General features: G+C 71.5%; 34 protein-coding genes and 1 tRNA gene. 26 read left to right on the top strand and 9 right to left on the bottom strand.

What is annotated here, in order from left to right; translation table 11 throughout:
* Positions 1-161: 161 nt before the first annotated feature.
* Entirely contained in the window at positions 162-662 is a 501-nt protein-coding gene (locus tag ACLQ25_RS25675; protein ID WP_425733354.1) for a roadblock/LC7 domain-containing protein, read from the bottom strand.
* 251 nt (positions 663-913) lie between these two features.
* Between ACLQ25_RS25675 and ACLQ25_RS25670 the strand changes: the two genes are divergently transcribed.
* Genes ACLQ25_RS25670 through ACLQ25_RS25660 form a run of 3 tightly spaced genes read left to right on the top strand, consistent with a single transcriptional unit; the run spans position 914 to position 3,405 of the window.
* On the top strand, positions 914-1,267 hold the full coding sequence (locus ACLQ25_RS25670; RefSeq protein ID WP_425733353.1) for a VOC family protein: 354 nt from the start codon (positions 914-916) through the stop codon (positions 1,265-1,267).
* Positions 1,268-1,309: 42 nt separating this feature from the next.
* Positions 1,310-2,560 carry a deoxyguanosinetriphosphate triphosphohydrolase gene (locus ACLQ25_RS25665; RefSeq protein WP_425733352.1) on the top strand — a complete coding sequence of 417 codons (1,251 nt, stop codon included), beginning with the start codon at positions 1,310-1,312 and terminating at the stop codon, positions 2,558-2,560.
* Positions 2,561-2,574: 14 nt separating this feature from the next.
* Positions 2,575-3,405, top strand: coding sequence for a siderophore-interacting protein (locus tag ACLQ25_RS25660; RefSeq protein WP_425733351.1), 831 nt, complete (start codon positions 2,575-2,577; stop codon positions 3,403-3,405).
* Positions 3,406-3,412: 7 nt separating this feature from the next.
* Here ACLQ25_RS25660 and ACLQ25_RS25655 read toward each other — a convergent pair whose 3' ends face one another.
* Entirely contained in the window at positions 3,413-4,618 is a 1,206-nt protein-coding gene (locus ACLQ25_RS25655; RefSeq protein WP_425733350.1) for a low temperature requirement protein A, read from the bottom strand.
* Between the two features lie 135 nt (positions 4,619-4,753).
* Between ACLQ25_RS25655 and dnaG the strand changes: the two genes are divergently transcribed.
* Complete coding sequence (gene dnaG / locus ACLQ25_RS25650) at positions 4,754-6,634, top strand: DNA primase (RefSeq protein ID WP_425733349.1); 1,881 nt, start codon at positions 4,754-4,756, stop codon at positions 6,632-6,634.
* Entirely contained in the window at positions 6,634-7,170 is a 537-nt protein-coding gene (locus tag ACLQ25_RS25645) for a hypothetical protein (RefSeq protein ID WP_425733348.1), read from the top strand. Before dnaG ends, ACLQ25_RS25645 begins: the two co-directional genes overlap by 1 nt.
* A 16-nt stretch (positions 7,171-7,186) precedes the next feature.
* Here ACLQ25_RS25645 and ACLQ25_RS25640 read toward each other — a convergent pair whose 3' ends face one another.
* From ACLQ25_RS25640 to ACLQ25_RS25615, 6 genes are all read right to left on the bottom strand, one after another.
* A complete protein-coding gene (locus tag ACLQ25_RS25640) occupies positions 7,187-8,158 on the bottom strand; it encodes a TAXI family TRAP transporter solute-binding subunit (protein WP_425733347.1) in 972 nt (323 codons plus the stop codon).
* Positions 8,155-8,547 (bottom strand): roadblock/LC7 domain-containing protein, encoded by a 393-nt coding sequence (locus ACLQ25_RS25635; protein WP_425733346.1) that lies wholly within the window; start codon positions 8,545-8,547, stop codon positions 8,155-8,157. Before ACLQ25_RS25635 ends, ACLQ25_RS25640 begins: the two co-directional genes overlap by 4 nt.
* Positions 8,544-10,895: a sensor histidine kinase gene (locus ACLQ25_RS25630; RefSeq protein WP_425733345.1), complete on the bottom strand. Its 2,352-nt coding sequence runs from the start codon at positions 10,893-10,895 to the stop codon at positions 8,544-8,546. Before ACLQ25_RS25630 ends, ACLQ25_RS25635 begins: the two co-directional genes overlap by 4 nt.
* A gap of 63 nt (positions 10,896-10,958) precedes the next feature.
* Entirely contained in the window at positions 10,959-11,981 is a 1,023-nt protein-coding gene (locus ACLQ25_RS25625; protein ID WP_425733344.1) for a TAXI family TRAP transporter solute-binding subunit, read from the bottom strand.
* A complete protein-coding gene (locus ACLQ25_RS25620) occupies positions 11,978-14,068 on the bottom strand; it encodes a TRAP transporter permease (protein ID WP_425733360.1) in 2,091 nt (696 codons plus the stop codon). The genes ACLQ25_RS25625 and ACLQ25_RS25620 overlap by 4 nt, the downstream gene beginning before the upstream one ends.
* A 613-nt stretch (positions 14,069-14,681) precedes the next feature.
* A complete protein-coding gene (locus tag ACLQ25_RS25615) occupies positions 14,682-14,918 on the bottom strand; it encodes a flavin reductase (protein ID WP_425733343.1) in 237 nt (78 codons plus the stop codon).
* Positions 14,919-15,184: 266 nt separating this feature from the next.
* On the opposite strand from ACLQ25_RS25615, the gene ACLQ25_RS25610 reads away from it, so the two are divergent.
* From ACLQ25_RS25610 to ACLQ25_RS25515, 20 genes are all read left to right on the top strand, one after another.
* Positions 15,185-15,973 (top strand): helix-turn-helix domain-containing protein, encoded by a 789-nt coding sequence (locus ACLQ25_RS25610; RefSeq protein WP_425733342.1) that lies wholly within the window; start codon positions 15,185-15,187, stop codon positions 15,971-15,973.
* Positions 15,964-16,155, top strand: a complete 192-nt coding sequence (locus ACLQ25_RS25605; protein ID WP_425733341.1) for a DUF397 domain-containing protein — start codon at positions 15,964-15,966, stop codon at positions 16,153-16,155. The genes ACLQ25_RS25610 and ACLQ25_RS25605 overlap by 10 nt, the downstream gene beginning before the upstream one ends.
* A 163-nt stretch (positions 16,156-16,318) precedes the next feature.
* Positions 16,319-17,341: a YihY/virulence factor BrkB family protein gene (locus tag ACLQ25_RS25600; protein WP_425733340.1), complete on the top strand. Its 1,023-nt coding sequence runs from the start codon at positions 16,319-16,321 to the stop codon at positions 17,339-17,341.
* A 261-nt stretch (positions 17,342-17,602) separates the two neighbouring features.
* Positions 17,603-18,781, top strand: a complete 1,179-nt coding sequence (locus ACLQ25_RS25595; protein ID WP_425733339.1) for an ROK family protein — start codon at positions 17,603-17,605, stop codon at positions 18,779-18,781.
* Between the two features lie 313 nt (positions 18,782-19,094).
* Entirely contained in the window at positions 19,095-20,603 is a 1,509-nt protein-coding gene (locus ACLQ25_RS25590) for a sugar ABC transporter ATP-binding protein (protein WP_425733359.1), read from the top strand.
* Positions 20,600-21,727: an ABC transporter permease gene (locus ACLQ25_RS25585; RefSeq protein ID WP_425733338.1), complete on the top strand. Its 1,128-nt coding sequence runs from the start codon at positions 20,600-20,602 to the stop codon at positions 21,725-21,727. Before ACLQ25_RS25590 ends, ACLQ25_RS25585 begins: the two co-directional genes overlap by 4 nt.
* Positions 21,728-21,825: 98 nt before the next feature.
* Positions 21,826-22,878: a substrate-binding domain-containing protein gene (locus ACLQ25_RS25580; protein WP_425733337.1), complete on the top strand. Its 1,053-nt coding sequence runs from the start codon at positions 21,826-21,828 to the stop codon at positions 22,876-22,878.
* A 54-nt stretch (positions 22,879-22,932) separates the two neighbouring features.
* Positions 22,933-24,123, top strand: coding sequence for a Gfo/Idh/MocA family protein (locus ACLQ25_RS25575; protein WP_425733358.1), 1,191 nt, complete (start codon positions 22,933-22,935; stop codon positions 24,121-24,123).
* A gap of 646 nt (positions 24,124-24,769) precedes the next feature.
* On the top strand, positions 24,770-25,936 hold the full coding sequence (locus tag ACLQ25_RS25570; protein ID WP_425733336.1) for an inositol-3-phosphate synthase: 1,167 nt from the start codon (positions 24,770-24,772) through the stop codon (positions 25,934-25,936).
* Positions 25,920-26,879: an SCO3242 family prenyltransferase gene (locus ACLQ25_RS25565; protein WP_425733335.1), complete on the top strand. Its 960-nt coding sequence runs from the start codon at positions 25,920-25,922 to the stop codon at positions 26,877-26,879. Before ACLQ25_RS25570 ends, ACLQ25_RS25565 begins: the two co-directional genes overlap by 17 nt.
* The gene (locus ACLQ25_RS25560; RefSeq protein WP_425733334.1) at positions 26,876-27,811 is read left to right on the top strand and encodes a sugar phosphate isomerase/epimerase family protein; all 936 of its coding nucleotides are present in this window, start codon (positions 26,876-26,878) and stop codon (positions 27,809-27,811) included. The genes ACLQ25_RS25565 and ACLQ25_RS25560 overlap by 4 nt, the downstream gene beginning before the upstream one ends.
* Before the next feature lie 20 nt (positions 27,812-27,831).
* Positions 27,832-28,440, top strand: coding sequence for an EboA domain-containing protein (locus tag ACLQ25_RS25555; RefSeq protein WP_425733333.1), 609 nt, complete (start codon positions 27,832-27,834; stop codon positions 28,438-28,440).
* Between the two features lies 1 nt (position 28,441).
* Entirely contained in the window at positions 28,442-29,299 is an 858-nt protein-coding gene (locus ACLQ25_RS25550; RefSeq protein WP_396804185.1) for a TatD family hydrolase, read from the top strand.
* Positions 29,299-30,498: a metabolite traffic protein EboE gene (gene eboE, locus ACLQ25_RS25545; protein ID WP_425733332.1), complete on the top strand. Its 1,200-nt coding sequence runs from the start codon at positions 29,299-29,301 to the stop codon at positions 30,496-30,498. The genes ACLQ25_RS25550 and eboE overlap by 1 nt, the downstream gene beginning before the upstream one ends.
* The gene (locus ACLQ25_RS25540; protein WP_425733331.1) at positions 30,495-31,910 is read left to right on the top strand and encodes an alkaline phosphatase family protein; all 1,416 of its coding nucleotides are present in this window, start codon (positions 30,495-30,497) and stop codon (positions 31,908-31,910) included. Before eboE ends, ACLQ25_RS25540 begins: the two co-directional genes overlap by 4 nt.
* Complete coding sequence (locus tag ACLQ25_RS25535; RefSeq protein ID WP_425733330.1) at positions 31,907-32,974, top strand: polyprenyl synthetase family protein; 1,068 nt, start codon at positions 31,907-31,909, stop codon at positions 32,972-32,974. Before ACLQ25_RS25540 ends, ACLQ25_RS25535 begins: the two co-directional genes overlap by 4 nt.
* Before the next feature lie 217 nt (positions 32,975-33,191).
* Positions 33,192-36,047: a PQQ-dependent sugar dehydrogenase gene (locus ACLQ25_RS25530; RefSeq protein WP_425733329.1), complete on the top strand. Its 2,856-nt coding sequence runs from the start codon at positions 33,192-33,194 to the stop codon at positions 36,045-36,047.
* 62 nt (positions 36,048-36,109) lie between these two features.
* Positions 36,110-38,224, top strand: coding sequence for a ThuA domain-containing protein (locus tag ACLQ25_RS25525; protein WP_425733328.1), 2,115 nt, complete (start codon positions 36,110-36,112; stop codon positions 38,222-38,224).
* A 165-nt stretch (positions 38,225-38,389) separates the two neighbouring features.
* Positions 38,390-38,884, top strand: coding sequence for a sensor histidine kinase (locus ACLQ25_RS25520; RefSeq protein WP_425733327.1), 495 nt, complete (start codon positions 38,390-38,392; stop codon positions 38,882-38,884).
* Between the two features lie 212 nt (positions 38,885-39,096).
* The gene (locus ACLQ25_RS25515; protein ID WP_425733326.1) at positions 39,097-40,104 is read left to right on the top strand and encodes a sugar phosphate isomerase/epimerase family protein; all 1,008 of its coding nucleotides are present in this window, start codon (positions 39,097-39,099) and stop codon (positions 40,102-40,104) included.
* A gap of 166 nt (positions 40,105-40,270) precedes the next feature.
* On the opposite strand, the gene ACLQ25_RS25510 is transcribed toward ACLQ25_RS25515, so the two are convergent.
* Positions 40,271-40,669, bottom strand: a complete 399-nt coding sequence (locus tag ACLQ25_RS25510; protein WP_355051320.1) for a hypothetical protein — start codon at positions 40,667-40,669, stop codon at positions 40,271-40,273.
* Between the two features lie 340 nt (positions 40,670-41,009).
* On the opposite strand from ACLQ25_RS25510, the gene ACLQ25_RS25505 reads away from it, so the two are divergent.
* Positions 41,010-41,082 (top strand) — tRNA-Asn (locus ACLQ25_RS25505).
* Positions 41,083-41,660 lie beyond the last annotated feature (578 nt).

Raw genomic sequence — 41,660 nt, 5'->3', positions numbered from 1 at the left:
TCGTGGGGGGGGGGGGGGGGGGGGGGGGGGGGGGGGGGGGGGGGGGGGGGGGGGGCGGGGGGGGGGGGGGGGGGGGGGGGGGGGGGCGGGGGGGGGGGGGCCGGGGGGGGGGGGGGGGGGGGGGGGGGGGGGGGCCCCCCCCCCCCCCCCGGCACCGACGATCAGATCGGCGGGCGACGCCAGGTCGGTCGGGACGGGCGACGCAACTGCGTCGGCAGGGTCGCCATCGGGGTACGCACAGCCAGCGGCGCGTGCCCGTCCGGAACCGCGCTCGCGCCGCCACCGCCGACGCGCGTGTCCAACACCGAACCGGTCCGGCGGGCCACCGCCCGAGCCTCCTCGTGCAGCGTCTCCAGATCCTCCACCGCCGACGCGGTGACCAGGGTCAGCAGGGCGGTGCGCCCCGCCGGGTAGGTCACCACGCAACCGGCCGTCGTGCAGACCACCGACTCCCGGAACTCACCCCGCCGGACGGTGTCGGCTACCCGGTGGCCGAGCCCGAAACTGGCGGCGGCCAGCGCGGCGAGGTGGGTGGCGTCGGTGCTGGGCAGGTCGCTGGAGATGAGCAGGCCGTCGGTGCCGGCCAGCACCGCCCCGGCGACCTCGGGTCGGCGCCGGCGCAGCCCGCGTAGCTCCGCACCCACCACGGTGTCTGCGTCCACGAGCTGCTCCCTTACCGGTCGGGATCTGCGTGTCGGTCGCTCGTCACGTTCCGCGCTGGGAACGCTACCGGTGGCCACCGCCGCTTGCGAGCCTGTGACCCAGGGCAATCGGTCCACAACTCAGGGCCGATCGGCGGTTGTGGACGATTCATCGACGCGTCGGGGGCACGTCGACCAGCCGGGACGGGCGTAACCTTGGCTCGCTCGCAAACGGCTGATTGTGTACGCCGTCGAACGGGAAGGGTGACTGAATGACAAGCGTCTGGGAGAGCCTCACCGTCGATGCCCGTGATCCGGCGCGACTGGCCCGGTGGTGGGCCGAGGCGCTCGGCTATCAGATCGTCACCGAGAAGCCGGACGGCGTGGAGATCCGCCAGTCCGTGGATCGGTCTCCCGCCCTGTTCTTCGGTCCGGTGACCGAGGGCAAGGACCGGAAGAACCGACTGCACCTGGACCTGCGCCCGGCCGACCGGGAGGCCGAGGTCGAGCGGCTCGTCGACATGGGTGCCCGGCACGTCGACATCGGCCAGGGCGATGTCGACTGGACGGTGCTCGCCGACCCGGAGGGCAACGAGTTCTGCGTCCTGCGTGAGCGCGAGGAGTGAGCCGGTTGTGCGAGCCCCGCAGTCGCGAACAGCGACGGCTGCGTGAGAAGTAAGCCTTCCGCGGCCGATGCGCGGTTGGTGCGGGAGGCGCCCAAGGACACCGGGCACCGCCGCTCACCGTACGAGCGTGACCGTGCCCGGGTGCTGCACTCGGCGGCGTTCCGGCGGCTCGCCACCAAGACCCAGGTGCACACGGCCGGGACTGACGACTTCCTGCGTACGCGGCTGACGCACTCGCTGGAGGTGGCGCAGATCGCGCGGGAGATGGGTGCCCGGTTGGGCTGTGACCCGGACGTGGTCGACGTCGCCGGGCTCGCCCACGACCTGGGGCACCCGCCGTTCGGGCACAACGGCGAGTCCGCTCTGGACCTGCTGGCCACGCCGTGCGGTGGTTTCGAGGGCAACGCGCAGACGTTGCGGGTGCTGACCCGGTTGGAGGCGAAGGTGCTCGCCCCGGACGGTTCGTCCGCCGGCCTGAACCTGACCCGCGCGTCGCTCGACGCGATCGGCAAGTACCCCTGGCCGCGCCGCCCGGGGCAACGCAAGTTCGGGGTGTATGCGGACGACGCCCCGGTCTTCGGCTGGATCCGGGCCGGTGCGCCCGGCGACCGGCGTTGCCTGGAGGCGCAGGTGATGGACTGGGCCGACGACGTCGCGTACTCGGTGCACGACGTGGAGGACGGCATCCACGGCGGGTACGTCACGCTGGGTCCGCTGCTCGCGGACGCCGACGAGCGGGCGGCGCTCTGTGCCGACGTGGCCGCCGCCTACTCCGGGGAGTCCGCCGCCGACCTGGCCGAGGTGCTGGTGGACCTGCTGGCCGACCCGTTGCTCGCCCCGCTCGCCGGGTACGACGGCAGCCACCGCGCCCAGGTCGCGTTGAAGGCCACCACGAGCGGGCTGACCGGCCGGTTCGTGTCGGCCGCGGTGGAGGCCACCGAGGAGCGTTCGGGCCCTGGCCCGCACCGCCGTTACGACGCCGACCTGGTGGTGCCGAGGCTGGCCCGTGCCCAGTGCGCGTTGCTCAAGGGCATCGCCCTGCGGTACGTCATGCGTCGCTCGGGTTTCCGGGGCCGCTACGAACGGCAGCGGACGATGCTCGCGGAGTTGGTGGCGGCGCTGCTCCGGCGCGCACCGGACGGGCTCGATCCGATCTTCGCGCCGCTGTGGGGGGCGGCCCCGGACGACGACGCCCGACTGCGGGTGGTGATCGACCAGGTCGCCTCGCTCACCGACCCGGCGGCGGTGAGTTGGCACACGCGCCTGGTGGGTGACGCCACAGTGCTAACTTAGGTTAACCTAACCACATGACGGAACGCCCCAGGAACGTCACCTCGGTCCGGGTGCTGCGCACCGAACGACCCACCCCGCACCTGATCCGGCTCGTCCTCGGTGGGGACGAGCTGGCCGGCCTGCCGGTGGGCGAGTTCACCGACCACTACATCAAGCTGGTGTTTCCGCAGCCCGGGGTCGCGTACCCGCTGCCGTTGGACCTCGCCGCGATCCGCCGGGACCTGCCCCGGGAGCAGTGGCCCCGGCTGCGGGCGTACACCGTGCGGCGGTGGGATCCGCTGGCCGAGGAGCTGACCGTGGACGTGGTGCACCACGGCGACGAGGGGTTGGCCGGCCCGTGGGCCGCCGCGCTGCGTCCGGGTGACCCGGTGCACTTCGTCGGCCCCGGCGGGGCGTACGCGCCGAGCCCGGACGCGGACTGGCACCTGCTGGTGGGCGACGAGAGTGCCCTGCCGGCGATCGCCGCCGCGCTGGAGCGGCTGCCGCTGGGTGCGCCGGCCCACGTCTTCGTGGAGATCGGCGACCCGGCCGACGAGCAGAAGCTGCTCAGCCCCGGCGCGATCGAGCTGACCTGGCTGCACCGGGGCGACCGCCCGGTGGGTGCGGCGCTGGTCGAGGCGGTGCGGGCGTTGGAGTTCCCGGCTGGCCGGGTGCACGCCTTCGTGCACGGTGAGGCGGCCTTCGTCCGGGACCTGCGCCGGCTGTTGCGCGGCGAACGGGGCGTGCCCCTCGACCAGCTCTCCATCTCCGGTTACTGGCGGCGTGGCATGGACGACGAGGGTTGGCGCTCCACCAAGGCCGACTGGAACAACCAGGTGGTGGCCGAGGAGGCCGCCGCCGCCTGAGGGCCGTTCACTCCTCGGACGGCTGATTCGCTTCGCTGGCCCGGGCGAGTCGACGGCTGACCAGGACGGCGTACCCGACGATCGCCAGGGAGAGCAGCGACAGCAGCAGCCTTGGTCGGTGCACCGTCACGGTGATCAGGGAGACCGAGACCACGCCGTAGACGGCGATCGCCAACCGGGCGGTGCTCGGTCGGTTCCAGAGCCAGTACAGGGCAAGACCGCAGAGCGTCCAGATCACCATCGATGCGCCGAGCAGCAGCCGCAACTCCAGGGGCAGTCCGTTGGCGTTGGCGTCGACCAGCCGGACCACCTGGCCGAGCGCCCAGCCGAGCAGCAGCAGCGCCCCGCCGAGCGGGATGTGCAGGTAGCTGTACGCCTGCCCGCCACGTAGCCGCCGTTGGAGCAGGCGGGTGGTGACGAAGGTGGTGTAGACCCACCAGACGGCCGCCGGGATCAGGAACGCCAGCGCGGCGGTGAGGATCATGTGGGGCGGCGGGTGGTCCGGCACGGCGAAGAGCAGGCTGGCCAGCGCGCTGCCCAGGATGATGATGGTGAACTGCCCGATCCGCTCCGGCAGGTGCCGGTTGTCCACCGGCCAGCGGTTGAGCCGGCGCACACCGACCCAGGGCGTGGACAGTTCGATCGTCATCCCGACGATCCACAGGACGGGGCGCAGTTTGGTGGGTGCCGCCAGCGACCCCAGCCAGATCAGCCAGCCGGACCCGAAGCCGATCAGGTAGACCGTCGTCACCGCGCGGGCCATCGAGCTGGTCGGCCGTGCCCGCAGGTACAGCAGGAGCAGCACGCCCCGCACGATCAGGTACCCGACCGGCAGGAGCACGCTCTCCGGCACCTCGTCGACCCCGAGCGTCATCGCGCCCGCGCCGACCAGTGCGACAAGCACCAGCAGGCGGTGCACCGAGTCGTCCGGGTCGAACCGGGTGTCGTAGTAGACCTGCCCCAGCCAGGCCCACTGGATCACCACGAAGAGGCCGATCACGGCCAGCACGGCCGTCGGCGACGGCGAGGGGTCGGTGCCCAGCCGGGCCGTCACCGCCGCCAGCGCGTACACGAAGACGACGTCGAGAAAGAGTTCCAGCCAGGTGGCGTGCCGGTGGCCGGCCTCGTCGACCCGCGGGCCCAGCCCGCCGAGCCCGATCCGCCTGGCCAACCAGTCCGGTACGTGGGGGGCTCCGGTGCGTACCCTGCGCATCTGGTCATGGTCCCCGGGCGGGGCCGGCTCGCGGGCCGGAACCGCCCAGGCGGCAGCGGTGGTCGCCACACCGGCGTCCCCCGGCGGACGTGTCGCCGGTCCGGCAGGGCAGGATGTACGCCGAGGGGGTGGCGCATGGCTGGGCGGATCCGGGACGAGGACATCGCACTGGTCCGGGAACGCACCTCGATCGGGGATGTGATCTCCGAGACGGTCACCCTCAAGTCCGCCGGTGGCGGCAACCTGAAGGGCCTGTGCCCGTTCCACGACGAGAAGAGCCCGTCGTTCAACGTCTCCCCGGCCCGCAACGTCTGGTACTGCTTCGGCTGCGGGGCCGGCGGCGACGCCATCAAGTTCCTGATGGACGCCGACCACCTCAGTTTCGTGGAGTCGGTCGAACGGCTGGCCGGCCGCGCCGGCATCCAGCTGCGCTACGTCGAGGACGACAGGAGCACCCCGCGCCCCCGCCCCCAGCAGGGGCAACGGCAGCGCCTGGTCGCCGCGCACGCCGCCGCTGTCGACTTCTACCGGGCCCAGCTCAGCACGGCCGGGGCCCGGCCGGCGCGGGAGTTCCTGGCCCGGCGCGGCTTCGACCGGGCCGCCGCCGAGCGCTACGGATGTGGGTTCGCCCCGGAGGGCTGGGACCTGCTCACCAAGCACCTGCGCCAGCAGGGTTTCACCCACCAGGAGCTGGTCACCGCCGGGCTCTCCCGGGAGTCGCGCTCCGGCAGCCTGATCGACAGGTTCCGCCGTCGGCTGCTCTGGCCGATCCGTGACCTCGCCGGCGACGTGATCGGCTTCGGCGCGCGCAAGCTCTTCGACGACGACGACGGCCCGAAGTACCTGAACACCCCCGAGACGCCGATCTACAAGAAGTCGAACGTGCTCTACGGCATCGACCAGGCCAAACGGGAGATCGCCAAGCAGGGGCGGGCGGTCATCGTCGAGGGTTACACCGACGTGATGGCCTGCCACCTGGCCGGGGTGACGACGGCGGTGGCGACCTGCGGCACCGCGTTCGCCGCCGACCACATCTCCGTCCTGCGGCGGCTGCTGTTCGACAGCGACGAGGTGGCCGGCGAGATCATCTTCACCTTCGACGGTGACGCCGCCGGCCAGAAGGCCGCGCTGCGGGCCTTCGAGGACGACCAGCGGTTCGTCGGGCGGACGTTCATCGCGGTCAGCCCGGACAACATGGACCCGTGCGACCTGCGGCTGGCCAAGGGTGACCTGGCGGTGCGGGATCTGGTCGCCCGCCGTGAGCCGCTCGTCGACTTCGCGCTGCGGCACGTGATCGGCCGCTTCGACCTGGACACCGTCGACGGCCGGGTCGAGGCCATGCGCCACGCCGCGCCGCTCGTCGCGCGACTCAAGGACCGGGAGAAGCGTCCGGAGTACGTCCGAAAGCTCGCCATGGACCTCGGGATGGAGATCGAGCCGGTGCAGCGGGCGGTGCTCGCCGCCGCCAACACCCCGCCGCCGGGCACCCGCGACGCCGCCCCCGCCGCCCGGCCCCCCTCGGCGCGCCCCGAGCCGGTGCTCGACAGCCCGCAGTCGATGGTCGAGCGGGAGGCGCTGAAGCTCGCCCTCCAGCAGCCGGTGCTGGCCGGGCCCATGTTCGACGCGGTCGAGTCGACCGAATACCGCCACCCGGTGCACGTCGCGGTGCGGGCGGCCCTCGCGGCGGCCGGCGGTGCCGCGTCGGCGACCGGCGGCGCGGTGTGGATCGAGTCGGTCCGGGACGCCTGCGACGATCTGGCCGCGGCGGCGCTGGTCGGCGAGTTGGCGGTGGAGCCGCTGCGCATCGACGGCGAACCGGACCCGCGCTACGTGTCGATCACGATGGCGCGGGTGCAGTTCGGGTCGGTGACCTCCCGGATCCGGGACCTCAAGTCGCGCATCCAGCGGATCAACCCGGTCAACAACAAGGACGAGTACTTCGCCGCCTTCGGTGAGCTGCTGTCCCTGGAGCAGCACGCGCGGGCGCTTCGCGAGCAGGCTGCGGGAGGCCTCTGATGGGACTGTTCAGCCGCAAGCCGAAGCTGCCACCGGCCGACCGGCCGCCGCTGGCCCCGGACGAACGGGTGCTGGCCTGGGCGGCGGCGGGCAACGGTGAGGGCGACGGCGTGGTGGTCGCCAGCAACCTCGGGCTGTGGCTGCCCGGCCGGGGGCAGCGGCTGGGTTGGCACACCATCCTCAAGGCGGTCTGGTCCGGCCGGGAGTTGGCCGTCACGCCCGCCGAGACCGTCGTCGACCGTGACGGCTACACGGTGGTCGCCGACGGCCCGACGGAGACGTACTTCCTGCTCGACCCGGGTGAGCTGCCGCACCAGGTGCGGGCGCGGGTGACGCGTTCGGTCGCGTACACCGAGCACCAGCCGGTGCCCGGCGGCGCGGCGCGGGTCGCGGCCCGCCGCGTGGCCGGGGCCGACGGTCTCACCTGGACGGTCCGACTCGACCCCGGCACCCCGGCGGACGACGATGCCCTGCTGGCCGAGACCGACCGTCTGGTCAACGTGGCGCGCGCCGCCACCGCACCCGGGGACCTGTGAGCCGACGCCCGACCGCTCAGCTGCCCCGGTAGTAGCGGCTGGCACCGGGATGCAGCGGGATCGGCTCGCTCAGCGCGGCACTGGCACGGGTGAAGTTCGCCGCCTCGGGGTGGACGGCGATCAGCTCTCCCTGGTGTTCGAAGAGCGTCCGGGTGAGGTCGTACGCCAGCTCGTCGGGCATGTCGGCGCTGACCAGGATCACGTTGGCCACGGTGATGGTGGGCGCGTCACTCGCTGTGTTGTAGACGTTGGCGGTGAGCGTCGAGGTGGTGTAGACCGGGCCGTAGCCCTTCTCCAGCGGCTGCTGGAGGCTGTCCAGCGGCAGCAGCCGGAACACGCCGGGTGCGCTGGTGAGCAGGTCCTTGATGCCGGGGGTGGGCAGACCGCCGGAGAAGAACAGAGCGTCCACGGTGCCGGCCCGGATCTGTTTCACCGTCTCGGGCAGCGACAGGTTGAGCCGCCGGACGTCGCGGTCCGGATCGAGTCCGGCCGCGGTGAGCAGCCGGCCCGCGATGACGTCGGTGCCGGACTTCGGCGAGCCGGTGGAGACCCGCTTGCCCCGCAGGTCAGCCACGGTCTTGATCTTGCTGTTGGTGCGTACGATCAGGTGGGTGTAGTTGCTGTAGATCCGGGCCAGCGCGCGGACCTGCTGGGGCTTGCCCTCGAACGCGCCCTTCCCGGCGATGGCGTCGGCCGCGGTGTCGGCGAGACTGAACGCGATCTCCATGTCGCCGTTGGCCAGGCGGTTGATGTTCTCCACCGAAGCGCCCGTCGGTTCGGCCCGTGCCTCGTAGCCGGGCAGATGCCGATTGATCAGGTCCGCGTAGCCGCCGCCGAGCTGGTAGTAGACGCCCGTCGTGTTGCCGGTGGCCAGGAAGATCCGCCCGCCGTGCCAGGCGTCGTCCGAGGTGGACGATGCGCCGCCGCAACCCGCGACGAGCGCGACGAGCAGCAGTGCCGCCCCCAGCCTCCGCACTCGTGTGGTCACCGGCGTGCCGCCGGCTCCAGGGCCTCGGCCACCCGCTGCACGAGCGTGGCGGTCTCGTAGCCGATCTGACCGAGGTCACAGCCGGGTGCCGCGAGCACGCCGAGCAGGGCGCGTGAGCCGACGGCCATCACCAGCATCACGCCGCCGTCCATGTCGATGATCTGCTGGCGTACGCGGCCGGCGGACATCAGCCGGGCGGCGCCGACGGTCAGACTCGCCAGTCCGCTGATCACGGCGGCGAGCTGGTCGACCTGATCGATCGAGAGGTGCGGGGAGGCGGCCAGTCGAAGCCCGTCTTCGGAGACCGCGAGGGCGTGCGACACGTCCGGAACCTGGTCCACGAAGTTCGCGAGCAGCCAGTCCAGGCCCGTTGTCACGGGTGGGGTCATCTGATTCTCCCGGTGTGTGTCGTGTACGGGTTGGAGCGGGCGGCGCTCGCCACGCCCTCGGCGAGGGCGGAGAGGCGGCGCCGGACCACCTCGGGATCGAGCAGATCCGACTCGCGGACGGGGGACGGTGGTGGTGGCGGCAGGTGCGTGGGCAACTGCGTGGGTCGTTGCTCACCGCTTCTCCGACGAGGCAGCCCGTTGGCGGTGAGCTGCGGAGCTGGCGGCACGGCCGGCGTCGCCAGGGGGCCAGCGCCGGGGAAGGGCCCGGGGGGCGGCGGTACGGGGGCGACGCCCCGAACCTGCCCGCCCGCGCTCCCAGCGGTGACCAGTGACCGTGCCCCGGCGGCGGCGGTGCTCTTCGGTCGGAACCAGGCCGCCGGCCGTCCGGCCAGTGGCCGGCCCGCCACCGGCTGGTGGTGGGCGACCGTGTCGATCCGCGTCAACAGCAGGTCGGGAAGTTCCACCTGGGCGATCGTGCCGCTGCCGGTGTTGTAGAGCTGCACCCGGATCCCGTACCGGACGGCCAGGTGAGCCACCACGTGCAAGCCCATGCTGCCGGCCGCCGCACTGCTGATCATGGCCGGGCTCGCCAACCGCTCGTTGATCGCCGCCAGCCGGCCCGGTCGGATGCCGATTCCGTGGTCGTGGACCCGCAGCAACAGCCCGTCCACAGTGTGCCGGCCGTCGACCAGCACGGCGGTGTCCGGCGGTGAGTAGACGGTGGCGTTCTCCAGCAACTCGGCGAGCAGGTGCACCAGGCTGCCGACCGCCGCGCCCTGCACCCCGATCGCCGGGAGGTTCAGCTCCACCCGGGGGTAGTGCTCGATCTCCGAGGCCGCCGCCCGGACCACGTCCTCCAGGTGCAGCGAAGCCTCGTGCCCCCGACTCGGCTCGCCGCCGGAGAGGACCAGCAGGTTCTCCCCGTTGCGGCGCAGGCGTGCGGCGAGGTGGTCGAGTGCGAAGAGACGTTCCAGGATGTGCGGATCGGTCTCCTCGCGCTCGAAGTCGTCGAGCAGCCGTAGCTGGCGGGTGATCAGCGTACGGATCCGCCGGGCCAGCGCCTCGGCCATCCGCGTCATGTCCAGGCGCAACTCGGCCTGCGCGCCGGCGAGGCGCAGCGTGGCCTGGCTGACCGTGGCGAACGCCGCGGCGACCTGGGCGACCTCGTCGTGACCACGCGCGATCGCGGCGGTGGCGGCGCCAGCGGCGCCCTCGTCCGGGCGCTGCGTCCCGGCGGCGATGGCGGTGATCTGCTCCGGTAGCTCGTGGTTCGCCATGGCCAGCGCCGCCGCCCGCAGCCGACTCAACCGTCGGCTGATGCGCATCGCCAGCACGACGGCCGTGATCAGCGAGCCGAGCGCCACGGCACCGGTCACCCCACCGGTGAGCACCGCCGTCCACAGTGCGTCGCGGGCCAGCGCCGAGGCGTCGCGGTCCAGGTCCTCGGAGAGTTCACGGCCGAGCAGGTTGTACCGGCGAAGCGTGCCACTCTGCGCCACGAACCAGGCGTCGCCGTCGGTCTTCATCGCCTGGGCGCCACCGTCGGTCTCCAGCACCGCGTCCCGCATGGTGCGTGCCGTCTCCACGTCGCCGCCGGTCATCAGCCGGGACCAGGAGTTGTTCGCCTTGTCGGTCGCGATCCGCAGGAACTCGGCCTCGCGCTGCTCCTGGGCACCGTGCAGCCAACCGAGCCGGGCAAGCTCGCCGGCGGCGAGCTTGCCCCGGACGAAGACGCCACGCAGCAGGTCACGTTCGACGGAGGCCAGGTGCTCCTGGGCGGCGACGGCGGCGACCTCCCGGGCGGCGTTCGCCAACTCCGGGTCACGCAACTGCGCGGGCAGCGCGTCCGCGACGGCCAGCAGGGACTCGACGGTGAGGGCGTACGCCGCGTCCGCCTCCGTGCCGGCCAGCGCCAGGGTGCGGTTGGGGGAGAGCTGGTCGAGCTGGCCTCCGGCCCTGCCGAGCACCGGCGTCAGGTCGGGTACGGACTCCCGGGCCTGCTCTCCGGAGGAGCGGAACCGCTCGACCGCGGCGTCGACGCGCCGCCGCTGGGCGTCCACCAGTGGCCGGCCGGCGGTGCCGCCACGTTGGCGCAGCGCCGCCGTCTCGCCGAGTTCCCGCTCCAGTTCGTGGACCAACTGCACGGTGACGGTGGCGGTGCCGGAGAGGACCCGCGCCCGGTCGGCGTCCGCGCTGGCGGCGAGCGCGGTGTTTGTCTGCGCGACACCGAGCACGGTCAGACTGATGATGGTCACCATGATCGGCGCGAGGAGCTGGGTGCGGATCGAGCGCAGGGTTTCGAGAACACCGCCGTTGCGGTGCTGGCGTACGTGGGCGGGGAGCGGCACGGGGTCTCCCGGGTCGGTGGTGGTGCCCGGCCCGGGCGGTGTTCCCGGGCCGGGGCGATCGGATCAGCTGGTGGCGTTCAGCTTCGTCAGTGCCGTCTCCGCCCCACGGTGCAGCGGCACCGGGTCGGTCTTGCGGGCGTTCGCCAGGTCGATGCCCTTGGCCGCCGGGTTGGCCTGGCTGAGGGCGTCCTTCTTCTCGAACACGGTCTTCGTGATGACGCAGGCGACGTTGGCGTCGAGGTTGTCCCGGACCAGCAGCACGTTCGGCACCACGATTGTCGAAACGTCGGCGGGAGTCTTGTAGATGTCCTTGGCGATCGTCCCGGCCTGGTACGCGGGGTTCTGCTCGGCCATCTTCGGCAGCAGCGGGCTGATGTCGATGAACTTGACCTTGTCGCCCGCGGTGGTGAAGAGGTCGGTGACGCCGCCGGTCGGGATGCCGCCGGACCAGAAGAAGCCGTCGACGCTGCCGTCCTTCATGCCGTCGACGGTCTTGGTCAGGTCGAGCCGCTGCGCCTGGATGTCCTTCGCCGGGTCGAGGCCGGCCGCCGTGAGCAGTCGCTGCGCGATGACCTCGGTACCGGACTTGGGCGATCCGGTGGAGATCTTCTTCCCCTTCATGCCCTCGACCGAGGTGATTCCCGAGTCGGCCCGGACGACGACCTGGGTGTAGTTGTCGTAGATCCGCGCGAGCGCCTTCACCGGCTGCGGGCCCTTGAACGTCCCCTTGCCCTGCGTCGCGTTGACAGCGGTGTCGAACAGCGAGAAGGCGACGTCGTACTGACCGGCGACGAGTTGCTCGATGTTCTGCACCGAGGCGCCGGTCTCGGCGGCGGTGCCGGTGAGCTTGCCACCGCTGGCCGTGGCGAGTTGCCCGGCGAGCGCGTTGCCGACGACGTAGTAGACGCCGGTGGCGTTGCCGGTGGCGATGCCGACCCGGGTCTCCTTGGTGACCTCGCAGGCGACCGCGTTGGAGGTGTCGTCTTTGGCCGTGTTCTCCTGACGGCCGCCGCATCCGGCGACGCCGGCCGTGACCAGGGTGACTGCCCCGAGACTGGCGGCTATTCGCACGTTGATCCGTCTCACCTGTACTCCTCCTGATGGTCTTTCTGATTGATGCCCCTGTCGGCGGCGGCCGTCCGGTTGGCCTTCCCGCGACGGAGCAGGACACCCGCCACGGTGAGCGCGACCAGGGCGGCGCCGACCATGACGGGGACAGGTTCGAGCCACAGCAGTACCAGCCCGGCGAGCGCGCCGAGGATCCGCTCGGGCGTTCCGGCCGGGCCGATGCCGGGCAGCCACCCGCCGGCTGCCACCGCGAGCACCGCGACCCCGAACGCGGTGGTCAGGCCGGCCAGCAGGATGCGGTCCAACCCGCCGATGCCGAGCAGCCCGAGCCCGGTTGGCGTGAGGACGAAGGCGATCGGGATGAGGTACGCGGGTAGCGCGTACCGCAGGGTCTGCCACATGGTCGGGACCAGTCGCCCGCCGGTGACGGCGGCGGCGGCCACCGCGGCGAGCGCGGTCGGCGGCGAGACCTCGGAGAGCACCGCGAAGTAGAAGACGAACATCGCCGCGGCGGGTGCGGCGACGCCCAGGTTGAGCAACGCGGGGCCGATGATCACCCAGCCGATCACGAACGAGGCGGTGACCGGCACGGCCAGGCCGAGCAGCGTGAGGGCGAGCGCGGCGAGCAGGGCGGTGAGCAGGAGCACGATGGCGGGGTCGGAGCTGACCGCCTGGGCACCGCTGAGCAGCAGCGCCGCGGCCTGCGGGCCGAGCCCGGTCTTGGTGGTGGTGGCGGTGATGATGCCGGCGGCGGCGCAGACCGCGCTGACCGCCAGCACCCCGCGCACTCCGTTGCCGAGCGCCTCGACCAGTCGTGCGGGGGTGAGCCGGTGCCGCCGGTCCAGGAAGGAGAGCACGGCCGCCAACGCGGTGGCCAGCACCACGGCCCTGGTCGCCGAGGCGCCGAGGGCGAGCATCACGACGATCACGATCAGCGAGAGGAAGTGGTAGCCGAAGCGGGCCAGCAGCGACCAGGCCGACCCGGCGTCGATAGTGACCCGACGTACTCCCGAGCGGCGGGCGTCGATCTCCACCGCGAGCAGGATGCCCAGGTAGTAGAGGAGGGTCGGCACGGTGGCCCAGCCGAGCACCTGGAGGTAGGAGACGCCGAGGTACTCGGCGATGATGAACGCGGCGGCTCCCAGCGTCGGTGGCGACAGGATCGCGCCGACGCCGGCGGCGGCGAGCATCCCGCCGGCCCGCTCCGCCGGATAGCCGGCCCGGCGCAGGATCGGCCAGGTGACCGAGCCGATGCTGACCGTGGTGGCCGCGCCCGAGCCCGAGACGGTTCCGAGAAGGAAGCCGGCGGCCACCGCGGTGCGGCCCGGTGCGGTTCGGGAGCGGCGGAAGGCGGCGGCGGAGAGTTCCACGAAGAATCGACCGGCGCCGGAGAGGTCCAGCACCGCGCCGTAGATGGTGAACAGCACGATGTACGAGGCGGCCACGTCCAGTGGCGTGCCGTAGAAGCCGCTGTCGGAGTTGTAGAACGCGTCGATGAGCTGCCCGAAGTCGAGCCCGGCGTGGGCCACCGGCCAGGACTGCGGTAGCAGCCCGCCGTAGTAGCCGAAGGCCAGGAAGAGCAGACACACGGCGGGCAGGATCCATCCGGTGGTCCGGCGGCACGCCTCCAACAGCAGGACCAGCAGTACGGTGCCCAGCAGCAGGTCGACCGGGTCGAGGAGCCCCTGTCGATCGAGGAAGGCGTCGTACCCGCCCCCACCCGTACCGATCGTCACCGGCAGCACCGGGTAGAGGCAGCTCAGCAACGCGGTCCCGGCGAGCACCCAGTCGAACGCCGTGGGGGAGGTACGTCCCGTCGACGCGTTCGCCGGGTCGGTCGTCGCCGCCGGTGCGCCGCGGCGGGGCAGGCGCACACCCGAGGGGTACGCCAGGAAGACCATCGGCAGGACGCCGGCGAGGAAAATGATCAGGTAGTACTTGCTGCCCTGCGCCAGCGGAAAGAAGACCTGGCAGATGGCGAGGAGTGCGACGGCAAGGGTGACGCCCGTGAGAAACAATCCGAGTGGCCCGGTGAACACCCGGCCCGGTTTCTCGTCCTCGAATTGCGCGGACAACTCGCGGTCGGGCTGCCCGACGACGGCCACGGGGGTGGGGTCGGCCGCACCGGGTTCGGTCGCTGGAACCTTGTCGGCGGGTGGCCTGAACGGCCGTTCGTCGACGTCGACAGATGCGGGCGCGTCGTCGTCCCGGTGCGACGGGACGGAGTCCTGAACGGGGTGGGCGGATGACACGCTGGGGGACAATACGTGGGACCACGCTTCATGGGAATATTGTTGATTATCATTGCTGAGGGTGACTAATCCTTAGTAAGGGGATTCCCCGGGAATGTCGATTATCGAATAGGGGTTGTGCCGGCGACGGCTTCGCGTGAGCGACGATGCGGCAGGTAGGGCAGGCTGTGGTCTGGTTCACAGCCCGAGCCGGTGCAGAGCGCTGACGGGCACGCAACCCGATCTGGTCGTCACCGAGAGTCACATCGCTCGTTCCGCCGCGCCGGTTCCGTACTACTTTGCCCAACTTGTTCTGTGCCGAGATCGCGCGATCATCAGCGAAAAAAACTTTCAGTGTGACCTTCTTGTTATCGCGGTGACCGGTACGTGTTGCCGTATCCCGACGAGCTTCATCAACCCGAAACAAATGGCCGACCCGCCTCACCTGGTCGACCGATCGAGTCGGTGGACAAGCTGCCGCCGCGGCTCAACGGACCCTGGCCCAGGTGATGAATCGGTCGCTCAGTCGGTCGTCCCCGGTCGGGCACGTGAGGTCCCCGGCCGCCTCGCACAGCACCCCGGCGAGGTACACGAGCAGGCCGATCCGGTCCTCACGGTATTCGCCGAGCAGTGCCAGGCGGGCCGGCGAGCAGGGCCACGCGGCTCCGCAGACCCGGCAGCGCCAGGACGGGCGGGCCGCCACGTGGGGGCGGTACCGGGGCATCAGAGCCCACCATCTTCAGGGGTCGGCCAGGTGGGTCGCACGGAGGTACCTCCATCGGTGGGTGGGAGCGCCCCGGATCGGGGGGTCACGGGACGCTCCCGGCCTGGTTCCGCCCGCCGTCAGATCCCGTGAACGGTTCCGCTGCGTGACAGTCTGGTGAGGATCCGACTACGGTGGGAGATTCCGCACGCCGACGACCAGGGCGTACGGCGATCGGCCCGACACGGTACGAGGTTGTACGGGGGTTGTCCGTGGAGAGTTCGTCCATGCTGGAGCACTTCGCGGAGGAGTTGCGGCTGGCCCGTGCCGTCAGCGGAATGTCGCAGACGGCGCTCGCGGAGGCGCTGAGCTACTCCGGGGCGCTCGTCGCCAAGGTGGAGACATCCGAGCGCCGGCCGAGTCTGGACTTCGCCCGCCGGTGTGACGCCGTGTTCGGTGCTGACGGCCGCTTCGAACGCATCCAGCGGCGGATCAGTCGGGAGGCCGTGGTGCCGTGGTTCCGCGACTGGGCCGGCATCGAGCAGGAAACCACCGCGTTGCGCTCGTTCGAGCCGCTGTGTGTGCCGGGCCTCTTGCAGACCGAGGGGTACGCCCGCGCACTACTGACCGGAGGCGGCCTGTTCGCGGCGGATGAGGTCGAGCAGCAGGTGACCGCCCGGCTGGATCGTCAGAGTGTGCTCACCCGGGACCGTCCGCCGCTGCTCACCGCCGTGATCGACGAGCACGTTCTGCGCCGACACGTCGGTGGACCGGACGTGATGCGCGAGCAGATCCAGCACCTCGTGAAGCTTGGCGCGGCGTTCCCCCGGGTCCGGATCCAGGTGGTGCCGGCCTCCGGCGGTGCTTACGCCGGGCTCGGGGGGCCGTTCGTGATCGCGAGTTTGTCCCAGGGGGAGGATCTCGTCTATCTCGCGGGCCAGCGCCACGGGCAGGTCATTGACCGCACCGAGTACGTCCGTCAGATGATCGAGGTGTGGGAGTCGATCCGGGGTGAGGCACTATCGAACGGGCAGTCCCTCGATCTCATGGCGGAAGTGGCGGAGACATGGATCTAACCGGTGCCCGGTGGCGCAAGAGCATTCGTAGCGGCCCGGATGGTGGCAACTGTGTGGAGGTGGCCGACAACCTGTCCGGGCTGGTCGCTGTCCGCGACTCCAAGGACCCGGTCGGGCCGGTGCTGGTCTTCACGCCCGACGCGTGGCGCGCCTTCGTCGAGTCCGACGCCGTCGGTCGTTAGGTAGAGCGGGCCACCTCGTCCAGATCAACTCGACTTTAGGGAAGTCGGGCCGTCGTGGTGGCGATGACACCCCGACTTCCTGCAAAGCCGGGTCGATCAGGGGTTATCGGTGCCTGTCGACGGGGCATGTCGGAGATGACACCACCGACGATGAGGAGGGGCGATGACCTCGGACGAGTCTTCCGCCCGCCGGGCGACCGCCGACGACGCCAGTGCGCCGGTCGGACCCGACGCGGGCCCGGACAGCCCCACCGATCTGCCCGGCAGCGGGTGGAAGGCGGCGCTGCGGCGCACCGTCAGCGAGTTCCAGGACGACAGCCTGACCGACTGGGCGGCGGCGCTCACCTACTACGGGGTGCTGTCGATCTTCCCCGGTCTGTTGGTGCTGATCTCGATCCTCGGTCTGCTCGGCACCAGTGCCACCAACGGCGTCCGGGACACCGTCGACCAGGCGGTACCGAACGACAGCATCCAGAGGATCATCAACGACGCGATCACCACTGCCCAGGACAACGGCGGGTTGGCCAGCCTCGCGGCGGTCATCGGTGTGTTGGCCGCGTTCTGGTCCGCGTCCGGCTACATCGGCGCGTTCATGCGCGCCTCGAACACGATCTACGACGTGCCGGAGGGCCGGCCGATCTGGAAGACGCTGCCGATCCGCCTGGGCGTGACCGCCCTGATCGGGGTGCTGTTGCTGATCAGCGCGGTGATCGTGGTCTTCACCGGCCGCCTCGCCGAGGTGGTGGGGGACGTGGTCGGTCTCGGCGCGACGGCGGTCACGGTGTGGGACGTCGCCAAGTGGCCGGTGCTGCTGATCCTGGTCAGTTTGATGTTCGCGATCCTCTACTGGGCCTCACCGAACGCCCGGCACGGCGGTTTCCGCTGGGTCAGCCCGGGTGGGGTGCTGGCCGTGGTGATCTGGCTGGTGATCTCCGGCCTGTTCGCCTTCTACCTGAGCAACTTCGGCTCGTACGACAAGACGTACGGGGCGCTGGCCGGCGTGATCATCTTCTTGGTCTGGCTGTGGTTGACGAACATCGCGATCCTGCTGGGTGCCGAGTTCGACGCCGAGTTGGAGCGCGGTCGGGCCATCGCGGCCGGGCACGACCCCGACGACGAGCCGTACGTCGAGCTGCGCGACGACCGCAAGCTCCGCAAAAAGCGCAACGCCGCCGGTCGTCGCTGACCCAACTGCCCTCAACCGCCCCGCCACCAGCCATCGGTTGGCGGGGCGGTTTCATGTGTGTCGATGCAACTGCGGGCGAGCGGACGCGGGCGGCCCGTGATCCTTTTCTTGATCGTCTAGTAGCTTTTGTTCTTTCGGACAAAAGTTCAACTCAGAACGGTTGAAGCTCTGGACACGCGGTGCAGAGCGCTCCTACTGTGTCGGACACAACACTTCGACGTTGCGTCGATGTGAACGATTCCGTGAAGAGGTGACCCCCCGGTGCGCACCGTCGACCCCCTGCACGTCCGACTGTTGCGGTTGCTCCGCGACGAGGGGGCCGTCTCCCGCGCCGAGTTGGGCGACCGGCTCCAGATGCCTCGCCCGCGCATGCTGGCCGAGCTGGATCGCCTGGTGGCCCTGGGTTACGTCGCCGAGGCGGGGCTCGCCGCCTCCCGGGGTGGACGACGCTCCACACTGGTCGAACTCAACCCGAAGCTGCGCTTCGCCGCCGTCGACCTCGGCGCCAGCTCGATGGACATCGAGGTGGTCAACGGCCGACTCGAACCGGTCGCCCAGTACACCGAGCCCGCCGACATCCGCAACGGACCGAAGGTGACCCTGCAACGGGTCAACGAGCTGTTGCACAAGGCCCGGGTCGACGGCGCGTACGAGCGGTTGGACGCGGTCGGCATCGGCGTTCCCGGTCCGGTCAGCTTCCGCGACGGCGTTCCGGTCTCGCCGCCGATCATGCCCGGCTGGGACCGGTACCCGGTGCGCGAGTTGCTCAGCCGGGAGCACGGCTGCCCGGCGGTGGTCGACAACGACGTCAACATCATGGCCATCGGTGAACGGCACGGTGGGGTCGCCCACTCGGTGGACGACTTCCTCTTCGTGAAGATCGGCACCGGCATCGGGTGCGGCATCTACCTGACCGGCGACGTCTACCGGGGCACCGACGGGTGCGCCGGCGACATCGGCCACATCCAGGTCGACTCGCACGGACCGATGTGCTCCTGCGGCAACGTCGGCTGCCTGGAGGCGCTGTTCAGCGGCGCCGCACTGGCCAAGGACGCCGCTGCCGCCGCGCGCAGTGGCACGTCGCCGGCGCTGGCCGAGCGCCTCGCCCTGCGGGGTGTCGTCACCGCGCTGGACGTCGCCGAGGGGGCCGTCGAGGGTGACGTGACCTGCATCCAGCTCATCCGGGACGGCGGACGGCGGCTCGGTGGGGTGCTCGCCGGCCTGGTCAGCTTCACCAACCCGTCGATGATCGTGATCGGCGGCGGGCTGGCCCAGCTGGGGCACATCCTGCTCGCCGAGATCCGCAGCGTGGTCTACCGCCGGTCGCTGCCGCTGGCCACCGGCAACCTGCCCGTCGTGCTCTCCGAGCTCGGTGGACGTGCCGGTGTCACCGGCGCGGCAGTGCTCGCCAGCGACGTCGCCTTCGGCGAAGCATCGTGAGCGCGAGGAGTAAGCCGGGTCTGCGAGCCCCGCAGTCGCGAACAGAGGCCGGCATCGTGAGCGCGAGGAGTGAGCCGGGTCTGCGAGCCCCGCAGTCGCGAACAGAGGCCGGCATCGTGAGCGCGAGGAGTGAGTCGGGTCTGCGAGCCCCGCAGTCGCGAGCAAAGGCCAGCACCGTGAACCTGACCGAAATCCTGTCGTGAGCGAGGAGGAGACTGTGGCTCTGCCCGAGGATGACCCCGCCACCGCGTCGGCCGAGGCCGTCGCCGAGGCACCGCTGGTCGAGGCTCCCGCCGACACCGTCGCGGGCGAGGTGGTCCTGCGCCTCACCGATGTGGTCAAGACGTTCCCCGGCGTACGCGCACTCGACGGTGTGCAGCTCGAGGTGCGTGCCGGCGAGGTGCACTGCCTGCTCGGGCAGAACGGCGCCGGCAAGTCGACCCTGATCAAGGTGCTGTCCGGGGTGCACCAACCGGATTCCGGGCAGGTGGAGTGGCGTGGCGAACCGGCCACGTTCACCAACCCGCAGGCCGCGATGAAGGCCGGCATCGCCACCATCTACCAGGAGCTCGACCTCGTCGAGGACCTGTCGGTGGCGGAGAACGCCTTCCTCGGGCACGAATACCGCAGCTTCGGGTTCGTTCGACGCGGCCGGATGGCCCGGCACACCCGGCAGATCCTCGGCCGGCTCGGCCACGGCGAGATCCCGCCCGGACGGATGGTGCGTTCGCTGCCGGCCGCCGGCAAGCAGATCGTCAGCATGGCCCGGGCGCTGTCGCACGAGGCCCGACTGATCATCATGGACGAGCCGAGCGCGGTGCTGGCCCACGACGAGGTCGGCAACCTGTTCCGGATCATCCGGGAGCTGACCGCGCAGGGCATCGCCGTCATCTACATCTCCCACCGCATGGAGGAGATCCGCGAGATCGGCGACCGGGTCACCGTACTCAAGGACGGCCGGACCACGGCGGCGAACCTGCCGGCGCGCGACACCCCGACCCGCGACCTGGTCAGCCGGATGACCGGCCGCACCATCGAGTACGTCTTCCCGGACCGGCCGGCCGACGACCCCGCCGGTGCCGACCTGCTCCAGGTGGAGGGGTTGACCCGCACCGGCGAGTTCGCCGACGTCTCGCTGAACGTGCGGGCCGGCGAGATCGTCGGCATCGCCGGCCTGGTCGGCTCGGGTCGTTCCGAGCTGCTGGAGACCATCTACGGCGCCCGCCTCGCGGAGACCGGTTCGGTGCGGATGGACGGCAAGGTGCTGCGTCCCGGCGTCGGCGCCGCCGTGCGGGCCGGCATGGGGATGGCCCCGGAGGAACGCAAGAGCCAGGCGCTGCTGCTCGGTGAGCCGATCTACCGCAACGTCACGCTTGCCACCTTCGGCCGGTACGCGCGGCTCGGCTTCACCAACGCCGCGAAGGAGCGCGCCGAGGCGGACCGGATCGCCGAGAGCCTGGAGCTGCGGCCCCGGGACGTCGACCGGCCGGTACGCACGCTGTCCGGCGGTAACCAGCAGAAGGTGGTGGTCGGGCGGTGGCTGCTCGGCGGCACCAGGTTGTTGCTGCTCGACGAGCCCACCCGAGGTGTGGATGTGGGCGCTCGGGCTGAGCTGTACCAGGTCATCCGGGGTCTGGCCGCGCAGGGCGTCGGGGTGCTGCTGGTCTCCAGCGAGGTACCCGAGGTGCTGGGCCTGGCCGACCGGGTGCTGGTGATGCGCGAAGGCCGGGTCGTCCGCGAGGCCGTGGCCGGCGAACTTGACGAGAACACTGTGCTTGACCTCGTGATGGCGGGGTCCTTGATGGAAGGCGCACCGGCATGAGCGACGCGACTCCCACACCCACCGCGACACCGGAGCGCCCGCAGCTTCCGGCCCAGTCGCCGCCGGTGGACCCGGCGGAGACGGCGGTGGTCAGCGAAAAGACGGCATCCACCGGCAAGCTCTCCTGGTGGCGGGGCGACGGCGGCGACGGTGCGAAGCGCAACCTCGGCCTGATCGGCGTGCTGGCCGCGCTCATCGTGGTCGGCGCGGTCACCAAGCCGGACCTGTACGGCGACCCGACCTGGGTCTGGAACAACGTCCTGGCGATCCTTCAGCTCGCCTCGGTGGTCGGCGTGGTCACGGTCGGCATGACCTTCGTGATCATCGGCGGCGGCATCGACCTGTCGGTCGGAGCGATCGTCGCGTTGGCCGGGGTCTGGTGCACCACGGTGGCCACCCAGAGCTACGGCGCCGCCGGTATGATCTTCACGGCCCTCGTGGTGGGCATCTGCGTCGGCCTGGTCAACGGCGTCCTCATCTCGTACGGCAGGTTGGTGCCCTTCATCGCGACCCTCGCGATGCTGGTGGCCGCGCGCGGCCTGGCGGCCTCGATCTCCAACAAGCAGACGCAGGTGTCGAGCAGCACGTTCATCAACGACATCGCCGCCCGCAAGATCATCGGCGTCCCGATCCTGGTCTACATCCTCGGCGCGGTCGTACTGGCCGGATGGGTCCTGCTCAACCGGACGACCTTCGGCCGGCGGACCATCGCCGTCGGCGGTAACCCGGAGGCGGCCCGACTGGCCGGCATCAACGTCCGCCGGCACACGATGCTGCTCTACGCGCTCTCCGGTCTCTGCTGCGGCATCGCGGCCATCATGCTCACCTCGCAGGCCACCTCGGCGCAGGCGGCGATGGCCAACCTGTACGAGTTGGACGCGATCGCCGCCGCGATCATCGGCGGGACGCTGCTCAGCGGTGGTCGGGGCACGATCGTCGGCTCGCTGCTCGGCGTCATCATCTTCGCCACGATCACGAACCTCTTCGCCATCAACGGCCTCTCCATCGAGGCGCAGAACATGGTCAAGGGCGGCATTATCGTCGCCGCCGTCCTGATCCAGCAGTTCAAGTTCAAGTCCGTCACTCGGCTCCTCGCGCGGAACAGGGTCACCACCGCAACCTGACGCACCGCACCGTTGTTCTGGCGACGTCGAGATCTTCGACGGTGGCCGGACCTCGCACACCCTCACCCAAATGAAATCCCGCTCCCAGGAGGTCATTCATGACCCAGAACAGTCGCGACCTGTCGCGCCGCCGGTTGCTCTTCGGTGGTGCCGCGGTCGGCGCCGCCACCCTGCTGACCGCCTGCACCAGTAACGAGACCCCGGCCGCCAGCACGCAGACCAAGGCCGCTGGCAACGCCGAGGGCAACAACGCCCCGGGCAAGAAGGTCGTCATCGGCTTCTCCGCCCCGGCAGCCGACCACGGCTGGATGGGCGCGATCCACGCCAACGCCAAGGCGCAGGCCGCGGCGTACTCGGACGTGGAGTTCAAGGAGGTCGACGGCGGGTCGAACTCGGAGGCCCAGCGCTCCACGCTCGGCACCCTGATCGCCCAGAAGCCGGACATCATCGTCGTGCTGCCGCACGATGGCAAGGAGGTCAACGCCGTTGCCCTCCAGGCCATGCAGGCCGGCATCCCGATCGTCAACCTCGACCGGGCGTTCCCCGACGCGCTGGCCTCGCGGCTGGTGATCAAGGGCGACAACTACGGCATGGGCGTCTCCGCCGGCCACTACATCGGCAAGATGCTCAAGGACAAGGGCGTCTCCAACCCGGTCATCGGTGAGATCGCCGGCCTGGAGATCCCGCTGACCGTCGAGCGCAGCGAGGGCTTCAAGGCCGCCCTGGCGACCTACGGGTTCAAGGTGGGCAACCGGCGCTCGGCCGAGTTCACCTCGGACAGCGGCCAGCGCGAGGCGGCCCAGCTCCTCCAGGCGCTGCCGAAGATCGACGCGATCTGGAACCACGACGACGACCAGGGCATCGGTGTGCTCGCGGCCGTCAAGCAGGCCAACCGGTCGGAGTTCTTCATGGTCGGCGGCGCGGGCTCCAAGCTCGCGATCGACGCGATCAAGGCCGACAACTCGGTGCTCAAGGCGACGGTCACCTACAACCCGTCGATGGCGTCCTCGGCGATCTCGCTCGCGCGGCTCATCGCGCAGGGCCGGGGCCTGGGCGACCTGACGGAGCTGCAGGTGCCCAAGGAAGTGACCCTCGCCTCCGAGACGATCACCAAGGAGAACGCGAGCAGCTACGACAAGCTCGGGTTCTGACATACCGGGGGGAGACCCACCTTGTCCACGACAGACAGAGAACTGCGGATCGGCATGGTCGGTTACGCGTTCATGGGCGCCGCGCACTCACAGGCGTGGCGCACCGTGAACCGCGTGTACGACCTGCCGGCCCGGGCCCGGATGGCGCTGATCTGCGGCCGGGACACCACAGCGGTGTCCGACGCCGCTGACCGGCTCGGCTGGGACGCGTACACGACCGACTGGCGTGACCTCGTCAACCGGGACGACATCGACGTTGTCGATGTCTGCACACCGGGCGACAGTCACGCCGAGATCGCCCTCGCCGCGTTGGCCGCCGGCAAGCACGTGCTGTGCGAGAAGCCGCTGGCCAACACGGTGGCCGAGGCACGGGCGATGACCGCCGCGGCGGACACCGCCCGCGCCGCCGGGGTGCGGTCGATGTGCGGGTTCAACTACCGCCGGGTCCCCGCGGTCACGATGATGCGCCAGATGGTCGCCGAGGGACGACTCGGGGTGATACGGCACGTCCGAGCGACGTACCTGCAGGACTGGATCGTGGATCCGCAGTTCCCGCTGGTCTGGCGGTTGCAGAAGGACAGGGCGGGCTCCGGCGCGCTCGGTGACATCGGTGCGCACATCATCGACCTGACGCAGTTCGTCGTCGGCCAGCAGATCACCGGCGTCAGCGCGATCACCGAGACGTTCGTCAAGGAGCGGCCGTTGCCGGCCGAGTCGAGCGGGCTGGCGGCCACCGTCGACGGCGAGTCGGCCGACGGTGGTGCTCCGGCCACCGGGACGGTCACCGTCGACGACGCCGCGGTCTTCGTGGCCCGGCTCGACGGCGGCGCCCTGGCCACGTACGAGGCGAGCCGTTTCGCCACGGGTCGCAAGAACGCCCTGCGCGTCGAGATCAACGGCTCGCTGGGCAGCGTGGTCTTCGACCTGGAGCGGCTCAACGAGTTGGACTTCTACGACGCCACCCGGCCCGTGCTGGAGCAGGGCTTCAGCCGGATCCTGGTGACCGAGGGCGACCACCCGTACATGTCGGCGTGGTGGCCTCCGGGTCACATCATCGGCTACGAGCACTCCTTCACCCACCAGATGCGCGATCTCATCGAGGCGATCGCCACCGGCACCGACCCGGCGCCCTCCTTCGCCGACGCGTTGCAGGTCCAGCTCGTGCTGGACGCGGTGACCCGTTCGGCGGAGACCGGTTCCTCGTGGACCGACGTGGAATCGGCGCTGACCGTGGTCGCCGTCTGACCCCCTGACCATCCGCGACGGCGGTGCTCGCGCCACCGTCGCCCGACCGGCTTTCCGGAGCCGACCGGCGAGGGACCGGCCGCGGTTTGCGCCCCGCGGCCGGGACGAGGTCGGCTCCGGAGAGTGTGCAGCCGGGCCTTTGCGGCCCGGTGGCGCACGGATAGGACGGTCGTCCGGTGCGACCGGACCGGGATTCCCCGGCCGCACCGGAGGACCGCCACCACCACCCCGGCGATCCGGAGGACCCGATGACATCGCCCGCCGCTGCCCCCACCCGTACCACTTCCGCCTGCCTCCGCACGGCGGACCGCACCCCGGTCGAGGATCCGGTGGGCGCGGCAACCTGAGACGTCCGGTCGGGGCATGCCAACGCCCCGGTCGGCGGATGCGGGGGAGGCAGGGTCGAGACGCCGACCGACCCTGCCTGCCAGCCCCGTCTGTCCGTACCCGTGCCGAGATCCGGTCCGTCGTCGTCGCCGCCGACGCCGACGCCGGGCCGGCGTCGTACCGGTACGGGTCGGGCGGGCGGGGCCCATCCATCCGGCCCGAAACTTTTCCGAAACCGGGCCGTATCTTTCCGAAACATATTCTGATATTCCTATTTTTAGCGGTACCGACGGTTCCTCGGAAATGAGGAAGGAGCACCATGCGAACAGGTGTCTGGCTGGTAGGGGCGCGCGGTTCCGTCGCGACCACCAGCATCGTCGGGGGGCTCGCGCTGCGAGCCGGCCTGGCCGGGCCCACCGGCTGTGTGACCGAGCTGCCGGACCTGCGCGGTCCCGCCCTGCCGTCCATCGCGGACCTGGTCTTCGGCGGGCACGACGTGGCCACCACCCCGCTGTGCAAGCGCGCCGAAACGCTCGCCGACGCCGGTGTCATCCCCGGGCGGCTGGTCGCCGCGCTCCGCGACGAGTTGGGCGTGGTCGAGCAGGAGTTGCGCCCCGCGCCGGTCGGCGACACCCAGGCCGACCGGGCCGCGGCCGTGGTCCGCGACCTGACCAGCTTCCGGGAGCGCCACGAGCTGGACCGGGTGGTCGTGGTCAACGTCTCCGCCACCGAGGCCGTGCCCCGACCACACCCCGGGCACGCCGACCCGGCCGCGTTGCGCGCCGCCCTCGACGGCCCCGACGAGGTGCTCCCGCCCAGCTCCCTGTACGCGTACGCGGCGCTGCTGGCCGGCTGCCCCTACGTCGACTTCACGCCGTCCACCGGCCTCCGGTTGCCGGCGCTGGCCGCGCTGGCGCAGGAGCGCCGTCTGCCGTACGCCGGGCACGACGGCAAGACCGGCGAGACCCTGGTCAAGTCGGTGCTCGCGCCGATGTTCGCGATGCGCAACCTCGCCGTACGCTCCTGGTCCGGCATGAACCTGCTCGGCGGTGGCGACGGCGCCACCCTCGCCGACCCGGCCGCCAACGCGGCCAAGGTGCAGAGCAAGCAACGCGTGCTCGGCGAGACGCTCGGCTACGTGCCGCAGGGCAACACCCGCATCGAGTACGTCGAGGAGCTGGGCGACTTCAAGACCGCCTGGGATCTGATCACGTTCGCCGGCTTCCTCGGCACCGGCATGCGGATGGAGTTCACCTGGCACGGCTGCGACTCGGCGCTGGCCGCGCCGCTGGTGCTCGACCTGGCCCGCCTCACCGCCGCCGCGCACGCCGCCGGGCACGTCGGGCCGCTGGCCGACCTCGGCTTCTTCTTCAAGGATCCGCTCGGCACGCCGACCCACTCGCTGGCCGAGCAGTGGGCCCGGCTGACCGACTTCGCCCAGCGACTGCACGCCGGCCCGGACGGTGGCCATGACCACGCTGGCTGACCTGGCCGAGCTGGTCCGCGCGCCGGCCGCGCTCTCGGTTCCCGGGGACGTGGTGGCCGGCGCGGCGGCGGCCGGTGCGCTGAGCCCGCGTACTCCTGCCCTGGCGGGCGCGTCGGTGCTGCTCTACTGGGCCGGCATGGCCGCCAACGACTGGTCCGACCGGCGGCTCGACGCCGTCGAACGCCCCGAGCGGCCGATCCCCAGCGGCCGGGTCACCCCGACCGCCGCGCTGGGTATCGCCGCCGGCCTCACCGCCGCCGGCGTGGGCCTGGCCGCCGCCGTGGGCGGTCGCCGCGCCGCCGCGCTCGCGGTGCCGCTGGCCGCCAGCATCTGGGGGTACGACCTGCTGGCCAAGAACACCGCCGCCGGCCCCGCCGTGATGGCGGCCTGCCGAGGGCTGGACGTGCTGCTGGGCGCATCCGGCGGTCGGCTGGCGCGGGCGCTGCCCTCGGCGGTCACCGTGGCGGCGCACACCTGGACGGTCACCGCGCTGTCCCGTCGCGAGGTCAGCGGCGCCGACGCCGTCCTGCCGATGCGTACCCTGGCCGGCACCGCCGTGGTCGCCGCGAGCGCCGCCATCGCCGTGCCCGGCGCGCGCCGGGCCGCCGCCACGGACACCCGCCGCGCTGCGGATGTCGAGGCCGGGCCGACCGATGAGCGGGCCGCCGTGGGCGGGGGCCGAGCCTGGGCGACCGGGATCGCCGCCGCGCTGCCCGCCGTGCTGGCCGGGTGGTACGCCGCCCGCTACGGCGCGGCCCAGGTGCAGGTGGTCCGTGATCCGTCGGCCGGGAAGGTCCGCGCGGCGGTGGGCGCTGGAATCACCGGCCTGCCCGCCCTTCAGGGAGCGCTCACCGCCCGTGGCGGCGCGGGCCTGCTCGGGCTGGCCGTCGCGGCGGCCGCGCCACTGGGCCGCCGGCTGGCCCGGAAGGTCTCCCCGACATGACGGTGCCCCAACCTCGATCCGCGCCGGCCGGCTCATCGGCGGCCGGCGCGACGACGGTGCGCCTCGGGTACGGCACGAACGGCTTCGCCAACCACCGGCTCGACGACGCGCTCGCCGTCATCGCCGACCTCGGCTACGACGGGGTGGCGCTCACCCTGGACCACGACCATCTGGACCCGTTCGCGCCCGGCCTCAGCCGCCGGATCGCCGCGGTCGGCCGCCGGCTGTCCGAGCTGGGTCTCGGGGTGGTGATCGAGACCGGGGCCCGCTACCTGTTGGACCCGTGGCACAAGCACGCCCCGACGCTGTTGCACGACGATCCGACCCGGCGGATCGAGTTCCTGCGCCGGGCGGTACGGATCGGCGCTGACCTGGGCGCGGAGGCCGTCTCGTTCTGGGCCGGCGTACGGCCGGAGGCGGTGTCGCCGCAGTGCGCCTGGGACCGGCTCGTGTCCGGCTGCGCCACCGTGGTCGACGCCGCCGACAGCGCGGGCGTGACCCTCGGCTTCGAACCGGAGCCCGGGATGCTGGTGCAGGACATCGCCGACTGGCGTCGACTGCACGCGGCGCTCGGCGCCCCGGCCCGACTCGGCATCACCCTCGACATCGGCCACTGCCGGTGCCTGGAGCCGTGGCCGGTGCCGCAGTGCGTCGCCGAGGTCGCCGAGCACCTGGTCAACGTGCAGATCGACGACATGCGCCGGGGCGTGCACGAGCACCTGGAGTTCGGCGTCGGCGAGATCGACTTCCCGCCGGTGCTGGCCGCCCTGGCCGCTGCCGGCTACCGCGGCCTGGTCGCGGTGGAGCTACCCCGCGACTCGCACGCCGCACCCGCCGTGGCCGCCCGGTCGATCGAGTTCCTGCGCGCCGCCGAACAGGCCGGCCGTACGGGAGACGAGGTGCCCACAGGCACACCTGGGGTGCCGGCGTAGCAGTAAGGGGAGGAGACGGAATGACACCGGATTCACTGCGGGCCGCGCTGCGGGGCGTACCCGATCCCGACTGGCTGGACACGGCGCTGCGCCGGGTCGCGGCCGAGCCCACCGCGATCACCCGGCTGTTTCCGGCCGCCGGTCGGCGCTGCGGTCGGGCCGCGCTGCCGGACGCACCCGGCTGGACCGCCGACGACGCGGCCCGGGTGCTGCTGCTCACCAGCCTGCCCGGCGAGCACGCCGCGTACGCCGAGAGCCTCTACCGGCACGGCGACGCCGCCGAACGGCGGGCCGTGCTGCGGGCCCTGCCGCTGCTGCCGATCGGCGCCGAGGCGGTGCCGCTGCTGCGGGACGCGATCCGGACCAACGACACCCGGCTGGTCGCCGCCGCGCTCGGCCCGTACGCCCGGCACCTCGACGCGGCCGCCTGGCGGCAGGCGGTGCTCAAGTGCGTGTTCAGCGGGGTGCCCCTCGTCGCGGTGGCCGACCTGGACGGCCGGGCCGACGGCGAGCTGGCCGCGATGCTCGCCGCGCTCGCCGCCGAACGGCACGCCGCCGGCCGGGACCTGCCCGCCGACGCCACCGACCTGCTCCACCGGCTCACCGCCGCACTGCCCCGGGAGGCGTGACATGCGCATCTTCGACCCACACATCCACATGACCTCGCGCACCACTGACGACTACGAACGGATGGCCGGCGCCGGCGTCCTCGCGGTGGTCGAGCCGGCGTTCTGGCTGGGGCAGCCGCGCACCAGCGCCGCGTCGTTCGTCGACTACTTCGACTCGCTGATCGGCTGGGAGCCGTTCCGGGCCGGGCAGTTCGGGGTGCGCCACTTCGCCACCATCGCGCTGAACCCGAAGGAGGCCAACGACCCGCGCTGCCGCCCGGTGCTCGACCTGCTGCCCCGCTACCTGGACAAGGACGCGGTCGTGGCGGTCGGCGAGATCGGGTACGACTCGATGACCCCGGAGGAGGACGAGGCGTTCGCCGCGCAACTCGCCCTCGCCGTGGCGTACGACCTGCCGGCGCTGGTGCACACCCCGCACCGGGACAAGGCCCGGGGCTGCGAACGCACCCTCGCCGTGGTCGCCGAGTCCGGCATCGACGCGGGTCGCGTGGTGGTCGACCACCTCAACGAGGTGACCGTCAAGCTCGTCAAGGACAGCGGCTGCTGGCTGGGCTTCTCCATCTACCCGGACACCAAGATGACCCCGTCGCGGATGGTCGAGCTGCTGCGCGAGTACGGCACCGAACGGATGCTGGTCAACTCGGCCGCCGACTGGGGGCGCTCCGATCCGCTGCTGACCCGGGCCACCGGCGAGGCGATGCGTCAGGCCGGCTTCAGCGACGACGACGTCGACAAGGTGCTGTGGCGCAACCCGGTGGAGTTCTACGGGCAGTCGGGTCGGCTCGACCTCGGCGACGTGGAGGCGCCCGTCGCCGTGGACCCGCAGACCGGCAACTCGATCCTGCGCGGTGGTAGCTGATGCGGCTGCGACATTCCGGCGGCGAGACGGTCCACCTCGGCTACTGCACCAACGTGCACCCCGCCGAGGACCTGGCCGGCATCCTCGCCCAACTGGACACCTACGCCGTGCCGGTGCGTCAGGCGCTCGGCAGCGACCTGCTCGGGCTCGGCCTGTGGCTGGCCGCCCCGGTCGCCGCCGAACTGGCCGCCGACCCGGCGCTGCGCCGCCGGCTCCGCGCCGAACTGGACGCGCGCGGTCTGGAGGTGGTCACCCTCAACGGCTTCCCGTACGCGGCCTTCCAGGCCCCCGTCGTGAAGCAGGACGTGTACCACCCGGACTGGACGACCGAGCAGCGACTGACGTACACCCTGGATCTGGCCCGCGTGCTCGCGGACCTGCTGCCCGACGACGCGGCCCGGGGCTCGATCTCCACCCTGCCGCTGGCCTGGCGGCGGCCGTGGAACTCCGACCTGGCGGACGCCGCCCGGCGGCGGCTCGACCAGCTCGCGGCCGGCCTGGCCGACGTGCAGCGGGACACCGGCCGCGAGGTGCGGGTGGCGTTCGAGCCGGAGCCCGGTTGCGTGGTGGAGAGCACCGGGCAGGCCGCCGCGCTGCTGTCCGGCATGGACACCGACCGGATGGGCGTCTGCCTCGACCTCGCGCATCTGGCCTGCGCGTGGGAGGAGCCGGCGGCGGCACTGGACCGGCTGCGGGCGGCCGGCCTGCCCGTGGTGAAGGTGCAGGTTTCCGCCGCCGTCGAGGCGGCCGACCCGGCCGGTGGGGCCGACGCGCTGCGCCGCTGGGTGGAGCCGCGCTTCCTGCACCAGACCCGCAGCGCCGGCTGCGCGGGCGTGGCCGACCCGGCCGACGAGGCGTACGCCGCCGACGATCTCGACGAGGCCCTGGACCGGGAGCTTCCCGGCCCGTGGCGGGTGCACTACCACGTGCCCCTGCACGCCCCGCCCGAGGAGCCGCTCGGCTCGACCCTGCCGGTTCTCCGTGCGGCCCTGAGAGCGCTCTTCGAGGGGCCGGTCGCCGGCTGCGACCACCTCGACGTCGAGACGTACACCTGGGGTGTCCTGCCGGCCGCACGGCGGCCCGGCACCGACGCGGAGCTGGCCGCCGGCATCGCCGCCGAGTTGGCCTTCGCCCGCGACGAACTGGTCGGCCTCGGGCTGACCGCAGACCGAACCGTGAGCATGGAGGTGACGCGATGAGCCGGCGACTGGTGGTCCTCGACGTGGTGGGGTTGACCCCGCGACTGCTGAAGCACATGCCCCGACTGCGCGGCGTCGCCGACGGTGGCTTCCGGGCCGAGCTGGGCACGGTGCTGCCGGCGGTGACCTGCTCGGTGCAGTCCACGTTCCTCACCGGCGAGAAGCCCAGCGGGCACGGCATCGTCGGCAACGGGTGGTACTTCCGGGAGCTGGGCGAGGTGCTGCTGTGGCGGCAGCACAACGCGCTGGTCGGTGGGGACAAGCTCTGGCACGCGGCCCGCCGGGCCGAGCCGGGCTACACCGTCGCCAACGTCTGCTGGTGGTACGCCATGGGCGCCGACGTCAACTGGACCGTCACGCCCCGGCCGGTGTACTACGCCGACGGCCGCAAGGAGCCGGACTGCTACACCGACCCGCCGGAGCTGCACGACGCGTTGACCGGGCGGCTCGGCACCTTCCCGCTGTTCACCTACTGGGGGCCGACGGCCGCGTTGCCGTCGTCGAAGTGGATCTGCCAGGCGGCCGAGCAGATCCTGGCCGACGTGTCACCCGACCTGACCCTGGTCTACGTGCCCCACCTGGACTACGACCTGCAACGGTACGGCCCCTCGTCCCCGCAGGCCGCCACGGCGGCGGCCGAGCTGGACGCCGTCCTCGGGCCGCTGCTGGACGCCGCCCGCGCCCGGGACGCCACCGTGGTGGTGTTGTCGGAGTACGGCATCACCGACGTGTCCCGGCCGGTCGACGTCAACCGGCTGCTGCGCAGCGAGGGGTTGCTGCGGGTGCACACCCAGGCCGGCATGGAGTACCTCGACCCCTGGACGTCGAAGGCGTTCGCCGTCGCCGACCACCAGATCGCGCACGTCTACGTCAAGGACCCGGCCGACGTGCCGGCGGTGGCGAAGCTCTGCGCCGGACTGCCCGGGGTCGCCGAGGTGCTCGACGCCGACGGCAAGGCCGCGCACGGGCTGGACCATCCGCGCGCCGGCGAACTGGTGCTGGTGGCCGAGCCGGACTCCTGGTTCACCTACTACTACTGGCTCGACGACGCCAAGGCGCCCGATTTCGCCCGGCTGGTCGAGATCCACCGCAAGCCCGGGTACGACCCCGCCGAACTGTTCTTCGACCCGGCCAATCCCGGTGCCGCCAAGGCTCGCGCCGGCGTGGCGCTGGCCCGCAAGAAGCTCGGCATGCGCTACCTGATGAGCGCCGTCGGCCTGGACGCCGGTGCCCGGGCGATCCGCGGCTCGCACGGGCGGCTGCCCAGCGACCCGGCGGACGCCCCGGTGCTGCTCTGCTCCGACGCGTCCGCGGCCCGGGACCGGATCGCGGCTACCGAGGTCAAGGGCTTGTTACTAGAGCTTGCCGGTTTAAGTGCCGCCGGTGCGCAGGGTCCGGGAGATCGGACGTGACCGTCACCGTCGCGCCCACCGACACCAGCGGTCTGCGGGCGCGCTTCGACGCGGAGCTGGCCGCCTTTCTCGACCGGCAGGGGCCGGACTGGCCCGACGGCGCGCCCCGGGGGGTGTTCACCGCGCTGCAACGGTTCGTGCTGGCCGGGGGGAAGCGGCTGCGCCCACTGTTCTGCTACTGGGGCTGGCGCGGCGCCGGGGCGGCCGACGCCACCCCGATCGTGGTGGCCGCGGCGGCGTTGGAACTGTTCCACGCGTTCGCGCTGATCCACGACGACATCCTGGACGGCAGCGACCGCCGCCGGGGTGAGCCGTCGGTGCACCGGCTCTTCGCCGACCTGCACGCCCGGTCGTCGTGGCGCGGCGACCCGGAGGCGTACGGGCGCAACACCGCCCTGCTCTGCGGCGACCTCTGCGCGGCCTGGTCCGATCAGATGTTCCACGAGTGTGGGCTCAGGACCGAGCAGGTGCACCGGGGGTACGCGGTGTTCGCGCTGATGCGTACCGAGGTGATCGCGGGGGAGTACCTGGACCTGGTGTCCGGCGTGGGCGACGGCTCGGTCGCCAGCGCGCTCACCGTGATAAGGATGAAGGCGGCCCGGTACACGGTCACCCGGCCGTTGCAGATCGGCGCGGCGCTCGCCGGTGCGGGATCGGAGCTGATCGCCGCTCTCGGCGAGTTCGGCGACCCGTTGGGGGACGCGTTCCAGCTCCGCGACGACGTGTTGGGCGTCTTCGGTGATCCGGCGGTCACCGGCAAGTCGATCCTGGACGACCTGCGCGAGGGCAAGCCCACGGTGATGATGGCGCTGGCCCGCAGCTCCGCGGACCGGTCGCAGACCGCGCGGCTGAAGGAACTGTTCGGCAACCCCACGCTGGACGCCGACGGCGCGGCCGAGCTGCGCGAGATCATCCAGGCTACCGGCGCGCGGGACCGGATCGAGCAGATGATCCGCGTGCGCACCGAGGCCGCGCTGACCGCGTTGCGGAGCGCGGCGGTGAACGAGGAGGCCCGGGCCGCGCTTGTCGCCTTGGCCGCGCAGGCCATCGACCGCCGCGCCTGACCTCCCAACTTTCGATCAAATCGACGAAAGTTCACGCCGGTTCACCGGAAGGTATGGACACATCGACACTTGCGACTTAGTGTCGGGGCCAACACGACAATGTTTCGTCGAGGTGAACCGGCGGCGCGGTAACCCATCGACCCCACCACCCGCTACGGCATCCGGCGCGACGGCGCGCGCCCCGCCCTGGCCTCTTCGTCAGGAAGGGACAGCACAGATGTCCATGAAGGACAGACCCACCCCACGGTCCCGACGATGGTTCTCCGCCGGATTGGCCCTGCTCCTCGTGGCCGCGGCCGGCACGGTCACCCTCACGGCCAGCGCGACACCGGCCCAGGCGCACACGATCAACGCGACCGACTTCCAGCAGGTCGAACTCGCCCGGGGCGTCTCCGACATGGGCGAGCCGATGTCACTGGCCGTCCTGCCGGACCGCTCGGTCCTGCACACCGCCCGCAACGGCACCCTGCGCCGCACCGACGCGAACGGCACCACCTCGGTGATCGGCACCCTGTCGGTCTACAACCACGACGAGGAGGGCCTGCAGGGCGTCGGCGTCGACCCGAACTTCGCCAGCAACCGGCAGATCTTCCTCTACTACGCGCCGCCGCTGTCCACCCCCGCCGGCGACGCCCCCGCGACCGGCACCGACTTCTCGGCCTGGCAGGGAGTGAACCGCCTCTCCCGGTTCACCCTCAACAGCGACTTCACCGTCAACCAGGCCAGCAAGGTCGACGTCCTCGACGTACCGGCCGATCGCGGCCTGTGCTGCCACGTCGGTGGGGACATCGACTTCGACGCCGCCGGCAACCTCTACCTGTCCACCGGCGACGACACCAACCCCTTCGAGTCCGCCGGCTACTCGCCGCTGGACGAGCGGACCAACCGCAACCCGGCGTACGACGCGCAGCGCAGCGCCGGCAACACCAACGACCTGCGGGGCAAGATCCTGCGGATCAAGGTGAACACCAACGGGACGTACTCCATCCCGTCGGGCAACCTGTTCGCGCCCGGCACCGCCAAGACGCGGCCGGAGATCTACGCGATGGGGTTCCGCAACCCGTTCCGGATCAGCGTGGACAAGGGCACCGGAGTCGTCTACGTCGGCGACTACGGGCCGGACGCCGGCTCCACCAGCTCCACCCGTGGCCCGTCCGGCCAGGTGGAGTTCAACCGGGTCGCGGCTCCGGGCAACTACGGCTGGCCGTACTGCACCGGCACCAACACCAGCACCGAGACGTACAACGAGTGGGACTTCGCCACCAACGCCAGCGGCGCGAAGTACAACTGCACCGGCGGACCGACCAACAACTCGTTCCGCAACACCGGCCTGACCACCCTGCCGCCGGCCCAGCCGGCCTGGATCCGGTACGCCGGTGACGCCGGCACCCCGACCGAGTTCGGCGGCGGCTCCGAGTCGCCGATGGGCGGCCCGGTCTACCGGTACAACGCCTCGTCGACCTCCACCACCAAGTTCCCGCAGTCGTTCGACGGGCAGTTCTTCGCCACCGAGTTCGGCCGCGGCTGGATCAAGCCCATCCACGTCAACTCCGACGGTTCCCGGGGCACCATCGACACGTTCCCGTGGGTCGGCAAGCAGGTGATGGACTCGGCCTTCGGCCCGGACGGCTCGTACTACGTGCTCGACTACGGCACCGGCTACTTCAACGGTGACGCCAACTCGGCGCTCTACCGCTTCGACTACGTCGCCGGTGGCAACCGCGCGCCCAGCGCCGCGGCGAGCGCCAACAAGACGTCCGGCGCGGCCCCGCTGGCCGTGACGTTCTCCTCGGCCGGCTCGTCCGACCCCGAGGGCGGGACGCTCACCTACTCGTGGAACTTCGGCGACGGCACCACCTCCACGGCGGCGAACCCGACGAAGACCTACAGCACCAACGGCACGTACACGGCGACGCTGACCGTACGGGACCCGCAGGGCGCCACCGGCAGCGCCAGCGTGCAGATCAACGTCGGCAACACCGCGCCCACGGTGACCATCAACAACCCCGGCAACGGCCAGCTGTTCAGCTTCGGTGACACCGTGCCGTACAGCATCACAGTGACCGACCCGGAGGACGGCACGATCGACTGCACCAAGGTCAAGATGACCTACGTGCTCGGGCACGACCAGCACGGGCACCAGATCACCTCGAAGAACGGCTGCTCCGGCTCGATCACCATCCCGGTCGACGGCGAGCACGACGACGCGGCGAACATCTTCGCCATCTTCGACGCCGAGTACACCGACGCCGGTGGCCTGACCACGCACACCCAGCACACCCTGCCGCCGCGGCACCGCCAGGCCGAGTTCTTCGGCAGCTCCTCCGGCGTCAACGTGTTCAGCAAGACCCCGGCCGAGGGCGGTAAGACCGTCGGCGACATCAACAACGGCGACTGGATCGCGTTCCAGCCCTACCGGCTCGGCAACGTCACCTCGTTCACCGCCCGGGTCTCCTCGGCGGGCAGCGGCGGCACCCTCCAGGTGCGGGCCGGCTCGGCGACCGGCACGGTGCTCGGCTCCGCGACCGTCCCGGTGACCGGCGGCTGGGAGACGTTCACCACCGTCACGGGGACGATCGCCAACCCGCCGACCGGCACCACCACGCTCTACCTGACCTTCGCGGGTACGGGCACCGGCGCGCTCTACGACCTGGACGCGTTCACCTTCGTCACCGGGTCGGCCCCGACCGGCGGGACCGGCCCGATCACGGGCCTGGGCGGCAAGTGCCTGGACGTCCGCAGCGGCGCCACCGCTGACGGCACGCAGATCCAGATCTACACCTGCAACGCCAGCGCGGCCCAGACCTGGGCGGTCACACCGAACTCCACCGTCAAGTCGTTGGGCAAGTGTCTCGACGTCTCCGGTGCCGGCACCGCCGACGGCACCAAGATCCAGCTCTACACCTGCAACGGCACCGGGGCGCAGAACTGGGCCGCGCAGGCCGACGGCACGCTACGCAACGTGGCGTCCGGCAAGTGCCTGAGCGTCTCCGGAAGCAGCTCCGCGGACAGCACCGTGGTGAACCTCTGGACCTGCACCGCCGCCGCGAACCAAAAGTGGACCCTGCCCTGATCTGAGCGGAGGGGCTCCCACCGTCCCGGGAGCCCCTCCCCACCGTCCCGAAGGAGAGCGACATGCGCAGACTCCTGCGATCCGTTGTCGGTGTGGGCACCGCCGTCCTCGCCGTCATCGCCTGCACCACCCCGGCCACCCCGGCCAGCGCCGCCGACGCCCCGTACGACGTGCTGGTCTTCTCCAAGACCGCCGGCTTCCGGCACGACGCGATCCCGGTCGGCATCCAGACCATCCGTGACCTGGGCGCGGCCAACAACTTCACGGTCACCGCCACCGAGGACGCCGCCGCGTTCACCACCAGCAACCTCGCCCAGTACGAGGCGGTCGTCTTCCTCAACACCACCGGCGACGTGCTCAACGCCACCCAGCAGACCGCCTTCGAGTCGTACATCGGCTCGGGCCGTGGGTACGTGGGCGTGCACGCCGCCGCCGACACCGAGTACGACTGGCCGTTCTACGGCAACCTGGTCGGCGCGTGGTTCGCCTCGCACCCGGCCATCCAGCAGGCCAACATGAAGGTGGAGGACCGGGGCCACGCGGCGACCGGGCACCTGCCGCAGACCTGGACCCGTACCGACGAGTGGTACAACTACCGCACCAACGCCCGGTCCACCGCGCACGTGCTCGCCACGCTCGACGAGTCGTCGTACTCCGGCGGCGGGATGGGCGCCGACCACCCGCTGAGCTGGTGCAAGAGCTACAGCGGCGGCCGGTCCTTCTACACCGGGGCCGGACACACCCAGGCCTCGTACGCGGAGCCGAACTTCCGCAACCACCTGCTCGGTGGCATCCGGTACGCGGCCGGTCGGAGCAAGGCCGACTGCCGGCCCGAGACCGGCTACACGCCGCTCTACAACGGTTCCACCACCGGCTGGTCGCAGGCCGGACCGGGCAACTTCACCAACTCCGACGCCACCCTCACCTCGGTCGGCGGCATGGGCCTGTACTGGTACAGCGCGAAGCAGTTCACCAACTACTCGCTCAAGCTGGACTGGAAGCTGGCCGGCGACGACAACTCGGGCATCTTCATCGGCTTCCCGCCGTCGAGCGACCCGCAGTCGGCGATCGACAACGGCTACGAGGTCCAGATCGACGCCACCGACGCGGTCGACCGCACCACCGGCGCGGTCTACACGTACAAGGCCGCCGACATCGCCGCCCGGGACGCGGCGCTGAACGCGCCGGGGGAGTGGAACACCTACGAGCTGCTGGTCGAGGGGGAGCGGTTGCAGGTCTTCCTCAACGGAGTGAAGATCAACGACTTCACCAACACCGATCCGGTACGGTCGCTGGCCGGCCACATCGGCATCCAGAACCACGGTACGGGCGACGACGCCTACTTCCGCAACATCCGGATCAAGGAGCTGGGCGGCAGCAACCCGCCGACCGGCAACACCACGGTCCAGGCCGAGGCGTTCAGCTCGGCCAACGGCGTCAGCGCGTTCACCAAGGCCGGCGCCAACGGCGGGCAGACGCTCGGCTACATCGAACCGGGCGACTGGGCCGCGTACAACGGCGTGGACCTGACCGGCGTCACCTCGTTCACCTCCCGGGTCGTCTCCGGCGGCACGGGCGGCACCATCGGAGTCCGTACCGGCTCGGCCACCGGGCCGCTGCTGGGCACGGTCACGGTGCCGAACACCGGTAGCTGGAGCACGTACGCCAACGTCACCACGACGCTGTCGAACGTCCCCTCCGGCACGCAGAACCTGTACCTCACGTTCAACGGCAGCGGCACCGGCCTCTTCGACGTGGACGACTTCACCCTCGTCAAGGGCACCGGAGGCACGAACGGGGTCGGCCCGGTCAAGGGCCTCGCCGGCAAGTGCCTGGACGTCCGCAACAGCGCCACCGCCGACGGCACCCAGATCCAGATCTACACCTGCAACGGCAGTACGGCGCAGACCTGGACCGTGACGCCGAACTCGACCATCAAGGCGCTCGGCAAGTGCCTCGACGTGTCCGGCGGCGGCACCGCCGACGGCACCAAGATCCAGCTCTGGACCTGCAACGGCACCGGCGCGCAGAACTGGGCGGCCCAGTCCGACGGCAGCCTGCGCAACACGTCCTCGAACAAGTGCCTCGACGTGTCCGGCAACAACTCCGCCGACAGCACCGTCGTCCACCTCTGGACCTGCAACGGCGCGGCCAACCAGAAGTGGACCCTGCCCTGACCCACCGAGCCCGCTGGGGCCGTCGGACATGACCGGCGGCCCCGGCGTACCACCTGATGACGCCGCCGGCGCGGCGGTACCTCACCGCCGCCGCGCCGACGGCGTCCCGCGCGTCGGACCCATGCCGTGGGCCGACTCCCAGCCGGCTGCCGTACCTTGACCGGCATGGGGCGTTACGCGCAATGGCGCCGGATGGTCCAGGCGCAGGGACGCCGGCTGCACGACGCGCTGCGCCCGGCCGACGAGCCCGACCCGCTGACCGGGCCGGCGCCCAGCCTGAACCGCCTCGACGCCCTGGTGGAGGGCTTCGCCGCAGGCCAGCCCGTGCGCTGGAGCCTGGCCGGAGCGCCCCGGCCGCTACCCGAGGCGGTGGACGTGGCGGCGTACCGGGTCATCGAAGAGGCCCTGACCAACGCGTGCCGGCACGCGCCGGGCGCGGCCGTCGCGGTCCGGCTGCGCTACGACGACGAGGGCATCACCATCGAGGTACGCGACGACGGCGCGCCAGCGGTGCAGAGCCCGGCGCGGGCCGGAGGCGGCCTGGTCGCGGTACGCCGCCGGGTCGAGCGCGTCGGCGGCACCCTGAGCGCCGGCCCGAACCCGGGCGGCGGCTTCACCGTCCGGGCGGTCCTGCCGGCCCCCGAAGAATTGGCCGGGTGACGATCCGGGGCTTTCGCGATGGGCCCGGCGGAAATAGGGTGGGGGCGGCGACCGTGACGGTTGCCGGTGACCCGGTGGGAGGCGCAACCCGCCGGGTTCAGGTGCGCTCGGCACCCACCGGCGTTCCGCCCCGATGCCACGTACCGGTCTGACCGGTCACCCTCGCCCCGGTCCGCACAACGGAATCCCCATCAATTTAGGGGAGAAGGACAATGGCGCGACCCATCACGCTCTTCACCGGCCAGTGGGCCGACCTGCCGTTCGAAGAGGTCTGCCGGCTCGCCTCCGAGTGGGGCTACGACGGTCTGGAGATCGCCTGCTGGGGCGACCACTTCGAGGTCGACAAGGCGCTCGCCGACGACTCGTACATCGAGCGCAAGAAGGAGACCCTGGCCAAGCACAACCTCCAGGTCTTCACGATCTCCAACCACCTGGTCGGTCAGGCGGTCTGCGACCACCCGATCGACGAGCGGCACCAGGACATCCTGCCCGGCCGCATCTGGGGTGACGGGGAGCCCGAGGGCGTACGCCAGCGGGCCGCCGAGGAGATCAAGGACACCGCGCGGGCGGCGGCGAAGCTCGGTGTGAACACCGTCGTCGGCTTCACCGGCTCGTCCATCTGGCATACCCTCGCGATGTTCCCGCCGGTGCCGCCGTCGATGATCGAGCGCGGCTACCAGGACTTCGCCGACCGGTGGAACCCGATCCTCGACGTCTTCGACGAGGTCGGCGTGCGGTTCGCGCACGAGGTGCACCCCAGCGAGATCGCGTACGACTACTGGACGACGAAGCGGACGCTCGAGGCGATCGGCAACCGGCCCGCGTTCGGGCTCAACTGGGACCCGTCGCACTTCGTCTGGCAGGAGCTGGACCCGGTGAACTTCATCTTCGACTTCGCCGACCGCATCTACCACGTCGACTGCAAGGACGCGAAGGTGCGTACCGGCGACGGCCGTCGCGGCCGGCTCGCCTCGCACCTGCCCTGGGCCGACCTGCGCCGCGGCTGGGACTTCGTCTCCACCGGCCACGGCGACGTGCCCTGGGAGGACTGCTTCCGGGCGTTGAACGCGATCGGCTACGACGGCCCGATCTCGGTCGAGTGGGAGGACGCCGGCATGGACCGCCTGCTCGGTGCCCCCGAGGCGCTGCAGTTCGTCCGCCGGCTCGCCTTCGACGCGCCGAGCGCCGCCTTCGACGCGGCGTTCAGCAGCAAGGACTGACGAGCCACCGCCCGGCCCGGCGACCACCGGGCCGGGCCGGGTTCGGTTGGCCCGGTTCGGTTGGCTGGTCGGCCGGTTGCCCGGTTGGCCGGTCGCCTCACGCACTGTCCGGACAGACCACGGGCCGGTCGCCGCGAGGCGACCGGCCCGTCGACGTGCGGGTGGGTCAGAGCGTGCTTGCGTTGGTGCCCGAGCCGGACGGCTTGGTGCGGGGGGTGGTGGCCGACGGCGACCCGGAGGTCGTGCCGACCGGGCTGCTGCCCGCCTTGGCGCCCACGGTGGCGGGCGTGCCGGCGAACGCGTCGTCAGCGGCGGTCAGCTCCTGCTTGCCGGTGCTGCCATTGCCCAGCTTCTCGCCCAGCTTGGTCTGGCCGAGCTTGTCCTTGCCCTCGCTGTAGAGCCGGTTGGCCTGGGCCTGCGCGACCCCGGCCGCCTCCTGGACGGTCGGGTGGTCGAGCACCTTGCGGCCCCGGACCACGAGCTCTTCGTACTTCTCCCGGCCGGCACGGGCGCCCAGGACGAATCCCGCAGCCAGCCCGCCAAGAAACATGATCTTTCCGCGCATGGCGGCTCCTTCCGTACCTGACGCGCCGTCGCCCCGTCGGGTCGCCCCGCCGGACGCGACCAATTCGCGCCTGCGTCCTCTGTCCGCAGCTAACTACCCATCCTGCTCTCCGCTCAAGCATGCTTGTGCCCGGATGGCGATTTGTCCTGATTGTGAACGCGCTCCCAGCCCTGACCTGCGAACCTGGATCATGGTGGGCTGCGGGCGGGCTGCGGGCGGGCTGCGGGTGGATTGAGGGTGTGCTGCGGGTGGAACCCACTGGACCACCACCCGGGGATGTCCTGTACTCTTGTCCCCGTCGCAGGGTGCCGGCGAGATCCGGTTACCAAGCGGTGCACGATCCCCTGTAGCTCAATTGGCAGAGCAGCCGGCTGTTAACCGGCAGGTTATTGGTTCGAGTCCAATCGGGGGAGCTTCTCCACCCAACGCCCGTCGGCCCACGCCGACGGGCGTTCCCGTATCCCCAACCCTCCCAGCCCCTCGGCCGTCCCTGCCCTCGTGATCGTCCCCGGCCCCCGGCCCCCGGCCCCCGGCCCCCGGCCCCCGGCCCCCGGCCCCCGGCCCCCGGCCCCCGGCCCCCGGCCCTCCCGGCCCCCGGCTCGCCCCGGCCCCGGCGCCCGAAGGCGCTCCCGCCCGGCCTTTCTCGCCGCTCCGCCCTCGACCCGGCCCGACCCGGCCCGGCCTTGCCTTGCCTTGGTCCGGCCTTGCCTTGGTCCGGCCTTGCCATGGTCCGGCCTTGCCTCGCCTCGCCGTTCACCCCTGCGCGTCGATCTTGCACTTGGTGCGGTGGCATATCGGGATGTAGTGCGCCTTTCGACAACCGAAAGTGCAAGATCGACGCGATCATGCCGGCGAGCGCGGAGGCGGTCGGGTGTGTGGGGCGGGAGGTCGGCGTTCGGGGCAGCAACTTCACTGAGCTTGTCTCATCCTGTTTGGGCTGTTCAGGGGGGATTGACAGGCTGCGTGGAGTAGTCGCGGTGCTGGTCAGGGT

It is taken from the genome of Micromonospora sp. DT44, assembly GCF_049841635.1.
Taxonomy (GTDB): Bacteria; Actinomycetota; Actinomycetes; order Mycobacteriales; family Micromonosporaceae; genus Micromonospora.
This window is presented reverse-complemented; position numbering and strand designations above follow the sequence as displayed.

What these genes read in the sequence shown, in the direction of transcription:
- ACLQ25_RS25615 (WP_425733343.1), bottom strand. Translation starts at nt 14,918, where the DNA reads ATGCCCCGGTACCGCCCCCACGTGGCGGCCCGCCCGTCCTGGCGCTGC.
- ACLQ25_RS25565 (WP_425733335.1), top strand. Translation starts at nt 25,920, where the DNA reads ATGACCACGCTGGCTGACCTGGCCGAGCTGGTCCGCGCGCCGGCCGCG.
- ACLQ25_RS25520 (WP_425733327.1), top strand. Translation starts at nt 38,390, where the DNA reads ATGGGGCGTTACGCGCAATGGCGCCGGATGGTCCAGGCGCAGGGACGC.
- ACLQ25_RS25570 (WP_425733336.1), top strand. Translation starts at nt 24,770, where the DNA reads ATGCGAACAGGTGTCTGGCTGGTAGGGGCGCGCGGTTCCGTCGCGACC.
- ACLQ25_RS25610 (WP_425733342.1), top strand. Translation starts at nt 15,185, where the DNA reads ATGCTGGAGCACTTCGCGGAGGAGTTGCGGCTGGCCCGTGCCGTCAGC.
- dnaG (WP_425733349.1), top strand. Translation starts at nt 4,754, where the DNA reads ATGGCTGGGCGGATCCGGGACGAGGACATCGCACTGGTCCGGGAACGC.
- ACLQ25_RS25575 (WP_425733358.1), top strand. Translation starts at nt 22,933, where the DNA reads ATGGTCGGTTACGCGTTCATGGGCGCCGCGCACTCACAGGCGTGGCGC.
- ACLQ25_RS25560 (WP_425733334.1), top strand. Translation starts at nt 26,876, where the DNA reads ATGACGGTGCCCCAACCTCGATCCGCGCCGGCCGGCTCATCGGCGGCC.
- ACLQ25_RS25580 (WP_425733337.1), top strand. Translation starts at nt 21,826, where the DNA reads ATGACCCAGAACAGTCGCGACCTGTCGCGCCGCCGGTTGCTCTTCGGT.
- ACLQ25_RS25510 (WP_355051320.1), bottom strand. Translation starts at nt 40,669, where the DNA reads ATGCGCGGAAAGATCATGTTTCTTGGCGGGCTGGCTGCGGGATTCGTC.
- ACLQ25_RS25670 (WP_425733353.1), top strand. Translation starts at nt 914, where the DNA reads ATGACAAGCGTCTGGGAGAGCCTCACCGTCGATGCCCGTGATCCGGCG.
- ACLQ25_RS25585 (WP_425733338.1), top strand. Translation starts at nt 20,600, where the DNA reads ATGAGCGACGCGACTCCCACACCCACCGCGACACCGGAGCGCCCGCAG.
- ACLQ25_RS25645 (WP_425733348.1), top strand. Translation starts at nt 6,634, where the DNA reads ATGGGACTGTTCAGCCGCAAGCCGAAGCTGCCACCGGCCGACCGGCCG.
- ACLQ25_RS25525 (WP_425733328.1), top strand. Translation starts at nt 36,110, where the DNA reads ATGCGCAGACTCCTGCGATCCGTTGTCGGTGTGGGCACCGCCGTCCTC.
- ACLQ25_RS25655 (WP_425733350.1), bottom strand. Translation starts at nt 4,618, where the DNA reads ATGCGCAGGGTACGCACCGGAGCCCCCCACGTACCGGACTGGTTGGCC.
- ACLQ25_RS25600 (WP_425733340.1), top strand. Translation starts at nt 16,319, where the DNA reads ATGACCTCGGACGAGTCTTCCGCCCGCCGGGCGACCGCCGACGACGCC.
- ACLQ25_RS25540 (WP_425733331.1), top strand. Translation starts at nt 30,495, where the DNA reads ATGAGCCGGCGACTGGTGGTCCTCGACGTGGTGGGGTTGACCCCGCGA.
- ACLQ25_RS25550 (WP_396804185.1), top strand. Translation starts at nt 28,442, where the DNA reads ATGCGCATCTTCGACCCACACATCCACATGACCTCGCGCACCACTGAC.
- ACLQ25_RS25635 (WP_425733346.1), bottom strand. Translation starts at nt 8,547, where the DNA reads ATGACCCCACCCGTGACAACGGGCCTGGACTGGCTGCTCGCGAACTTC.
- ACLQ25_RS25530 (WP_425733329.1), top strand. Translation starts at nt 33,192, where the DNA reads ATGTCCATGAAGGACAGACCCACCCCACGGTCCCGACGATGGTTCTCC.
- ACLQ25_RS25555 (WP_425733333.1), top strand. Translation starts at nt 27,832, where the DNA reads ATGACACCGGATTCACTGCGGGCCGCGCTGCGGGGCGTACCCGATCCC.
- ACLQ25_RS25605 (WP_425733341.1), top strand. Translation starts at nt 15,964, where the DNA reads ATGGATCTAACCGGTGCCCGGTGGCGCAAGAGCATTCGTAGCGGCCCG.
- eboE (WP_425733332.1), top strand. Translation starts at nt 29,299, where the DNA reads ATGCGGCTGCGACATTCCGGCGGCGAGACGGTCCACCTCGGCTACTGC.
- ACLQ25_RS25660 (WP_425733351.1), top strand. Translation starts at nt 2,575, where the DNA reads ATGACGGAACGCCCCAGGAACGTCACCTCGGTCCGGGTGCTGCGCACC.
- ACLQ25_RS25515 (WP_425733326.1), top strand. Translation starts at nt 39,097, where the DNA reads ATGGCGCGACCCATCACGCTCTTCACCGGCCAGTGGGCCGACCTGCCG.